The organism is Campylobacter sp. 2014D-0258 (assembly GCF_008000495.1).
Lineage (GTDB): Bacteria > Campylobacterota > Campylobacteria > Campylobacterales > Campylobacteraceae > Campylobacter_D > Campylobacter_D jejuni.
Window position 1 is genome coordinate 1 of the sequence record NZ_VOAR01000021.1, and the last position, 57671, is coordinate 57671.

Genomic DNA, 57671 nt, shown 5'->3' on the forward strand with positions numbered 1-57671 from the left:
TGAAGATAACTGTCATCAAAGAGCCAGACGCTTAAGACGCAGAGCCGATGAAATTGTGGAACAATTCACGAATCATCGGCTCTTTTTGTTTCGTATTTGAAAGAACAAACTCACCAAATAAAAAAAAACGATATTCGGGTGGGTTATTTTGTTATACCCTAAATTACCCTCTGAATTTGTTTTTAAATTTGGAGGGATTTTTTTATGTCCTTTTTTCGGGCAGTTATCTATCTGCTCATACGAAGCAAAATTTATCAATACATAGCATATCAGAGAACGGCAGGAAACCAGTTAAAAAAATTTCTGCCAGTGCAACGGTACTTCTCACCTTGAAAGTAGAAGTACAATCTCCATACAATAGAATTACTATTTCCTATAACCGTAAAGGTCACAGAGCCTTTGCGGTTTTTCTTTTGTCGATTTTTGTTGGAAAGTGCCGTAGGGCTGTTTCTGATATGCGGTGTCGTTCTCCGCCTCTCCATCTGGATTTTTTACATTTCAAAAATTCAGATGGGAGGTATTTATGGTGAAATATGCACCAAGAAAGGTATATATCAGAGAAAGTGGCGGCTATGTGGAATTATCCTACACGGAGTTCTGCCGTTGCAGGGAATCCGACCAGACCTTGAAGCACAGGGGGAAGTAACGGAACGGACGGACAGCCCTGTAATGTTCTTCCACCGTAAATTTCTCCAAATAAAACAGCATCATAAAAAGTTATTTTATTTTGCGAATTTACCATTAAATCTAAATTTAAATTTTTAATTATTACGGAATTTTTACTTACATTGTATTTTTTAAGATTATTTACATCAGCTAAAGCACCTAAAATTTCAAAGGTCGAACGAGCTGTATACTCACCATCTGGCCCATGAAGGACGATATTGGCTGAATCGATAAGAACTTTATTGTTTTGTAAATTAGAATTTATGCCAAAAGCTCCCATTAAACGAGTAATTCTTTCATCATAAATATCCTTACCTTCTTCATCTGAAAAATACTGGGAATTATGAAGGTCAATTTTTGTATTTGACTCTAAGATTAATTTATTGTCTTTAGCTTCACCATCAAAAGCTACAGATCCTGAAATATAAGGAGCTCCATTTAAGGGCAAGGTGTAGATATTTTCTACACCCATTATTGATATAGGAGTTTTCTTTTAAAATGGTTTGATTGTTAAATCCCCCTCCCTGTCAGTAAACGCCGCAGCAATTAAATACTTAAAACGATCGCCTTTTTGAGAATTATTAGGTACTCCACAATCCCCTATGCTTGGTTTGCAAAAATACACAGAAGATAATTCTCCATTTTCTAATATAAGTTTATTATTTGTTGCATTTGTATTTTGAGCATAAGCTGTTACAATAAAAGGCATAAAAGAACTAGGAACGGCTTGAGTATCTGAAGATACGGTTCCTAAAGTGCTAAAAGCTGTTATGATCTCTTCTTTTGAAGTATCCGGAGTTAAAATTTCAAGCTTGCATAAATTTTTATTTCCAGATTTAGGGTTATTATAAATCATAGTTAAATTTAATATAGGATATTTTGACTTAGAAGCATAGAAATTTTTTCCATTAATTTTTTTTAAAAATTTCTGCTTGAAAATCATAAACTTGATTATCCTTAAAAGAATGTTCAGAAATATAAAAAATTTTTCCATCCTTGCTTGTAGCCTGAACCGCCGCAAAACAAACCGAAGAAGATAAAACCACACTACAAACGCCCAAGCCAAATTTTGCATTTGTCTTATTTGTAAAAATTTTAAAAATATTAAAATATTTTTTCATCTCATTTCTCACTAAAATAAAATCCTTTTGATTTATCGCAAATTGATTATTTGCAACACTATCCCGTATGTCCTGAGTTGATTATAAAATAAAATATTAATTTGATATTTTATTTTTCAATATTTAAATTTAATGAAAATTTAACAAATTTTATATTAATATATTCTTAAATAAAATTTTATTTTAAATATTAAAAAAATACTTTTATAATTATTTAAATATTATCTAAAAGCACAACATTAATATAACTTTTCTAAAAATTGATCCAGACTTAATTAAATATAAATTTAAAATAAGTATAATTTTAAAACATTTTATATCAAAGGAAAAAAATGAAAAAAATATTAAGCATTGCTCTAGTTGCTTTAGTTGGTTTATTTTTAGGTGCTTGTAGTGATTCTAAAAATAAAGAATCAAATGCAAGTGTAGAATTAAAGGTTGGAACTGCTCCAAATTATAAACCTTTTAATTATAAAGAAAACTCAAAACTTACAGGTTTTGATACTGATTTGGTTGAAGAGATTGCCAAAAAAAATGGTATTAAAATTGTTTGGGTTGAAACCAATTTCGATGGATTGATTCCTGCTTTAAAAGCTGGCAAAATCGATATGATTGCCTCAGCTATGAGCGCAACTGATGAAAGAAGACAAAGTGTTGATTTTACGAAACCTTACTATATGAGTAAAAATCTTTATCTTAAGCTAAAAAACAACGACTCTCTTCAAACAAAGAATGATTTAGAAGGTAAAAAAATAGGAGTTCAACTAGGAACTTTACAAGAAAATACTGCAAAAGCTATCAAAAATGCACAAGTACAAAGCAATAAAGATTTAAACATAGCTGTTTTAGCACTAAAAAACAACAAAATCGATGCTATTGTAGCTGATCAAGATACTGCTAAAGGTTTTTTAGCTGAAAATCCAGAATTGGTAAGTTTCTACCAAGAAACAGATGGAGGAGAAGGCTTTAGTTTTGCTTTTGATAAAAATAAACAAAAAGATATTATTGAAATATTTAACAAAGGCATAGATGAAGCAAAAACTGATGGATTTTATGATACTTTAATTAAAAAATATGAATTAGAATAAGCGTGAATTTTCACGCTTATAGCTTAAAAAGTTAAAATTTCATATTTTCTCTCTTTTGCAATTTTTAAAATTTTTTCATCACCATTACATACAAAGGCTTTGCTAACAGACTCTAGTAAAGGTAAATCATTGATAGAATCACTAAAAAAATAAGAATCTTTCATCCATTTTTCATAATCTTTACCCAAATACTCTTTAAGTCTTAAAACCTTACCTTCTTTAAAGCTATAAACCCCGTAAGCTTTTCCACTAAATTTATCGCCCACACGCTCGCATTTTATGGCTATGCTTTCTCTCACTCCCAAAAAAGAGGCGATTTTTCTAACTAAAAATTCAGCCGTAGCTGAAATTATAATACACCTTTGATCTTGATATTTGATTATAAGTTCTTTAGCTTTTTCATAAGGTTTTATATAAATTTTTATAAATTCATCTACTAAAGATGAAATTCTATCTTCATTTTTACCCTTAACACTTTGAAGAAAAAAGTCATAAATTCATCCATATCAAGCTTTTTTTCTTGATATTGTTTTTGATAAAAAACGATTTTTTCTAAATATTCTTGAGGTAAAAAACCTTTTTCAACACAAAATTTAAGCCAAAGTTTAGCACTATCGCCTTGTATTAAAGTATCATCTAAATCAAATAAAACAAGCTTCATTTTAACTCTTTTGCTAAAGAAAGATTGAATTTTAAAGCGATTTTATCACCTGCTTCATAAGTACTATGAGTGCTAAAATTTAAAGTATCTACCTTAAATTCAATTTCTTGCACTCTAACCCTATAGCGTATGATATTGCCTAGTAATGATTTTTCTTTGATCTTAGCCTCTAAGCCTTCGTTAGAAATTTCTATGGTTTCAGGACGCAAGGCTATATCTTTTTTAAAATCGTGTTTTAAACCCAAGTTATCAAGCTCTTTAGGGCTTAAAATATTGTAATTTCCTATAAAGCTAGCCACAAAATGAGATTCTGGTAAAAGATAAAGATTGTTTGCGTTGGAATTTTGTATGATTTTACCCTCATTTATTAAAATAATCCTATCGGATAACTCTAAAGCTTCTTCTTGATCGTGCGTTACAAAAATAGTTGTGAGTTCAAGTTCTTTTTGAATTTCTTTAATTTGCACCCTTAAATGCTTACGAATTTTAGCATCAAGTGCCGATAAAGGCTCATCAAGTAAAAGTAAATCAGGTTTAGTCACCAAAGATCTTGCTAAAGCCACTCTTTGCATTTGTCCGCCTGAAAGCTTATGTGGATAAGTTTTAGCGTATTCTTCAAGCTCGACGAGTTTTAACATTTTTTTCACTCTTTTTTCTATGTCCTTTTTATCCATTTTTTTGATCTTTAAACCAAAAGCTATATTTTCAAAAACGTTAAGATTTGGAAAAAGAGCGTAATTTTGAAAAACCATACCTATATTTCTTTTTTGAGGGCTTAATTTGGTAAGATCTTTATCATTTAAAGAAATTTTTCCTCCATTAATTTGGCTAAGCCCTGCTATACACCTTAAAAGAGTGGATTTTCCACAGCCACTTGGGCCCAAAAGGGTTATAAACTCACCCTTTTTAGCACTAAAATTAATATCTTCGAAAATAATTTTATCCCCATAAGCTTTTTTAAAATTTTTAATCTTTAAATAAGCCATTTTTCACTCCTTAATCAAACTAGCTATAAAAGTTGTTATAAAAATTAATACAAAATAAACTATTACCAAAGCACTGGAATAATGCCCACTTTGATTTTTGATATTATAAAGATAAACTTGCAAAGTCTCATAAGCACTTCCTACAAGAATATTTGCGTATAAAAATTCGCCTATTAAAAAAGAAAAACTTAAAAAAACTGCCACCAAAATTCCATTTCTTAAATTAGGCAAGACAAGCTTAAAAATCGCTCCCATTAAAGAACCTCCAAGCATAGCATTAGATGCGATGAGTTCATTTAAATTGACATTAGACATAGCATTATCTAAAGCCCTATATATAAAAGGCAAAGCTATAGTAAAATAAGTAAAAATGAGTATCCAAGCTGTGCCTCCTATATTGTCAGCATAAAGTTGCAAAAGCCCCACACAGCTAACTATAGGAGGTACAGCAAAAGGCATGATAATAAGTATATTTACAAAGGCTTTTAATTTTAAAAAATAATAATTTAGCACAAAAACCAAAGAAAAAACAAGAATCACAGAAAGTAAAATACTGCCCACACAAACAAGCAAAGAATGCCAAAGAGCAAGTAAAAATCTTTCGTCATGAAAAAGTTCTTGATACCATTTAAGCGTAAGATCATCAGGCAAAACACTTACACCCCAAGAAGTGGAAATAGAATATAAAAAAGTAGCCATTAAAGGCAAAGCTAAAAACAAAAAAACCAAAAACAAAACTACATAATGATAAATTTTAGCTTTTAAACTCAAATTTTCATTCATTTAAAGCACCTTAAAATTATATTTTTTAGAAAGGAAATTGGCTATAAAGGTAACAACAAGCATGATAATAGTTATAATGATACTTAAAGCACTAGCCATATAAGGATCAAGATTGATATCGCCTGCGATTAAAGCAGCGATTCTTACAGGAGCGACATTAAAATTTCCCGAACTTAAAGCATAAATAGTCGCATAAGCTCCAAAAGCATTGGCAAATAAAATCACAAAAACACCAAACAAAGTAGGAGCGAGCAAAGGCAAAGCTATTTTTAACCAATATAAAAAATTGCCTCCACCTAACATTTTACAAGCATTTAAATGTGAATTTTCAAGACTTTTAAAAGCTGGAAGCAAAAGCAAGATCGCCAAAGGAATTTGAAAATACACATAAACAATATTTACCCCGAAATTAGCATAAACACTAACAAAAGGCTCTATGCCTAAATTTTTCAAAAACACATTAACTACACCATTGCTTCCAAGAACTATAATGAAAGCAAAAGCTAAAGGAACTCCTGAAAAATTACTTATCATAGTATTTAAAGAAAAAAGAAATTTACATATTTTTGATGGAGCTAAAACAAATAAAGAATAGCTCGCCAAAAGCCCTATTAAAAGTCCAAAAATACTAGAAATAAAACTGATTTGTAAAGAATTTATAATGCTTTGTAGATAGAATTTGGACTCAAAAATATGTATAAAATTGGCTAAAGAATAAATTTCATCCTCTTCTACATAAAAAGCATTAAAAACAATCCAAATCAAAGGCGCTATCATAAAAAAAGTAAAAACTATAAAAAAAGGTAAAATACTTAAAAAGGCTAGAAATTTTTCTTTCATTTTTTGGCCTTTAAAATTTCATCATTATATCTCTTATCGTGTTTAAGTCCTAAAATTTCACAGATACTGCCACAAATTTCATCCTGTTTTATCTTGGCATTTTCATACGAAAAAGCACTACCAAAAGTGAAAAAAGGCACTAAAATTTCATCTTCACTTAAGCCTCCATGACTTTTACCCTCTGTCATACCATGATCGCTTGTGATGATTACATTAATACCTTGTTCTAACCAAGTAGGCAAATACTCAGAAATCAAAATATCAACTTTTTTGGTTTTATTAGCATACTCAATAGAGTGTGAGCCAAATTTATGTCCTGCATCATCTATATTCATAGAATGTATAAGAGTAAAATCTAGATTATATTTGTTTCTTAAATGCTCCCCATCTGCAAATAAATGAGAATCTAAATAATCATCTTCATAATAAAAATGTCCATAAGGCAAAGTTAAATTTTCATCTTCTATGTGGCGATGTAAAGAAGGAATAAATTCTTTTTTATTATAAAGCTCAAAAACCCAATGATAAGCTGCGCCTCCAGCTTTTAAGCCTTGTTCTTTGCAAAGGTCAAAAATGCTTGTTTGTTTTGAAAAACTCAATTTATTATTAATTATCCCACTTAAAACAGGCTTTACGCCTGTTAATAAGCACTCGTATAAAGGACGAGACATACTAGGAAGTTCGCATTCTAAAGAATAAAATTTGCCTAAATTCTCTTTGCAAAGCGCATTTAAATATCCCATATTTATACTAGCACTTTTACAATTTAAGCCATCAAGCACAACTAAAATAGCTTTGGACATCATTTACTCTTTAAAAAATCTTTTACTTCAAGTAAAATAAATTCATTATCATCAGTTTTATTAGGTTCTCTACTTGAAGAATAAGGAAAGTTATTGTCATTTTCTACGACTATATGAGAGTCATCTACTATATCCACACCTTCTATGGTTTCAAAAGGAAAAACAAATTTATCATTTACCAAAGGCTTTTTAGAAATTTTATTTCTATCCTTAATATTTAAAAGATCTATATAAGAAATTTTTTGAGCTTCATGAGTTTTATCATCTAATTTAACCTTATAAATTCTTTTAAATTGAGCTACATTATTAAAACAATGCTTAGTATCTTCACCTTCTTTGCAAGCCTTATCTTTAGTGCCTTCTTTTTGATCTCTTTCTATGATGATGCCGTATTTATCATCTATCATATTAAAATCACCTATGGAATGGCTTTTATCTTCTAAGAAATATTTATAAGTTTTTCCAGTGAATTTTTTATTTTTTACATTAAATTCTATGATTCTTAGATATTCTTTACCTTTTTCATTCTCATAAGCGTTGTTATTATAAATGCTTCCTTCTAAAAGCAAATAAAGTTTAGAACCATCTTTAGAGCTTGCCATAGCTTCAAAGCCTTTAGAACGCTTGATATTAAATTTCTCATTTTCTCCATCAGGCTTATCGCTAAATTTTAAACTTGGATTATCAGGAGAAATAAGTTTTTTACCCTCCACATACACATCAAAAACTTCTTTTAAATTCCCATTCTTATCAAAATGAAGCAAATAAGGACCAAATTCATCACCTATATAAAATTCATCATTGATAACCTGTATACTCTCAGTATCAAAATCAACCCCACTTAAATACCTTTCTTTGGTTGTTTCGGTGGTTATAGGATAGGGGTATTTTTTATCACTATCTTTAAAAAAAACTGTTTTTAAAAGTTCGTATTTTGAGTTTTTAAAATCAAATTTAAACTCGTGAGCATAAAGCATGGCATCATAAGAATTATACTTTTTACCCAAGCCATTATCGCTAATTACCCAAAAAACATCTTTTTTTGGAATATATTTTATCCCACTATGTCCTTGTATAGGTTGATTTTTAAAAGGTAAATAAAAATCTGTTTCCCTGTTTCCCTTAGATTTAAAAGTTCCAATTTTTTCTTCTCTAGCGATATTTGCAAATTTCCCATAAGTTTTAAAAAAATCAGGAGCATCCTTAGGAGGTTTTACTGTACTTTTAGAATCTATGATAATATGCCCTGCTAAATTGGCCTCATACTCTTGAACTCCAAATAAAACACTGCAAAGCATAGCACTTGTTAAAATAACCTTTTTCATCCAATCTCCTTTATTTCATATCCACTATAACTTTTTCTTGCCAAAGTTGTGGCAATTCTTTAGCGCTTTTTTCCCAAGCTTTTTGATCTTTGATTGCTCTTGCATTTTTGTATTGCTCACTTGGTAAAAGTTTAGCTTTTATATCATCTGGCAAGGTAATATGATCAATTCTTATTGGCCTTGCATAACCTTTTGCTAGATTGATTTGTCCTTTATCAGAAAGTATAAACTCACGGGCTAATTTAGCCGCATTTGGATGTTTTGCGTATTTATTGATAATAGTTGTATAACCCGAAATAACACTACCATCAGCAGGGATTAAAACTTCATAACGATCTTTGCCCACTTTATCTCTATAGCCTAAACCATTAAAATCCCAAACTAAACCCACTTCAACTTCACCTTTTTCAAGATTGGCTATACTTACATCATTATTTACAAGTCTTCCTTGTTTGGCTAAAGTATTAAAAAAAGCTAAAGCAGGACTTAAATCTTTTTCATCCCCACCTAAGGCATAATTAGCTGCCAAAACTGCACTCACAGCTTGAGCTGCTACACTTACATCGCCCACGGTAATTTTATAATTTCCCTTAAGCAAATCTTGCCAAGTTTTAGGTATATCTTTTACTACATCTTTATTGACTATAAAAGCTATGGTTCCTGTATAAGCTAAAAGCCAATTTCCATCTTTATCTTTAGCCCAAGTTGGAATTTGATCCCAGTAACTTGTCTTAAAAGGCTGAGCTACTCCTTGTTTAACCGCTATCTCTCCAAAAGACGCCCCTACATCCCCTATATCACCGCTTGCATTTTTCTTTTCGGTTTTAAATTTAGCAATTTCTTGAGCTGAACTCATATCTGTATCACTATGTTCTATGTCATAAAGATTTTTAAGATCTGCCCAAGTATCCTTCCAGTTTGCCCAAGTATCAGGCATAGCTAAAGAATTTACCCTACCTTCTGCTTGCGCAGCTTTAATCAAATTCTCATCAATAGCTTGTGAATTTGAAAACAATAAAGCAACAAGACCTAAACTTAAGAAAAATTTCTTACTCATTTTTTTCCTTTCAAAAAATATTTTGGAAATTTAATGAGTTTTAGAAACATTTTAGAAACAAGTTAATTTTTAAGCAAACAAGGTTATAATTTTAAAGTCATAAACAAGGAGCGATCATGCTTTATATTTATATCAAAACTCAAAATGCTTTAGTTCAAAGAATCAATTTTAATCTCGATAGTCAAGAACTACCGCAAAATATTTTATGGATTGATTTACTTCATCCAAGTGCAGCAGAAATTGCTTTTATATCAAGTGAATTTAATCTTGAGTTTCCTACAAAAGAAGAAAGGGAAGAAATAGAGCTTAGCGCAAAATATTGGGAAGATAATGCGACAATAACCATCAATGCTCATTTTTTAGTAAGAGATCTTAAAAGTGATGAAGAGGATAGGAATTTAATCAAGCTTCGCACAGAAATTGTTACTTTTGCTACCGCTAAAAATATCTTATTTACTATAAGATATAACGAATTTAGCACTTTTGAAGAAATTCAAGCAAGGATTTTAGCTAGTCCGAAGAATTTTGAAGATGGTTTTGATATTATTGATAAAATGTTTGAAGTACGCGTTGAAAAAGATGCGGATTTACTAGAATGGATAGATAAAGAAGCAAGACGCTTAAGAACAAGTGTTTTAGAAAAAAAAGATGAATATAGTTATGATGAAATGCTAAAGGATATTTCAAGTTTGCAAGAGCTTAATATGCGCGTAAGAGATTCTTTATTTGATAAGCGTCGTGCTATGACTTCTTTGCTAAAAAGCGATAAAATCGATAAAGATATAAAACAAAATCTCACTATAGTTTTAAAAGACTTAAATTCTTTGGTTGAATTTAGTGTTTCGCAACTTAATATCTTAGATAATATCCAAACCATTTTAGCCAGCCAAATCAACATAGAACAAAACAAAATCATTAAAATTTTTACCGTTGCAACTGTTGCCATGATGCCACCTACTTTAATAGGAACTGTTTATGGTATGAATTTTAAATTCATGCCCGAACTTGAACTTCACTATGCTTATCCCATAGTGCTTGGCGTGATGGTAATTTCTATCATTTTACCTTTGGTTGTTTTCAAGAAAAAAGGATGGTTATAAAAATTTATTAAGGAGAAACAATGGATACAATAAACATAGGAATTTTGACCCTAAGCGATAGAGCAAGTAGTGGTATATATGAAGATAAAGCTACTACTGAAATTGAAAGAGTGTTAAATTCATATATAAAAAATGATATTATTTATCATAAAGAATTAATCCCCGATGATTATGATTTGATCATTAAAAAATTACTTTATCTAGCAGATGAAAAAAAATGCGATTTGATTGTTACAAGCGGAGGTACAGGTCCAGCACTTCGTGATGTAACCCCAGAAGCCACGGAAGCCGTGTGTGATAAAATGATGCCAGGTTTTGGAGAACTTATGCGCTTAGAAAGTTTAAAATATGTCCCAACAGCTATACTTTCAAGACAGAGTGCAGGAATTCGCAATAAATCTTTTATCATTAATTTACCAGGAAATCCTAAGGCTATAAAAGAATGCCTAGAGCCTGTTTTTCCGGCTATACCTTACTGTATCGATTTGATAGAAGGTGCTTATATAGAAGCAAATGATGAAGTTATTAAGGTTTTTCGCCCTAAGAAAAAATGTCAAAATTAAAATTTATTAGCTCTGATAAGTCTGCTTAATTGTCTAGCAAGCAGACTTGCCGAAGCTTCATCTTTGCTTATCTTTTGCACTTTATTTTTAAACTTACAAAGTCTGTCATCTAAAATCACATCATTGATTGGAATTTTAGGCTTTTCTTTTTGTTTTTGTGAAATCTTTTTCTTAAAAAACATTCTTTAATCCTTTTTTTATAAATATACACCAACTTAGTTGAAAAGAATATTATTTTAGATTTTAAACTATTAACTTTATTTCATTATTTTAAGCTAGAATTCGCAAAAAACCAATCAAGGAAAAATAATGACTTTAATTGCAATTTTATGTCTTTACACAGCACTTTTATCTTGGATTTCCTATGCTCAAATTCGTTTCTTAGAAAGAGAAAAAGACAAACAAGCTCAAATTTTAAGCGAAAAAGACTATCAAAATGCAGCAGATATTGCCATCGAAAATGAAAAATTTAAACTATTTTCCAATTTTTATAATTTAATCATCAATATTGCATGGATAGGTTTTGGATTTTTATATCTTAAAGAATTGCTTATCTTAAACAACACTCGTTTTGAAAATACTTTATTTTTATTATCTTTTTTAATAATCACAAGTATTTTAAATCTACCTTTAAGTATTTATGAAAGTTTTATCAAAGATAAAGCCCATGGTTTTTCAAATATGACTGTAAAACTTTTTATCAAAGACACTATGAAAAGTCTTATTTTAACTTTAATATTTGGATTTTTAATCCTTTATGCTTTGCTTTTTTGCTATGATTTTTTTGGAACTTTTTGGTGGATTGCGGCCTTTATTTTTGCCTTTTGTATTATAGTGATTATAAATCTCATCTACCCTACCTTAATAGCACCTATTTTTAATAAAATGAAAAAACTAGACGATGAAAATTTATTGAAAAAAATCAGCTCTTTAATGAAACAATGCGGGTTTAGTGCAAATGGGGTTTATGTTATTGATGCAAGCAAAAGAGATAAGCGTTTAAATGCTTATTTTGGTGGACTTTTTAAAAGCAAAAGAGTGGTGCTTTTTGATACATTATTAAAAGCCTTAAATGAAAGAGAACTTTTAGCTGTTTTAGGACACGAGCTTGGACATTTTGTTCATAAGGATATTATCAAAGCTTTATTTAACGGCGCTATAACTATGTTTTTACTTTTTTTTGTTTTTGCAAATTTACCTGAATTTGTTTACTTAGAAAGTCATCTAGAAGGAGTAAATGGCGGTGTGTTTGCTCTTTTATTTATCTTGGCAAATATTTTTAACTTTTTAATCTCTCCTATGCTTAATGCCTTAAGTAGAAAAAATGAATTTGCGGCTGATCAACACGGAGCTAAAGTTACAAGCAAAGAAGATATGAAAAATGCATTGATAGCCCTAGCAAGAGAAAATAAAGCTTTTATCAAAACAAGTAAAATATATGCATTTTTTTATCTCAGCCATCCAAGTATTAGTGATAGAATCAAGGCTCTTTCTTGACTATAAAAAATGCTCTTATGGAAGCTAAATCTAGCTTAAAAGGTTATGAAAATGAAGCAGTATTTATACTCTGTGAATATCTAAAAAAAGATAAAGCTTGGTTATTTTTAAACCAAGATATACAAATAGATCATGAACCTTATTTTAAGCTTATAAGGCGTTTTAAATCTGGAGAACCTTTTGAATATATATTTGAAAAAGTGGATTTTTGGGGCTTAGAATTTAAGATAAAAAAAGGCATTCTAATCCCTCGCTACGATAGTGAAATTTTACTTTTTCAAATTTTAAATTTATGCAAAAAAAATACTTTTAATGGGATTTTAGAAATAGGATTTGGAAGTGGAATTTTAAGCATTATTTTAGCCAAAGAACTTGGGTTAAAAATCACAGCCTGCGATATCAATCCCAAAGCCTTAGAATTAGCTTTAGAGAATGCCAAATTACACAAAGTCGATCACTTGATTGACTTTAAACTTTGTAATTTTAAGCAAATTAAAGAAAATTATGATTTTATTTTTTCAAATCCACCCTATATTAAAAATTCATATCCTATAGATATTTGGGTGCAAAAAGAACCCAAAGAGGCTTTATTTGGAGGAGAAAAAGGATATGAAATTCTAGAAGAAATCATACATTTTTCCCTTGATAAAAAAGTTAAATTTTTAGCTTGCGAATTTGGCTATGATCAAAAAGAAATTTTGGAAAAAATTTTATATCAAAATAATTTCATTGTTGATTTTTTCAAAGATGAACAAGGTTATAATCGTGCTTTTATAGCTAAATTTACAAATATGCGTTATGATAAAAAATAAAAGGAGAAACTCTTGAAAGCTGTTAATTTATTTTTACTTGCCTCCATCATAGGGGTTGAACTCATACTAGGAATAGTTGTTGCACCAACAATTTTTTTTCCTCAAAATCTTATAGGAGAAGGAGTGTTGAGCCATTTTCAAAGTGGCTTAATGATGACGCAAATTTTTATTAAGATGGGATATTTGCTGATTTTTGTTTCAGTGGTTAATTTTTTACATGAAATTTATTCTCTTGTAAAAGATGAAATGAAATTTCAAATAAAATTTTCAAAATTTATGCTGAGTTTGCTTATTTTGATTTTAAGCTTAATATTTGTTTTTTATTTTACTAATACCATAATTGAACTCCAAAACTTAGGCGAAAACGCTACAAAAACTCAAGAATTTATCAGTATCCATAATGCAAGTGAAGTGGTGATTAAAATCATCTTGATAATGCAAGTTTTTTTATATTTCTTAAGCTTTAAAATAGCAAAAAAATGATAAAATATTAAATAAATCCAAAAGAGAAGGAGTAGGCCATGATGATCTCTGATGCAACTATGATGCAACAAAATTATTATTTAAATAATGCACAAAAAGCTAGCGATAAAGCTTTAGAAAATATTGCAGCTGTTCGCGCAATAAGTGGAGTTGATAGTGCTAATTTAGCTATTGCTGATTCTTTAAGATCTCAATCAAGCACTATAGATCAAGGTGTCGCAAATGCTTATGATGCTATAGGGGTTTTACAAATTGCAGATGCTAGCCTTACCAATATCTCTCAAAGCGCAGATAGACTTAATGAACTTTCAGTAAAAATGAACAATGCTGCACTTAATGATTCTCAAAAAGGAATGCTAAGAACAGAAGCAACACGCATACAAGAATCCATCAATGATTCTTTTAATAATGCAACTTATAATGGAAAAAATGTCTTTCAAACTATGAATTTTGTAGTAGGTAGCGGAACTGAAACTACAAATTTAAATCCATTAGCAACAGATGGATTAAGCATAGATAATCAAGATAGTATTACAAATTTTATGGATCAACTTGGAAGTTTAAGAAGTGAAATAGGCTCAGGTATCAATGCCATCACATCAAATATTAATGCAAGTGTTCAAAATAGCATCAACTCAAAAGCAGCTGAAAATAATTTACTCAATAATGACATGGCAAAAAATGTCAATGATTTTAATGCCAATTATCTAAAAGAAAATGCTGCTGCTTTTGTTGCTGCGCAATCCAATATACAGCTTCAAAGCAAAATTGCTAATTTGTTACAATAATATAAGCCCTAAATAGGGCTTATTTCTTTATCAAAATGACTTTAGAGCAAATTTTAGAAAAAACCAAAAACGTTCGTCTTGTAGCCGCAAGCAAGTATGTCGATGCAAGTATAATTGAAAAGCTTTTTGATCAAGGTATAGTAGAATTTGGAGAAAATCAAGTCCAAGCTCTAGCACAAAAAAAAGAAAATCTTGATGAAAAAAAACTAGACATAAAGTGGCATTTTATAGGAACGCTACAAAGCAACAAAATCAATCTCTTAATCAAACAAAAACCTATATTATGGCACTCTTGCAATGGTATTAAAATAGCTAAAGCTACGGACAAAAGACTTGATTATAAATTAAATACTTTATTAGAAATCAATAGTGCAAATGAAAATAGCAAAAGCGGTCTAGATCCAAATCAAGCTGTAGAAGAATATTTACAAATACAAGAAGAATGCTCTAATCTAAATCTTTGTGGCGTAATGAGCATAGGATCACACAGCCAAGATAAAGAAAGTATTATCAAAAGCTTTGAAACTACATTTAAAATTTATGAAATTCTTCAAAAACATGGGGCTAAAATTTGCTCTATGGGGATGAGTAATGATTTTGAAATTGCTATAAAATGCGGATCCAACTTAGTAAGACTTGGAAGCATTTTATTTAAAAATCTTAAGTAAGAACAATCTTACTTAAGCATATTTATTAGAAATTTCCTCTACTATACTATCAGAGATAATAAAATCTGTATGATAAAGCAAGCAAGATCCCGCACTAATAACTTTTAAAACAAGTTTTTTATTATTTTTTTCATTAGGATTATGTGCATTTCTAGCAATTTCATGAATTTCATAGATTAATTCTCTATTTAATCTTGTCAAATCTAGCTCTATGATATTTTTTTCAAATTCCTTAGGTTCTGCGGTAAAATGATTTTCTTCTTTATTTTTAAAATCTTTTTTTGCTCCAAATTTTTTTATAGCTTTAATCTCGCCATCTTCAAGACTTTGCAAATCTTTAATTGCTTTTAAAAAAAAGCTAGGTTTCTCCCCTCCTTCAGCTTTAAATCCCAATACAAAACCATAGGCATTATTTTTTAAATTTTCATCTTTGATGATATTTTCTATTTCTTCTACATTGCTTTCAAATACAGTAGCATCAAACGAAGAATAATAATCTAAAATTTCAAGTCTACCATAACGTTTGTTATTTTTACTCATCATAGATTTAAAATCTTCAATTTTACCTATATTTAAAATTTCTCCATTATTTTTTAAACTTTCAAAATCTAAACTTTTAACATAATCTATGGCATTAATTTGTTCATAAAATCGATCTAAAGGATGGCCTGAAACATAAATTCCTAAAATTTCTTTTTCATATCCTAATTTTTCCATCACTTCAAATTCTTCATTTTTGGGAGTAAAATTTACTTGAACACCTGAAGTTAATTCCTCTTCACCAAAAAGAGAACTTGCAGCATTTTTTCTTACTTCAGCCATTTTACGCGATGCTTCGCTAAGATTTTCCATATTATCAAACAAAGCTTTTCTAGTAAAACCAAACTCATCAAAAGCCCCTGCCTTAATAAGACTTTCTAATGTTCTACGGTTTATTTTAGTAGGATCTATCTTACCTAAGAAATCATTAATATCCTTAAATTCTCCATCTTGTCTTGCTTCAAGTAAATTTTCAACTGCAGGAATACCCACACTTTTTATAGCCCCAAGTCCATATATAATAGCATCCTTGCCATCTTGTTCTAAAGCACTAAATTCACGGATCGCTTTGTTAATCGATGGAGGTAAAAGTTTAATATTCATTTTTTTCATCTCATCAATATAAACAGCAATTTTATCCACATTGTTTTCTTCGCTTGTTAAAAGCGCTGCCATAAATTCACTAGGATAATAAGTTTTTAAATAAGCTGTTTGAAAAGTAATCAACGCATAAGCCGCAGAGTGAGATTTATTAAAACCATATCCTGCAAATTTTACGATAAGCTCCCATAAATCCTCAGCTTTTGCTCTATCATATCCTTGTTTTTCTGCTCCATCCGCAAAATCAGTTTTAAGCTTTTTCATCTTCTCAGGATCTTTTTTACCCATAGCACGACGCACTACATCAGCACCTCCTAAAGAAAAGCCACCTATAATTTGAACAATTTGCATAACCTGTTCTTGATAAACAATAACCCCATAAGTAGGCTCTAAAACCTTTTCTAAACTGTCAAAAGGATATTCTATACTTTTTAAACCATGCTTTCTGTCGATAAAATCATCAAGCATTCCTGATTCCATAGGACCTGGACGATAAAGCGCAAGAACCGCAATGATATCTTCGAAACGCTCTGGTTTTAAGCGTGCATTTAAGCTTTGCATACCACCTGATTCGATTTGAAAAATTCCCAAAGTATTTCCACTTTGTATGGTTTTATAAACTTTGCTATCATTTACATCTATAGTTTCCCAAATAATGTCTTTATTGTAACGCTTTTTAATAAGCTTGATCGCATTATTGATTACTGTTAAGGTTTTAAGACCTAAAAAGTCAAATTTTATCAAATCCACATCTTCTAAATGATCTTTAGAATACTGCGTTACCAAATGTCTTTCATCATTTTTACTTTGTCTAAAAAGCGGAGTTTTCTTCCATAAACTTTCATTAGAAATTACAACACCTGCTGCGTGCATACCCGCATTGCGATTTAATCCTTCTAAAGCTCTTGCATACTCCCAAACTTCAGGACCTTTAGGATGACGATCGATAAATTCTTTGATTTTAGGTTCTTTTTCATAAGCAGCATCAAGAGTGATTTTAAGCTCTTCAGGCACAAGTTTAGCAAGCTCATCAGCATCTTGAATACTCATATCACAAACTCTAGCCACATCACGAATCACCCCTTTAGCCAAAAGTTTACCAAAGGTAATCACCTGTGCAACCTTATCCGCTCCATATTTATCAATCACATAGTCAATCACTTCAGCACGTCTGTCTTGACAAAAATCCACATCAATATCAGGCATGCTCACACGCTCAGGATTTAAAAAACGCTCAAAAAGTAGACTATAAGGAATAGGATCTAAATCCGTAATCCTTAAACAATAAGAAACCAAACTTCCTGCAGCTGATCCTCTTCCAGGGCCTACTGGAATACCTTTATCTTTAGCTACTTTAATAAAATCATGAACAATAAGCATATAACCTGAAAATTTCATATTTTTAATGATGTTAATTTCTACTTCAAGTCTTTGTTTGTATTCTTCATGCTTGCTTTCATCGATAAATTTTAATCTCTCTTCAAGTCCCTTTTTACAAAGTTCTTCAAAAACTATATCATCATTATCAAAGCTAAATTCTTTTGTTTCTTCAGGTAAGATAATATTATGATCTTTAGCATATTCTCTTGTAAATTTAAAATTCGGTGGAGTGGGATTGCCAAGATTAAGCTCTAAATTACATTTTTGCGCGATTTCTTGTGTATTTTCTATAGCTTCTGGAATATCTGCAAAAAGCTCACTCATTTGCTCAGGGCTTTTAACATAAAATTCATGCACACTATGACGCATTCTATCAGGATCGTTAAGTTTTTTTCCCATGGCTATACACATAAAAACCTCATGGGCAGCCGCTCTTTCTTTAAAAGTATAATGCGTATCATTTGTAGCAATGATTTTTATATTTAATTCTTTAGAAAGTCTGATAATATCATCATCTATCATTCTTTGATCGCCTATACCATGACGCATGATTTCAAAATAAAAATCATCTTTAAAAACTTTTTTATACCATAATGCCGCTTCTTTTGCTGCTTCATAGCCTTTTGCACCAAAACGCACATTTCTTTCACTATAGGTATTTAAGTGCCAATTTACTTCACCTTGTAAGCAAGCAGAAGAGCAAATAAGACCTTCGCTATAATCTTCCAAAAGCTTTTTATTGATACGCGGATAATAATACAAGCCTTTAATATAACTTTGAGAACTTAAATACATTAAATTTTGATATCCAATCTCATTTTTTGCATACAAACAAAGGTGAAAACGCTGACGAGAACTTTTATCATCTAACTCATCATGATTATGCAAATACGCTTCTATACCAATGATAGGTTTTAAACCTTGTGCTTTCATTGTTTGATAAAAATCAATTGCCCCAAACATATTTCCATGATCTGTCATAGCCACACTTGTAGCACCCTGCTCTTTTAAAGTAAAAGCTAATTCTTTAAGCTTATTGGCTCCATCAAGCAAAGAATATTCTGTATGTAAATGCAAGTGTGTAAATTGACTCATTTTCTTCCTTTAGTTTTTTAAGACTTATTTTAATTTTGATAAAAATTATAAATTTTTCTCGCTGAATTTGAAAGAAATTGGCCCTAAATTTCAACTTAAATTTTACAAAAAGGCAAAAATTCAGCCAAAATAAACTATAATAAAATCTAAGATTTTAATCTTAATAAAAAGAACTTTTCAAAGGATGAAATGATGAAAGTAAAAATTGCTTATTGCAATCTTTGAAATTATCGCCCACAAGCTGCAAGGGTTGCAGAAGAACTACAAAGCGATTTCAAAGATGTTGAAGTAGAATTTGAAATTGGCGGCAGAGGTGATTTTATCGTTGAAGTAGACGGAAAAGTTATCTTCTCTAAAACACAACTTATTAATTGCGAAAGCGAAAGATTTCCATATCAAAATGAAATTAATCAATTAATAAAAAATAGAGTGTAATCAAACACTCTATCATAACATTTTCTCATATTCCTTACCAATATATATGTTTTGCTCATACTCGATAATAGGACGCTTAATACAACTTGGATTTTCTAATACAATTTTTTCAAGTTCTTTTTCATTTAAATTTTTAACTTTTTCTTTGTTTAAACCAAGTTTTTTAGAAGTTAATCCAGCAGTATTGATAAGTTCTTCAAAAGATTTTTGTTTTAACCATGTGTATAAAATATCTTGATTAATCTTTTTAATATCCATAAAATCAAACACAATGCCTTTTTGTGTTAAAGCATCCATAGCTTTTTTTACAGAATTGCAATTTTTAATACCATAAAGTTTCATTTTCTAGCCTTTTTTACCAAATCTGCGATTAAAAAAGCAAGTTCTAATGCTTGATCCGCATTAAGCCTTGGATCGCATTGAGTCTCATAACGATCTTCCAAGCTTTGAGCAGTAACATTGCTTGCACCACCTGTACATTCTGTTACATCTTTCCCAGTCATTTCAAGATGCACCCCACCTGGATAAACTCTTTCGCTTATTGCAATCTCAAAAAAAGATCTCACTTCTTGCATGATTTTATCAAACTCACGTGTTTTAAAATTACCTGCTTTTACTGTATTTCCATGCATAGGATCTATGCTATATACTAAATTTAAACCTTCACTTTTAAGTTTAGAGAAAATTTTTGGCAAATTATTGATAATTTTATCTGCACCCATGCGGATAATAATATTTAATCTTCCTTCTTCATTATTTGGATTTAAAACATTTGCTAAAGCTATGATATCATCTGCACTTGCACTAGGTCCTATTTTAACCCCTAAAGGATTTTTTACTCCTCTTAAAAAATGTACATGAGCTTCATCAAGCGCCCTTGTTCTTTCACCTATCCAAAGCATATGAGCTGAACAATCGTAAATTTCCCCACTTAAACTATCCACCCTAGTTAAAGCTTCTTCATAAGGCAAAAGTAAAGCTTCATGTGAAGTATAAACACTAACTTCTCTTAGACTCGGCGTATTACTTGTATTAATTCCACAAGCTTCCATAAAAGCTAAAGCTTGTGAAATTTTTTCACTGATATCAGTATATTGCTTATGGAGTTCACTCTTTTTTAAAAAGCCCAAATTCCAACGATGTACTTCATGCAAATCTGCTAAACCACCCTTAGCAAATCCACGCAACAAATTTAGCGTTGTTGCACTTTGATAATAAGCTTCAAGCATTCTATGTGGATCAGGAATGCGTGCTTGTTCGCTAAATTCAAAACCATTAATAATATCACCACGATAACTAGGAAGACTTATACCATTTAACTCTTCAAAATCACTACTTCTTGGCTTGGCAAACTGCCCTGCAATACGACCAATTTTTACAACAGGACATCCACCGGCAAATGTAAGCACTATAGCCATTTGAAGTAAAATTTTAAACATATCACGGATATTTACAGCGCCAAAATTTTCAAAGCTTTCAGCACAATCTCCACCTTGAAGTAAAAAAGCTTCTTTTTTACAAACTCTTGCTAAAGACTTTTGAAGATTTCTCACTTCTCCAGCAAAAACCAAAGGAGGAAGCTTCTCAAGTCTTGCTAAAACTCTATTCATTTCCTCTTGATCTGGATAGATAGGTTGCTGTTTTATAGGATAGTTTTTCCAAGAATTCTTAGTCCACATGGTTTTTTCTTTCGTTTTATTTATCAGCTTCCTCTATAAGTTGAATAACCAAAAGGAGAAAGGGTTATTGGAACATGATAATGTTTTTGATCTTTAGAAAGCTCAAAACTTACCTCTACAAAAGGATAAAAAGTATTTATTTTGTGTGATGTGTAATAGTCTTTTGTGAAAAATTTAAGCTTATAAATTCCAAAAGCCCTATTTTCAGCTTTTTCATATGGTAATAAATCTCCTATTCTACCATTTTCTTCGGTAAATTCTTCACTTACTTTTTTCCACTGTTGATTTGCTTCCAACTTATAAAGCTCAACTTTTACTTTAGGAGCAGGTTGTCCAGAAGTAATATCCAAGACATGAGTACTTAATTGATATTCAGTAGCACTCAAAAACATTGGCACGCTTGCTAGTATTAATAAAGTTTTTTTAATAGAAAACATTTTCTCTCCTTGTATAATATTTACAAAGAATATTATACAAGAGTATTATTAATAATTAAAATCAAATAATAAAAATTATAAATTAATTATAATTATTTAATTGTTAGACTTATAATAAAAAATAATTATAAATTATTTTTTAAGCTCTTTAATACGCGCTGCTTTACCGCGTCTATCTCTTAAGTAGAATAATCTTGCACGGCGTACACGACCACGACGCAAAACAGTAATACTTTCTAAACTTTCACTATAAATAGGGAAAATTCTCTCAACGCCAACATTATTAGCACCCATTTTACGCACGATAAAAGTTTCACTTACGCCATTACCTCTTCTAGCAATACAAATACCCTCAAAATTTTGGATTCTTGTTTTATCCCCTTCTTTGATGCGAATTGCAAGCTTTAAAGTATCACCAGCACGAAAATCTGGAACATTTTTACCTTCAATTTGTTTTGCTTCAAATTGTTCTATATATTTATTTTTCATAAAAAATCCCTTATTTTTTGCGTTCATGCTCTAAAAATAAATCTGGACGAAAAAATTTCGTTTTGCAAGACGCCAAAGTAGTTTTTAAACTTGCAATTCTAGCGTGATTACCCTTTAAAAACTCTGAAGGAGTATAAAATTTTTTATTTTTTTTCTCAAAAATAAAAGGTTTTGAAAAAGCAGGCGCTTCGAGTAAATTATTTTCAAAGCTTTCTTCTTCCAAACTTTCCATATTTCCTAAAACCCCGTTAACATTTCTTAAAATCGCATCACACATTACAAGCGCAGGTAATTCTCCTCCTGTTAAAATAAAATCCCCTATGCTAAAAACTTCATTCGCAAAAATTTCAAGCACTCTTTCATCTATACCTTCATAACGCCCACATACAAAAACTATATGTTCTTTTTTACTTAAGCGTTTGGCGTCTTTTTGATTAAAGGTTTTACCACTTGGATTTAAAAAAATAAAATAGGGATTTTCTTTTTTTTCTTGAATACTTCTTAACACCTCATACATAGGTTCAGCTTGCATCAAAAGTCCAGCTCCGCCACCTATTTTATAATCATCGACTTTATGATAGGAATTTTTAGAAAAATCTCTTGGATTATAAAAATTAAGTTTGAAAAGTTTTTTTTCTTTTGCTCTTGCAAGTATAGAATCTTGAAAGTAAAATTCCATAAGATTAGGGAACAAAGAAACGAAACTAAATTTCATGAATTTTCTAAAATTAAAAAAGCATCTTGCGTGCAAAAAATCTGTCGTTTTTCTATATCTATATTTTTAACAAATTTATCTAAATATGGAATAAAAAATATTTTAGGATATTTTTTTTCAACCCATTTTTCATCACTTTGAATTTCAAATAAATAAGAAGCTCCGGTTTCCAAGATATCAATCACTTTACCTAATCTTTTATCTTCTTCAAAAACTTCACACTCTAAAATATCAAAATAAAAAAACTCATCTTTTTTTAATTTACAAGTTTGTCTGCTTTTCTCGATACTCTGAAAAAGAATAAGATTAATTAATTCTTTGGCCTTTTCTATATCTTCATAATTTTCAAATAAAACAGTAGAATTGCTTGCATTATAATGCTTAATCTTTAACATTTCTTTGGTGTTTTTTATAAAAAAAGTAGCATCTTTTTTAAATTGAGAAGAAAAGTCGCTCAGGTTATGCAATTTTACATAACCCTTAAGACCTACAGTTTTACCAAGTTTTGCAACTTGAACAAAATCTTTTTCACTCAAGTGCTTTTACCGTTACTCTATAAGAACTTGCATCCTTGCTCTTATAAGCAGAGATTACGGTTTTTATAGCATTGATCATTTTTCCATTTTTACCTATAAGCTTACCTGTATCAACCTTATGTGCAAAAAGAACAATCTCAAAAAAATTTTCACTTAATTCAATTTTTTGAGTATCAATCTGTTCAGGATAATCTGCAATTAATTTTGCGTATTCTCTAAGAAAATTCTCTACCATGATTATTTGCTAGTGATAGAAGCAACTTTATCGCTAAGTTTTGCACCAACACTTTTCCAATAAGCTAAACGCTCTGCATCAACTTTAATTACCTCAGGTTCTACCATAGGATTATAATACCCAATACTTTCTATCCAACCACCATCACGACGTTTTCTACTGTCTGTAACTACAATACGATAAAATGGTCTTTTAGTTCTACCCATTCTTGTAAGTCTAATAACTGTCATTTATACTCCTTAAAAATTAAAAATTTTATTTATAGATACTATAAAAAGTATTTATAAATAAAATTTAAAATTGCCTTCTAGCTTGACTCATCATCTGTGTTAAACTTTCCATTCCTTTTTTACCTGAAAATCTTTTTGCAAGCTTTGCTGCATTGCTAAATTGTTTTAAAAAACGATTGACTTCTACCTGAGAAAGACCTGCTCCCTCTGCTATACGACGCTTTCTAGCATTATTTAATAAATCAGGATTTTCTCTTTCTTTTGGAGTCATTGAAGAAATCATTGCTTTAATGCGTATGATTTCTTTAGAATTATCCAAATCTATATCTTTTACCGCATTTGCCATTCCGCCAAGTCCTGGTATCATGCCGATTAAAGACTTCATGCTTCCTAATTTTTTAATACTTTCCATTTGATTAAGAAAATCATTAAAATTAAATTCACCTTTTTTAATTTTTTGATTGAGTTTTTTAGCCTCTTTTTCATCAATAATCGCAGCAGTTTTTTCAGCTAAAGTTGCCAAATCACCCTCACCCATAATACGACTTACTATACGATCTGGTATAAAAACTTCTAAATCTGCTACTTTTTCACCCACACCAATAAATCTTAAAGGAATACCGATTTGTTTTGCTATACCTAAGGCTACTCCACCTTTAGTATCTGCATCAAATTTTGATAAAATTACCCCGCTGATACCTAAAACTTCATTAAAACTAGCCGCAGTCTTAACCCCATCTTGACCACTCATTGCATCAGCAACATAGAAAATCTCATCAGGATTTAAAACATCCTTAACTGCTTTTAATTCATTCATCAAAGCCTCATCTATAGCCAAACGTCCAGCAGTATCCACAAGCAAAACATCTACCATAGAACTTTCAGCCTTTTTTAAAGCCTCTTTAGCAACCCTAATAGGATCTTTTTCATTTTCTATGAAGAAAAGTTCAATTTCATTAGCTTCACAAAGTTGTCTTAGCTGCTCCACTGCCGCTAAACGCTGTAAATCACAAGCCGCAACTAAAACTTTTTTATTGCGTAATTTTAAATAATTTGCAAGTTTAATAGTGCTTGTAGTCTTACCGCCCCCTTGCAAACCTGCCATTAGAACTACTGTTGGGGGTTTAGAAGCAAAAACAAAACCTTGATTTTTGCCATTGACACTTAAAATATTTTCTAAATTTACTTTAATGGCATTTAAAAATTGTTTTTGACCTATTCCGTTTTGCTTTACATCTTCTTCTATCAAAGTCAAAAGCTCTTTAGTTACCTTATGGTGAACATCTGCTTTTAAAAGAGCTTTTTTTAAGGTTTCTAAAGCGTTCTTAAGTGCTTTTTCATCATCAACAAAACGTAATTTATTAATCGCTGATTTAAAAGATTCGCTAACTAACTCAAACACTTTATCACCTTTCTATAAAATTTTTAAATTAAACCTTGCATTATACAAAATTTTTTCTTAAATGGCTTTAAAAATCTAAATTTTTTATCTCAAAGCCAACTTTTGCAAAACTATTATCTAGCTCAGCCTTAAAATAATAATCAAAAATTTTAATTTCATAGCTATGTAAATACATTCTATCGCTTGAAATTTTAGCATATTTTTCATCACCTACAACGCCATGTTTTATAAATTTAGCATGCACTCTGATTTGATGAGTTCTACCTGTTTGAATGACTATTTTTGCTAAGGTTTTTTTTGACTGCATCATAATAGGAGTAATGATGCTTAAGGCACTTAAACCATCCTTTGAAACTTTACTTAATGCCCCGCCTTTTGCTTTTATGGTAAAAATAGGCTCATTCACTTCAACCTCTTCGGCCAAAACCCCATCTAAAACCGCAATATAACTTTTATAAACTCTGTGTTTTTTAAATTCTTCTATACAAAGCTTTCTAAAATCTTCATCTTTGCAAAGCAAAATCACACCGCTTGTTTCTTTGTCTAAACGATTTAAAAGCTTGGCATTAAATTTTCTCTCTAAGTCTTCACTCACATAAGCATAAGGTTTATTAATAGCAATAATCTTATCATCTTCAAAAATAATTTGAGGATTTTTAGCTTTTATCACATTAAATCTTACCTTATCACTCATCAAAGCTCTAGCAACCACAACTTTTTTTCCATGTGAAAAAACACAACCCTTATCAATCAAATCTTTAGCTTCACGATTTGAAATTTTTTCTTGCAAAGCTAAGAGTTTATAAGCTTTTTCTTGCATCAATTCCCTTTTGTATGGTCTGTATGATAAGATCTAAATTTTCTTTTTTGGAAATTTTAGCTTTTAAATTTAAATAATGAATTTTATCATTTAAATCTTTTAAATTTTCGCAAAAATATACATTTTCCACTTCTTCAAATAAAGCCTTTTGATTATGAATAAATTTCCCACTGATTAATACATTGTCAAAATATGCCACTTCTATAGGATTGTGTCCTCCTATGCCTTCTATGAAAGAACCTCCAAGCACAACAACATCAGAAATTGCATAAAAATTTACAAGCTCTCCTAAAGCATCTAAAAGCAAAATTTTTTTAGCAAATTTCTTATTTTCATCTTTTAAAGAACTAAATTTTTCAAATTCCAAACCTTTGTTTAAAAGCAAATTTTCAACTTCTTTAAAACGCTCAGGGTGTCGTGGGGCGATAATGAGTTTTTCATTTTCTTCTAGTTTAAAATGATCAATCAAAAGCTCTTCTTCATCTTTATGAGTACTAGCAAAAATGATAAGTTTTTCCTTAGGTTTGGTGTAAATTTTATTATTTTTAATTTCTAAATTTGCCTTAATATTTTTAAAAATTTTAACATTTTTAGCTCCCAAACTTTCAAGTCTTACTTTATCTAATTCACTTTGAGCAAAAACTTCATCAATATAAGAAAAAATTTTTTTATAAAAAAAAGAAAATCTTTGATAAGAATGATAAGATTTATCAGATATTCTCGCATTAAGCAAAATAATCTTAGCCTTATAAATACGTGCCATAAAAACAAGCATAAGCCAATATTCTGCTTCAAAAATTACCAAAACCTTACAAGGCTTAAACCAGAAAGGCAAAAAATTTTCAAAAGCAAGATAATTTACCTTTTTACAAAATTCTTTTGCACATTCAAAACCTGTTTGAGTAATAGTAGTTATTCTTGAATCAAATTTCAAAACCAAAGTTTTAATACTTCTTACCTCCCCATAAGAACAAGCATGAAAATGTACATCAGTTTTTTCTTGATATAAATTTTTATAAAGAAAAAATCGGGATTTTAAACTAGTTTTGTATTTGGATTTTAAAAAAGAAAGCAAAAGAATAAAGACGGCACAAAATAAAAATGCCGCCCAAGTTAAAAAATAATAAAAAAAGATCAATTTTGTTCTTCTTGCTCTTTATAAAGAATTCTTCCACAATGAGGGCAAGTTACAATCTCTTCACCTTTTACAACAGACAGATAAGTCTTATCGTAAATTTTCATAAAACATCCATAGCATGCTTGTTTTTTAACAGGAACTACAGCAGTATTTTTCGCCCATTTGCGAATTTTCTCATAAAAACTTAAAACTTTTTGATTCATCTCGCCCACAAGTTTGGTTTTTTTATCATAAACACTCATTCTATCTTTTTCAAGAACTTCCATTTCAGATTTAATACTTACTCTAATCTCATTAATATTTTGCTCTTGTTTGATTTTTTCTTCTTCAAGTTCTTTTTTATAAGTTTCTTTATTCTCTAAAATTTTATCCAGTCTTACAATTTCATCATTTGCAGCGTCTAATTGCTCTTTTGCAATATCTTCTTCAATTTTTAAAGCATTAGCTTCTTTTTCTGTTTTTACTGCACCACTTTTTTTAGAAAGCTCTTTAATTTTTGCCGAAAACTCAGAAATATGAGCATTATTTTGCACTTTTTGATTTTCTATATCTTTAATTTCTTCATCGATTTTTTCTAAATCTGTGTTGATTTTTCCTATTTTTAACTCAGCATCTTTTAAAGTCTTATTAATACTGTCTATTTTTGGTTCATAACTATCAATTTCTTGATCTATTTTTGATAAAAGCACTAATTGTTCGAGATATTTATTCATTTATTTTCCTTAAAAATATTGAAATGGATTTTTTGAAACTGTTATTATAACTTGTAACGGCAAATTTTTCAAGTCTTTTGCTAAACATTGAGAAAAATATCTCTCACTTTCAAAATGACCCAAATCAATAAGACTAATTTGATTACTAAGTGCCTCTAAAGCTTGATGATATTTAAAATCTCCGCTTAAAAAACAATCCGCATCTACTTTAGAAATTAAATCCCCACCACTTCCAGTACATATAGCAATACGCTTAATGTCTTTTTTACCACAATCACTTACACGTAAAATTTGTAAATTTAACTTTTTTTTCACCCAGTCACACAAAGCTTCAAAAGACATAGAATTTTCCACATAAATTAAAAATTCGTCTTTAAAAGAAATTTTAAAACCTAAAATTTCTTCCGTAAAATAAGTGTTTAAATGACTTAAATCGTAATTTGTATGCATACTGATTAAAGAAATATTTTTACAAATCATTTCTTTAATAAAAGCTCTAGGATAAGTCTTGTCATATAAATCTTTTAAACCTTTAAATATCAAAGGATGGTGTGTGATAATTAAAGAATTTTCACTCGCTTCTTTAATGATATTTTCATCAATATCTAAGCTTAAATAAACAGTTGAAATTTCACTATCCCTATCTCCAAGCAAAATTCCACTATTATCCCATGATTCTTGGATATCAAAGGGACTTAATTGATCTAAAAAATTATAAATTTCACTCAGTTTCATTTAAATTTTTCTTATAAATTTCAGCACAATTTTTCGAAAGCTCACGAATTTTTAACATATAATCTTGTCTTTGTGCTACAGAAATTGCTCCTCTTGCATCTAAAAGATTAAAAGTATGTGCAGCAAGCATACAATAATCATAAGCAGGTAAAGCTAATCCTTGTTCTAAAATATTTTTACATTCTTTGTAAGAGTTTTCAAACTGCTCATTTAAGATTTTAATATCACTTACTTCAAAATTGTATTTACTAAATTCATATTCACTTTGCTTATGCACATCTGCGTATTTAATTTTTTCTCCATTAAATTCACTCCAAACTATATCATAAACATTATCAACATTTTGAAGATACATGGCTATTCTTTCAAGACCATAGGTAATTTCAGCACTTACTAAATCTACTGCTATACCACCAACTTGCTGAAAATAAGTAAATTGAGTGACTTCCATACCATCAAGCCATACTTCCCAGCCTAAACCCCAAGCACCCAAACTTGGACTCTCCCAATTATCTTCAACAAAACGAATATCATGACTTTTTAAATCAAAACCCAAATTTTCAAGACTTTTAAGATATAATTCTTGAATATTATCAGGACTAGGTTTAATCAAAACTTGAAATTGATAATAAGCACCTAAGCGATTAGGATTTTCACCATAACGTCCATCAGTAGGCCTTCTACTTGGAGCCACATAAGCAGCTGCCCAAGGTTTTTTTCCTAAACTTCTTAAAAAAGTTGCTGGATGAAAGGTTCCTGCACCTGCTGGCATATCATAAGGTTGCATAATCGCACAACCTTGCTCTTGCCAATAATTTTGCAAATTAAGTATCATTTGTGAAAAAGTCATTGTATCTCTCTTTATTGTTCCATATTTTCAATAGGTTTTTCTAAATTTTTATTCATTTCCAAATCAGGCTCTGTCTTAGCTCCAAAAATTTCTGCGGTTTTACTCCACATTAATTTATATTTACGCTTGAGAAATTCTATCTCTTCACGCGCATGTTTTAGCTCATTGTTTAAGGTTTCTATAGTTTTTCTATCTTCATCATAAAGTTCTTGCATAGAATAAAGGGCGTCTTTTAAAAATTTATTCTCATTTTTTAATGCTTCAAGTGTTTCATCTTTAGCATCTAAAACTTTTTCATGCAAATTTAAAATAGTTCCTATTGTTTTTTCAACAAAACTTTCTCCTGCTAAAGTCATTGAATTTACCATTGCAGTTTGAGATTTTGCAGAACCAGGTACTACACTAAAAGTACCTTGATGAGCTTCGATGTAAATTTTACCCTCTTCTTCTTTAAAATTTAAAGCCCCATTGGCCATCATACCCTTAACCACATCTTCATTTAAATGCACAAGTTTACAAAATTCTTCAAGTTCAAGATAGGTTTGCATTTTTATCCCTTATAATAAAACTTCTACTTCTTTTGAATCAGATACAAGTTTTTTTTCTTTTTCAAGACGATCTTCTTTAAGCTTTTGTGCTAAATCAACATCATAAATAGCTAAAATTTGCATAGCCAAATAAGCAGCATTGATTGCTCCAGCCTTACCAATAGCTAAAGTTCCTACAGGAATTCCACTAGGCATTTGCACCGTAGAAAACAAAGAATCCATACTTGCAAGATTGCTTCCTGACATAGGCACTCCCAAAACAGGTTTTGTTGTATAAGCTGCAACAGCTCCAGCTAAATGCGCTGCCATTCCAGCTGCTGCTATAAAAACTTTCACACCTTTTTTTTCAGCATTTGCAATATACTCTTTTGTTCTTTTTGGACTACGATGAGCTGATGAGATAATAAGTTCATACTTTACCCCAAAACTTTCTAAAGTTTTAGCAGCCTCTTTCATAGTCTCATAATCACTCTTGCTTCCCATTAAAATAGAAACAAAATTCATCTATATTTCCTTTCTTAAAAAACTTAATGCACTGATTTTATTTGGTAATTGGATTTCATGTTCATTGCCGCTATGAATTTCGCTAAATTCTTTATTGTTTTTAGCAATGAGTTTTTTAAACTCTATAAAATATTTATCCTCTTTTTGATAAATTTTACCTAGTTCATTATCGCAAGTTTGAATCACATCGCCTAAAGGGGCTAAAATTTCATAAGGCGTGTTTAAAACGATTTTCCCTTTACATTTAAAAAAGCTTCCATCTTCGCTTATAGCATGCACTTGATGAGAACCTTCTTCTATGCTTGTATTATGATTTTGCGTGTCGGTTTTTTCTAAAGGACGAGAAACAAGATAACCATCTGTAAAACCACGATTTTTAAGTGTAGTAATCTCTTTTTCATACTTACTTGACTCAAATTTACTCTCTAAAGCATCTTGTATGGCCATTTTATAAGTCCTTGTTGTAAGCGCAACATAATATTCGCTTTTAGTACGCCCTTCTATTTTAAAAGCACTGATACAATTTTCTTGCATGATTTTTTCTATATAAGAACAAAGATTTAAATCCTTAGAATTAAACACATGAGTACCATTTTCATCTTCTTCTAAGCGAAATAAAGTGCCATTTTCTGGATTTTTAGCATAAAGCTCATAATTAAATCTACAGTCATTTGCACAAGATCCACGATTGCTCATTCTTCCACTTTGCACAGAGCTTATTAAACAACGCCCTGAATAAGCAAAACACATAGAACCATGCACAAAAGCTTCTAATTCTATATCACAATTTTGCTTTAAATTTTTAGCATCCTTAAGCCCTAGTTCTCTCGCAATTACAACCCTTTTAGCACCCATATCCTTATAGACTTGAGCATCTAAATAATTTAAAATATTTGCCTGAGTAGAAACATGCAGGGAAATTTCAGGTGCAAGTTCTTTAACAAGACGCATAGCTCCAACAGAAGCTACAATAAAAGCATCGGGTTTCATCTCGCGTAATTTTAATATATGTCTTTTTAAGCCTTCAATTTGAGAGCTTAAATGAAAACCATTTAAAGTAACATAAATTTTCTTACCACGCTCATGAGTATATTTGATAGCTTCTTCAAAACTTTCATAATTAAATTCTCTTGCAGTGCGTGATCTTAAAGAAAAATTATTCACACCCGCATAAACCGCATCTGCGCCATAAGCTAAAGCAATTTTTAATTTTGTGAAATTTCCTGCAGGAGCTACTATTTCAGGAATGATCATTTTTGCCCTAAACTTGCAATTAAAGCTTCTATATCATCATTACTTACAACATCAGCAGTACTATCACCTTCAATATGCACTGCAGAACTTACACGTTTTTTATCATCAATTTTACCTTCAAATAAAGAACTCATATAACGGCTTAAAGCACGCATTACATTAATAACACGCTCGATTTTTTGACGATGTATATCTTGATACTGCATTGCATCCATTGCCATCATCACTTCATCTTGTCCGCTTTGAAGATTTCCGACAATCTCCTTAGAACTTTTTTTAGCTTGATTGTTTAATTCTAAAGCTTCACTGAAACTTTCCACATTAGGAAATTTTTCATTAAGTTTAGAAAAAATATCAATATTTTTTTCTATTGCTTTATTTATTTCTTTGAGTAAACTTTCAGAATCCGCAAAAAAATTATTAATACTTTCAAGCTTATCCATCATTTCCGTTGCTTTAAGCTCGCTATCTTTTGTAACATCATCTAACTGATGTACAACTTTATGCTCCTGATTTGGTGGGGGTGGTGGCCATACTACACTAGGATTAGGTTTGTAATCAGCTATTTTGACATCTTCTAACATCAAAGCATCTTCTTCGGTATTCGATTCTTCGGTTTTTACCTCTGCTTCTGTCTCTGAATCAAGATCAACATCACCATTCATCAAAGCATCAAGCTCTTCTTGAGTCATTTTTTTCCTTTTTTTAAATCTAGATTTTCAATAATTGCTCAAAATTATAATCAATTTTATCTAAAACAAAAATATAAATTTTTATTTTTTAATCTTTTTAAATTAAATTTTTAAATTTATTAAAAAAAATATATTAATTAAATCTTAATTAAAAATTTTATGATATAATTTTATAAATTTAATTACATAAAGGAGTAAAAATATGGGAAAATTTGTTAATAATATAGATGATTTTTTCAAATTTTGCAAACAAAATGAAGTGCTTTTTGTTGATTTTCGTTTTACAGATATGATAGGAACTTGGCATCATATTACCTATAATCTCCATGCAATCAATGAAGAAACATTTCAAACTGGCATTCCATTTGATGGAAGCTCAATCCATGGATGGCAACCTATAGAAAAATCAGATATGATTTTAAAACCTGATGCTCAAAGTGCTTTTTTAGATCCTTTTACGGCTGATCCTACTATCATAGTATTTTGTGATGTGTATGATATTTACAAAGGACAAATGTATGAAAAATGTCCAAGAAGTATAGCAAAAAAAGCAATGGAACACCTTAAAAATAGTGGCATAGCTGATACTGCTTACTTTGGACCAGAAAATGAATTCTTTGTTTTTGATAGTGTAAAAATAGTTGATACTACTCATTGTTCTAAGTATGAAGTTGATACCGAAGAAGGAGAGTGGAATGATGATAGAGAATTTACCGATAGCTACAATACTGGACACAGGCCAAGAAACAAAGGTGGATATTTTCCAGTTCAGCCAATTGATTCTTTAGTAGATATTCGTTCTGAAATGGTTCAAACTCTTGAAAAAGTAGGTCTTAAAACTTTTGTTCATCATCATGAAGTTGCACAAGGACAAGCTGAAATAGGGGTAAATTTTGGCACGCTTGTAGAAGCAGCTGACAATGTTCAAATTTATAAATATGTTGTAAAAATGGTAGCTCATTTAAATGGCAAAACTGCCACTTTTATGCCAAAACCTTTATACGGAGATAATGGCAATGGTATGCATGTTCATATGAGCTTATGGAAAGATGGGGTAAATTTATTTTACGATAAAGATGGATACAGTGGACTTAGTCAAACTGCTATAAATTATATAGGTGGAATTTTAAAAAATGCTAGAAGTGTCGCAGCTTTTACAAATCCAAGTTCCAACTCTTACAAAAGAATAGTTCCTGGCTTTGAAGCTCCTTGTATTTTAACTTATTCTTGTCAAAACAGATCAGCAAGTTGTCGCGTTCCTTATGGCATAGGTAAAAATTCAGCTCGTATAGAAATTCGCTTCCCTGATAGCACTGCTAATCCTTATTTAGCTTTTGTTAGTCTTTTAATGGCAGGTCTTGATGGAATCAAAAATAAAACCATTCCTGTAGGTCCTATGGATGAAAATTTATTTGATCTTACTCTGGATGAAATACGTGAAAAAGGGATAGAGCAATTACCACATACTCTAAGAGGAAGTTTAGAAGCTTTAATCCGACATAATTCTTATTTAAAACCTGTAATGAGCGATATTTTTATCGATGACTATCAGCATTTAAAATTTGAAACACAAGTTTGGCCAGTAGAAGCTCGTCCAACTGCTTATGAATTTAAAACTTGCTACTCTTGCTAAAAATTTAATGGCGTTTAACACGCCATTAAACTAAAAAAGAATTAAAAATTATTTATTTTATATCAACTATCGCTTAAGCTGATTTACAATTCCTAGCATATCATCACTTGTTGTAATTGCCTTAGAACCCGCTTCATAAGCCCTTTGTCCTGTGATAAGATCTGTCATTTCTTCAACAAGCTGAACATTACTAAGTTCTATAAATCCATGTCTTATTGTTCCAAGTCCATCTTGTCCTGCTATACCCGCAACAGGTGCACCACTTGCTCCTGTTTCAAGATAAAGATTATCACCCATAGAATGAAGACCCGCTGGATTTATAAACTGAACTAGCTCCACTTGGCCAATTTGAGTTTCTTGTTGCTCCCCTGGTAGCATTACAGAAACGGTTCCATCTGTAGCAACATTAATTGCTGTTGCGCCTTCAGGTATTGTCATTTCAGGTAAAAGTCTATAACCATCTGAATTTACAATATTACCTTCATTATCTTTTGTAAATTGCCCATTTCTAGTATATCCTATAGTGCCATCAGGAAGTTGTATTTGAAAAAAACCATTACCTGCAATAGCCATATCAAGACCATCAGTACTTGTTGATTTTAAATTTCCTTCAGTAAAAACTTTAGTTACCGCTGTTGGACGCACACCCACACCCACTTCTATACCCGAAGGAGAAAGAGTAGTAGCTGAAGTTGAAGTTCCTGCATACTTCATAACTTGATACATAAGATCAGCAAATTCTGCGCGACTTTTCTTAAAACCTGCCGTATTAACATTGGCGATGTTATTTGAAGTAACATCAATTTGTGTTTGCTGCGCTACCATTCCCGTAGCAGCAGTATGAAGTGATCTCATCATTTTTAATCCTTTTTTATTTTATTTTAAATTATTTAACAGCTGCAAGCTTATTGATAGCTTCTTGATTTAAGTCATCCATATGAGCTGTCATAACTTTTTGATACATTTCTACCATTCTGTTTGCTTCAATCAGTCCTACCATTTCAGTAACTGGATTAACATTTGATCCCTGAGAAAAACCTTGGCGAATAGCATTGGAGTTTTCCAAATCTCTAATGCGGGTTAGATCATCTATTTTATAGACATTATCCCCATCTTTTTGCAAAGCTCTTATATCATCTACTTGTGCTACAAATAATCTTGCATTTTGAGCTCCATCAACCTCAATGCTTCCGTTTTTATCAACGCTAATTTGAACAGCACCATTAGGAATGCGTATGCCAGCATTCTGAGGATTATTAAAATAATCACTACTTAATACCTTGTATCCTTGCTTATTTACCAAATAACCCTCATCATCAAGTTGAAAATTTCCATCTTTGGTTAATCTTACTTCTCCATCTTTGGTTTGAACCAAATAAAAAGCATCTTCTCTAGTCATTGCCAAATCCAAAGGATTATTTGTGGCCTTTAAAGAACCTAGGCTAAAATCCGTATATTCTTGAGAAACTTGTGGGATTCCATCTATTGTAGTATTTACAAAACGAGATGCATCTCTTGTGTGATTTTCTATAGGCAACTCATCCTGAGTTTCTTTAAAAATCCTTTTAAAATCTGCAATAACCACATCATCTCTTTTGTATCCGCTTGTATTAATATTGGCAAGATTATTAGTAATCACATCAAGTTTATTAAACTGAGTTACCATTCCGCCAGTTGCTTGATAATATCCATTTTGCATATTTTCACCTATAAAATTAAGATTTTATAGCTATAAAAGCAAAGAGTGTTCCAACTTTTAAAAACAAAGAAAAATAAATATTTGAAAGATTATTAGGAGAGAATTTTAAACTATAAAAAGCAAGATTTGACTCAATCTTGCTTTAAAAATCAATTTTAATCCATTTGACGACGCAAGAAAGTTGGTGTTTCAATTTGCGCCATTATCTCTTCATCGTAACCACCGCTTACCTTTTTAAGACTTAAATAAGGATTTTTCTTAGAAGCTTGAGCTTCTTCGGTAGATTTTTTAGCTACTGTATCTTTATCTTCAAACCCTGTCGCAATAATAGTTACTTCAACTCTATCTTCCATGCTATCATCTGTGGTAGAACCAAAAATAATCTTAGCATTTTCATCAACAATTTCTTGTATACTATTTGCTGCTGCTGAAATTTCAAACAAAGAGCAATTAGAACTTGTTTTAAAATGTAAAATAACTCCCTTAGCACCTTTAATATCCATTCCATCAAGCAAAGGAGATTCTATAGCGTTTGAAAGAGCCTCTTCTATAGCATTTTCACCACTAGCACTACCAACACCCATAAGCGCGAGTCCGCGATGACTCATGATGGTTCTTACATCCGCAAAGTCAACATTAATATCTCCATTATCAAGCAAGATAGACACCATACCTTTTACAGCACGAGCTAAAATATCATCAACCAATCTAAAAGCATCTTTAATGCCTGCTTTTTTATCAATAATGCTCAATAATTTTTCATTTTGAATTACAAGAATAGAATCACTTTCTTTTTTAAGCTCAAGGAGACCGCTTTCAGCAAGTTTTTTTCTTTGTTTTCCTTCGAATGCAAAAGGCATAGTTACAACAGAAACAGTTAAAGCTCCAATCTCTTTAGCTGCTTGTGCAATAACTGGAGTGGCACCCGTTCCAGTACCTCCACCAAAACCTGAAGCAATAAATACAATATCACTTTGACTAAGACTTGCTTTTATTTCTTCAAAACTTTCTCTAGCACTTTCCGCACCTACTTCAGGAAGCATACCAGCGCCTAAACCTTTAGTTTTTTTCTCGCCAAGTTGAATTTTAGTTTTTGCTAATGAAATTGAAATAGCTTGTGCATCAGTATTTGCTGCAATTAAATCAAGATCATTTAATCCCATTTTAACCATATGGTTGATCATATTACCGCCACCGCCACCGCAGCCTATAACCTTAATTTTTGCACCTTTATTATGTTGCATTTCTTCTACTAAAAATTCACTCATAAAAATTTCTCCTTGTTAAAATTGATTCATAATTTTATGCCAGATATTTGAAAAAACGCTAGGTTTTTTTTCTTTTGGCTCTTTAAAATCTAATTGTTCTTGTATTGCAATTGTATCATTTTCTTGCAAATTTTCATCAAAAAAATCAGATTTTATTTCACTTTCTGCATCTTTTTGCAAAACAATATCTTGTTTAATTTGACGATTAAAATTTTCAATTTCCCCTTTATATCTTAATTTTTCATTAGAATCAAGTTCATAAGGCGTAAAATATCCCGCTCCATATAAACAAAGTCCTATAGCACAAGTATTTTCAGGATCACTAAAAATTTCACTAAAACCAGTAATCAAATCTTTTCTTGCAGTAGCTAGTCTAACTGAGCGATTATCAAATGTTGCAGGAGCTAGCTCATCAATACCTGCTAACTTAGTCATTCCACCTGTTAAAACAACTCCACCGCCTATAGCATTGGCATAACGATTATCACTTAAGATTTTTGCCAAAATCATCAAAGTTTCTTCCGCTCTTGCATAAATTACGTTTGAAATAATATCCAAAGAAACTTCATTAACCTTTCTTTCATCACCCATTGAAGGAATTTGTATAAGGGTATTAGGCTGTTGTGAAAGAGCTGCATAATTAAGCTTGATTTTTTCTGCTTCTTTTAAAGGTGTATGCAATGCCATTGATAAATCTTGGGTGATATTAATCGAGCCAATTTGCAAACAATCATTATATCTAATTGAATTTCCAGTATGAACAACCATATCACAAATCGCTCCACCCATATCAATCAAAACAGCACCTAATTCCTTTTCGCTATCATCTAAACAAGCTATAGCTGAAGCATATCCTGAAAGAACTATATTATCCACTCTTAAATCAGCTAATTCAACTGCTTTCTTAAGATTTTTAATATGAGATTCTTGTGAAATCACTATATGGGTTGAAACTTCCAAACGATTGCCACTCATTCCCAAAGGATCATCAACATGTTCAAGATCATTAACCTTAAAATTATAAGGCAAAACATGGATAATTTCATAACCACTTGGTAGATTGGCAGTATGCTTAGCTGTACTTACAGCACGATGAATTTCTTTAATGCCTATTTCATGATTTGGAATATTAACAACACCTATGCTATCAACGCTTTTAGTATAAGCACCTGATATAGACACCACAACCTTATCATAATGAACTCCACTCATCATCTCAGCACTTCTAACAGCTTCTTCAATAGATTTAGAAGCAAGCTCTATATTGGTAATGGCACCTTTTTTAACCCCGTTGGTTTTCGACTTGGAAAAACCAATAATTTTTAATCCATCTTCATCTTTTTGAGCAATAATGGCACAAGTCTGGGTTGAGCCTAAGTCAATTCCTAATATATTCAAAATCAATTCCCTTTATAATAAATTTTTATCGGATATATCTTTTTAAGTTCATCAACAAGTTCTTGCTTAAGCTCATTTGCTTTTAAATTTTGCAAATTTTGCTCAAGCATAGTTTTGTATTGTTCAAATTTATCGGAGTTCATATCTAATTTTTGTTTATTTATTTTATATAATATTGCTTTATTGTCATTAATGATCACATAAGAACTATTTTGATCAGTATTAAATACATTCATTAAAAAATAAGCAAATTCAGAGTCATTTAATATCTTATCACTAAGCTTTACACTCTCGCGAGAACTATCTCGACTTACAAAGCCTATATCATCGCCTTTAAAATTTACCAAACTATTTTTAGCTTTTTCTTCTAAATTTTTTCTAGCTTGTTCGCTTAAATACATAGGTAAAACTTCTTCTCTAGCTTCTTCAAAAGTTTTATTTCTTATAGGATCTACTTTATTTAGTTTAACTATGATATATCCGTTATTATAAGGTGCTGGTCGTAAAACATCTCCATTTTTAGCTTTATTCAAAAGATCAATTGGATAATAAACATCAGATTCACTAATATTTTGATCTTTTTGAAAATTATCTTTCCCGTTTTTTAAATCTAAAAATTTAGCATTAGCCACATTCTTTAGTTGCATTAAGGCGTAATCTTTAGCAACTTCATTTTTAGCAGACTGAAAATCCATCACTTTACCTGCAAAATCTTTATATTTTAGTTTATTTTCATCTTGATTATAAAATTTTTCTAATTCTTTGTCGTCAATTTTCTCATTGCTAACTGACAAAAAATAAGTTGAAATTTCATATATTTTTTTAGTTTTATAATCTTCTTTATGCTCATTCCAAAGCTTTTTTAAATCCTCTTCATTAATCTTAATATTTTTTTTGTCATAATCAATTTTTGCAATACTTAAAGCATCTTGCATGAAATAACTAGAAGCTAACATTTTTAATTCCTCGTCTTTGCTAGGAATATTAAAAATTTGATTAAGTTTATCAGTAATTACTTCATTTGCAAGTTGTGTTTCATAATCTTTTGGAGTTAAATTATTGGCATTTAAAAGTTCATAATAAATTGTTTTGTTAAAATCCCCTGTAGGATCTTGAAATTCTCTAGTATTTGCAAGTTTTTGTAAAATTTCATTCTCGTTTACGCCAATACCCAAATCTTTGGCAAAATTTAACAAAAGCTTATCTTCAACAAGGGAGCTTAAAGCTATATTTTTAATGCCTAGTTGCTCAGCATTTTCTGGAGTTAAAGCACCGTTGCTAATTTGATTATAATAACTTAAAATTTGTCTATATCTAGTATCAAATTCGCTAAAACCTATCTTTTCATTTCCTACGGTTGCAACACTCGAACTTCTATTGAGATTAAAATCATAAGCACCCCAACCTAAAAAGCCGGCGCCAACAAAAGCTATAGTACTAACCCATATAGTAACAACAAGATATTTTTTGTGATGTTGCATCCAAGTAAGCATATCATTCCTTGATTAAATTTAAACTAGATATTGTATCGTAGAAGTGTTTAAGTGGAGTTTAATTATAAAATTTTTACCAAAAAATATTTGTTCTTTAAATTTTATATTTTTACAATGAAATTTAGTTATAATTATAGTTTATAAAAATTTATTAGGATTGATTTTGGAAATTCCTCATATCCCAGTTTTGCTTAATGAAGTTCAAGAGATTTTTAAAAATCTTAAAACAGGTTATTTTTTAGACTGCACTTTAGGATTTGGCGGACATAGTGAAGCTTTGCTTAAAAATCATCCTGATCTTAAATTCATTGCTTGCGATCAAGATCAACAAGCTTTAGAATTTTCTAAAAAACGTCTTAAAGATTTTCACAATAGGATAACTTTTATACAAAGTAATTTTAGTGAAGTTTTAGAAAAAATTTCACATAAAGAAGAATTAAGAGGTATTTTAGCAGACATTGGAGTTTCTTCATTTCAACTTGATAATAACGAAAGAGGTTTTAGTGTAAATTCTGACTTTTTGGATATGAGAATGAATCAAAACTCCAAAATATCGGCTTATGAGATTATTAATACTTATACAAAAGAGCAATTAACTTCCATTTTTAAAGATTATGGAGAATTGCACGATGCACATTTTATTGCTGAAAAAATTTGCCTAGAAAGAAGTAAAAATCCAATCAAAAGCGCCAAGGAACTTTATCAAATCATAGGAAAAGACAAACAAAATCATAGAAAAATTTCCAAAGCCACTTTAGCATTTCAAGCCATTAGAATAGAAGTAAATCAAGAACTTAAAGTGCTTAAAGATTTTCTTGAGCATTTAGAAAATTTAAAACCAAAAAATTGCATTTTAGCAATCATTAGTTTTCATTCTTTGGAAGATAGAATAGTAAAAAATTTTTTCAAAAAATGGTCAAAAAACTGCATTTGTGATGAAAAAATAATGCGTTGCGAATGTGGAAATAACCATAGCCTAGGGCAAATAATAACCAAAAAAGCTATAAGTGCAAGCAAGGAAGAACTTTTAAAAAATTCTCGCTCTAGTTGTGCTAAAATGCGGGCTTTTTATTTTAATAATTTGGACAATAAATAATGCTAGAAGATGATTTTATAAAAGAACGCCAAAACATACGCCAAAAAATGCTGAAATTTTCTCGCGCTATAAATCAAGGCAAACCGCTTGATGATGATTTAAGAGATGAAATTTCTAGCGATGATATTTTAAGACGTCGTTTTAAAAAAAAGACTCCTAATAAATTCTTAGAAGAATTCGATGAAGAATATGAGCCAAAACATACTAAAAAATCAAATATATATTTAAAAGAAGATCTGATCAATGTTAAATTAGAAGAAAAGCAATCTCTTGCTAAAAAAATTTTTTCCAAAATGAAAGAAAGGGAAAAAGAAGAAAATAAAAAAACTAAAAAAATTTTTTCATTTGGAAGAAAAAAAATAAACGAGATAAAAAATATTCAAACCAAACCAAAAATTCAAACAAAAAATGATCAAAATCCTATCCAAGATAAAAAGGAAAAAAAAGAATCCATAAAATCTATAGAAAAAATTCAAAAAACTGAACCTAAAATACAAAATTCCCAAACTATAGAAAAACGACCTGATATTAAAAAACAACTCGATATTAAACAAAGTTTGGAAAATTTACAAAAAAAAATAACACCACAAGAAAATAAACAAGAACTTCCAAAACCATCTAATCAAAATCAAGAAAAACAACAAAATGATGAAGATACTCAAAAGGCAAAAAATGTTTTACTAGAAGGCTTCTCTAATGCCACCAAAGAAGATAGAAACCTAAATTTCAATCATCTTCTTTTTGCGGCTTTGCTTGTTAGTTTTGCGTTATTTTTATTTGCTCCACAAATTTATATTAGAAATCAAATTTATTATCTTAGTAGAGAAATTGCTACATTAAGAACAGAAGAAAGTGTTTTAAACGAAGAAAATAAAGACTTAAAAAGAAGACTTGAAAATATGCGATTCCAAAATCAAATTTTAGATTATTTAGAATAAATAATCTTATCTAAAACATACTGCTCTAAATTTGCTTTTGGAATTTCTTCTTTTAAAGCTTCCTTATAAATTTCACCTGCCATTATAGAGTATTTTTCATAAGCAAAATAAGGGAAATGCAAAGCCCAAGCTTTTTGTATTATTTTTTTTGAGATTATTTTGCGAGTATAAACTTTAAAAATATCATATCCTATAAATACACAAGCAGTAACCATAACAGCGCTTACTATGCTTATATGAAAGTCAAGTTTTGTCAAAAAATAATGAGTAATTAAAAGCAATGGCAACAAAACCACAGCACAAAAAACACCAAAATAAATATAAGAATTTAGAATTTTGAAATTAAAATTTAGCTTAGAAGGATCTACAAGCATACCGTCATTAAAAAGTGCATTTGCCTCTAATAAATCCTTCGCTAAAACAGGTTGTTCTGATACTTTAAATAAAAAACGAAGGCTAAATTCTTTAAATTTTTTCATAATCCACGCTTTATTTTTTAATTAAAATTTTATCTAAACAAAATTAATTTTTACTAAATATAAACCTCTTTCAATTGCTTATTAATTCTTCTGTAATTCTAGCGATTTCTAATTCTTCATCTGTAGGAATAACAAGCACTTTAACTTTAGAATTTGCATGATTTATCATTCTTTCGCCCGAAATCCTTTGTTTGTTAAGTTCAAAATCTAACTCGATACCAAGATGAGCTAATCTCTCGCATACTTTTTGTCGAACCAAACTATCATTTTCTCCTATACCACCTGTAAAAATAATAGCATCGGTTTTTGGTAACACAGCAAAGTAGGATCCTATATATTTAACAAGACGATAACAAAACATATCAAGAGCCAAGCGTGCTTTATCATTACCTTGTTCTATCTCTCTTTCTATATCTCTAAAATCATTATAACCGCAAATTCCATATACTCCACTTTTTTTATTCATCAGTGTATCTATTTCTTCTATAGTTAAACCCTTAAGATGACTAATAAAAGGTAAAATAGCAGGATCTATATCTCCACAACGCGTTCCCATAATAAGTCCTTCAAGCGGAGTAAAGCCCATAGAAGTATCCATACTCTTACCTTTTTCTATAGCACATACACTTGCACCATTTCCAAGATGAGCAGAGATGACATTTAATTCATTTTGATCTTTTTGAAGAAATTTTGCCGCTCTAGAACTAACATAAGCATGAGAAGTCCCATGAAAACCATATCTTCTAATATTATGCTTATCATAAAAATCATAAGGCAAAGCATACATATAAGCAAAATCAGGCATAGTGCGATGAAAAGCTGTATCGAAAATAGCGACATTTGCAACACTAGGTGCAGCTTTAATCATTGTTTTTATACCCGCTAAATGGGCAGGATTATGTAAAGGAGCAAAAATACTAACCCTATCTATCTCTTTAAGAACATAGTCATCTACTAAACAATGCTCACTTAAATTTCTTCCCCCGTGAACTATACGATGACCACAGCCATCAAGCGCATTTAAATCTGCTAAAATTCCTGATTCTTTAAAAAGCTCATTGACTATACTAAGTCCTTCTTCGTGATTATTTATTGTTAATTCCCTTTCAAAACTTTCATTATTTAAAACATTTTTTAATATAACTTTTGAATTTTGCTCTCCGATTTTCTCTACTAAGCCGCTCGCTTTAACAACTTTATTATCAAAAAATTTAAATTTAATCGATGAAGAACCCGAATTTAAAACTAAAATTTTCATTTATTATTCCTTTCTATTGAGCTTGTATAGCACTTAAAATAACAGTATCTACAATATCATCTACCAAACATCCACGACTTAAATCATTAACAGGTTTTTTAAGACCTTGTAAAATAGGACCGATTGCTAAAGCATTAGCAGTTCTTTGAACTGCTTTGTAACAAATATTTGCTGCATTAAGATCAGGAAAAATATATACATTTGCATGACCTGCTATCTTAGAATTTGGCATTTTCTTTGCTGCAGTCTTTGAATCATAAGCGCAATCAAACTGCATAGGACCATCTATATTTAACTCAGGGTATTTTTCTTTAGCAATCTTTAATGCTTCTTTTACAAGATCTACGCTTTCTCCCTTACCACTATCACCACTAGAATAAGAAAGCAAAGCTATTCTTGGTTCAAGTCCAAAAGATTTAGCAGTCATAGCACTTACATAAGCACTAGTTGCAAGCTGTTCAGCAGTTGGACTTGGATTTACAGCACAATCAGCAAAAGCTAAAACTTGATCTTCAAGCCCCATAAAGAAAATTCCCGAAACAGAACTAATACCTTCTTTAGTTTTAATAATCTGCAATGCAGGGCGAATCGTTTCAGCCGTAGTAGTTGATGCTCCACTAACCATAGCATCAGCTTTTCCAGTATGTATAAGCAAAGTTCCAAAATAAGTTTTATCTTGAACTAGCATCTTAGCCTCTTCTAAACTCATTCCTTTAGATTTTCTTGCCTCATAAAGAATGGAAGTAAATTCTTGATTATATTCTGAATTGAGCGGATTCATAATTTGTATAGTACTTAAATCAAGACTTAATCTAGCGGCATCTTGTTTGATTTTTTCCTCATCACCCAATAAAATAAGATCAACAACTTTACTTTTTAATAAAATTTCAGCAGCTTTTAAAATTCTCTCATCATTACTTTCTGGCAAAACAACAGTTTTTTTATTTTTTACGCTTTGTTTAATCAATTCATATTTAAAACGATGCGGAGTTATAAAATCATACTCTTCAAGCTTTTGCACTTCTTCAAAATTAAAATTTTCATTAATCAAAACATAATTACGACCATCTAGGGCATGATCGAAATATTTTTGAGCTATAAGTTTATCTTCATCGTTAATAATAGCAGCGATAGGGGTATTAAGATTTTTAGCCAATTTTATACTAAGATCAAATCCATCAAGTATTCCAAATTCGCAAAAGCTATTTACAAGCACAAAATCGTATTTGCGTTTTAACTCTTCGTATTCTTCTAAAATAACATTAAAAAAATTATGAGGATCTTTGCTAAATTCCTCCATTGCCTCTCTAAAGGTAAAACCATAAGCGCTTTTTACAGTTTGATTGATATTAAATTCTTCCAACCAACCTTGCAAAACAGGGACGCGATGTATGTATATTACAGGGCAATAAATTGCGATATTTTTGTAAATTTTGCTATAATTTTTAAGCAAATTTGTACTAATAATAGTATTTAACTCATCACTTCTAGATCTCATCAAATAAAGATTTGCCATCATTTTCTCCTTGAATTTATAAATGTGGAACACTCTTTGCTTTTTCTAATTTTAACAAAGAAAAATAAAAATTCATATTTTAAAGGACGAAAATGAAAAAAGTTTTATTTTATGTGTTACCGTTTGCATTTTTTGGTTGTTCTGCAACGGTTGATCCGCAAATTTCAATGAAACCACCTGCTTATGTAGAAGAACTTGCACCAAAACAAAGTAATAATGTAGAAAGTGCACCAGGATCGCTTTTTGGCAAAGGAGATAATCCTTTATTTTCAGATAAAAAAGCTATGAATGTAAATGATTTAGTTACAGTTGTTATACAAGAAAGTACCACTCAAAGCACACAAGCTAATAAAGCAACAAGTAGAACTAATACCTCAAATTTAGGCGGAGGTGCTTTAACAGGAAGTTCAGGAGTGGTAGCTAATGCTCTTAATAAAGTCAACGCTTATTCTAATATAGGCTTTCAAACCAATAGTTCAAACAACTACACAGGAACAGGCTCACAAAGCAGAAATGAAAGTTTCAATACTACAATTTCAACGCGTGTAATTAAAATTTTATCAAATGGTAATTATTTTATCGAAGGCTCAAGAGAGCTTTTAATCAACGGAGAGAAACAAATCATACAATTAAGCGGTGTTATTCGTCCTTATGACATCGGTCAAGACAATACTATAGATAGTAAATATATAGCAGATGCTAAAATTCTTTATAAAACAGAAGGTGAAGTGGATAGAAGCACAAGAAAACCTTGGGGTAGCAAAGTTATAGAAGCGATATGGCCATTCTAAAAGCAAGGTTAAACCTTGCTTCTTGGCTTTTATTCTTTTACAGTCCTACTTTTAACCTCATCTTCAACTTCAGCTAAAAATCTATCTACAAGTTCACTTTCTTTTAATTTAGCTACAACTTCACCATGTCTTATGACAAGTCCTTGATTTTTCCCAAAGGCTATAGCCACATCAGCCCCCTTAGCTTCACCTAAAGCATTTACCACACAACCCATAACACTGATATTTAAAGGTTCTTTTATATGCTTGGTTTTTTCCTCTACGATTTTAATCGCGCTTAACAAATCACTTTGAATCCTACCGCAAGTTGGACATGAGATGATATTTACTCCGCTTTTTTGCACTCCACTATCTTGCAAAATCGCTCTTGCTACACGAATTTCCTCTTCAAGCTCACCCGTCATAGAAACACGCATAGTATCGCCTATACCTTTAAGAAGTAAATTTCCTAAAGCTATAGAACTTTTTACAGTGCTATGAAATTTAGTTCCTGCTTCAGTTACCCCTAAGTGAAAAGGATAATCACAAAGCGGTCTTAATCTCTCATAAGCTTCTATAGTTTTTTGAGCATCTGAAGTCTTCATGGAAATTTTAATATCAAAAAAGTCTAAATCCTCTAAAAGCTTGATATTATACATCGCACTTTCTAGCATAGCATCGACACCATAGCCAAATTTATCGCTAAATTGTTTTTCTATGGAGCCGTGATTTACACCGATGCGTATAGGGATACCCCGTTCTTTACATGCTTTTACCACTTCTTTGATATTTTCTTTAGAGCCTATATTGCCAGGATTTATACGCACTCCATCGATAAATTCAGCACAATATACAGCCAAATTATGATTAAAATGAATATCTACGATTAAAGGCAAAGGACTTTTAGCTTTAATCTCTTTTAAAGCTCTTGCATCAGCCATATCCAAGCACGCCAAACGCACTATATTTGCTCCTGCAAAATAAAGACGATTGATTTGCTCTAAAGAACCTTCTATATCTCTTGTCTTAGTAAAAAGCATAGATTGAACTGAAATGGGTGCATCACCGCCTATTAAAACATTTCCTACTTTGATTTGTCTGGTTTTAAATCTTTTATACTCCATAACTTCACTCTTTGAAAAATTTTAATATTAAATTTTAACTTTTTATTGCTTTAATTAAAGTTTATTTTTGATAATATAGGAAAAATTTTCACATTTATACTAAACAAAAAAGGAGGTTATCTATGGATTTTTTTAAAAATGGTGGAGTTATTTGGATTACAGGACTAGCAGGAAGTGGCAAAAGTTATATTGCAGAAGCATTATACAAAAAATTAAAAGAAAAATACAATAATATTATTTATCTTGATGGCGATGAACTGAGAGATCTTTTAGAGCATTATGGATATGATAAACAAAGTCGTATCGATATGTCAATAAAGCGTTCTAAATTTGCACATTTTCTCAGTTCTCAAAATATGCTAGTTATCGTAAGCGCTATTTCCATGTGGAATGAAATTTACGAATACAATAAAAAAACTTTAAAAAATTACTTTGAAATTTACATAAAATGCGATTTTGAAGAATTAAAAAAACGTGATAAAAAAAACTTATATAGCAAAAACTTAAAAGGTGAAATTTCAAATGTTGTGGGAATGGATATTGATTTTGATGAACCAAAATCTAATTTAATAATTGATAATACTTATATGACAGAACTTGACAATAAAATTTCCTACATCTTAACAGCTCTAAAAGAAAAAAAATAAAGAAAAAAGCATGCAAAATCTTTTACTCTATATAAAAAATAACCTAACTCCAACCCTAGCTCAAATTCTTTTACAAGCTTTAAAAAATTCGAATAATGAAAAATTTTTTACCTTTGTTTTGGAAAATATTGAAACAATTTGCACTTGGCTCAATTCTAGCGAATTTAAGAATAGATATTTATCAACAAAACATCCTTATCCACCTTTAATCAATCCTAATTTTATAGAAATAGATGCTAGTCGACATTGTGCAGAATTAGCTTGGGATTTAAATTTACCCCTACCTAAACACTATAAATTTATCTATATTTCTCCACATGGCGTTGGAGCAGCAGCATTTTTAAGATACCTTAATCAATGTTGCGATGTAACTTGTTTTGCCTCCTGGGTTTTACCACCTGATAGCAAAGAGAGATATTGTATTAATTACATGTGTCTAAATGATAATACAATTGCTCAATATGCTATTAATATATCAGAAATTAATCTACCTTATTTTGATAAATATCTATCTTTATTGGATTTTAACTCTAAAATTATTTGCGGAGTTCGAGATCCAATGGGACTTTTAAAGCATAGCTGGGGAAGAGATTGGAGTAAAGTTTTAAGAAACTATCCCCCTGAATTTAATCTAACTTATGATTGGCGTTATTACATCAACTATCTTACTCATCAAAATCATAAAATTAAAATCGATATAAATGAACTACAACAAGGAGTTTTTATCATCTCTTATTTATTAAAATATTTTAACAAAGACAATGTATACTATCTTGATATGGAAGAAATCCGCCAATCAAAGGCCTTCGATACCATGAATTTACTTGCTATAAATTTTAATTTTACCCCCCCCCATAAAGATAAATTAGATTTATTTAAAATTAAAGAATTTAGAGGTTATATTCGCTATCTTTTTCCTATTACACTTTATGCAAATTCTAAAGATATTAATAACACCTTTTATCTTAATACTCCTAAAAATAATAAAAATTTCAATATTGATAGAACTTCTAGCATTCCCATAATTTTAGACAGAAAACATATCAATCATGAAAAAATAGACATAATACAAGAAATTATAAAAAACGACCTATGTAATGATATGGGTGTATATATTGATAAAAATGATTTTAAGCAATTAGAACAAAACAATCTTTTATTTTCAACAATTAAACATTATTTGTATGATTTTTTATATCAAATTAAAATAACCATAGATGAAACAGAATCAAAAATGATGAAAGAAAAAGATGTAATAGATTATTTTATAAAAAATAAATCACTTGTTTACACTTTTTTTAATATTTTTGAAAATGATCTAAATCATTTAAAGCAAAAATTTCCCAATATAATTAACTCTTGGACATACTATAAAGAATTTGAAAAATGCGTCAAGAGTTAGATGACAATATTCAGGGAAAAGATGTAAGGGGTATTTTAAAAAGAGTATGTAACTATCCCTAAATAATTTTAGCAAAAAATACCAAATAATAGGATTTTAAAGCTTACAAAAATGACTTTTTATCTTTCCTAGTTTAAAGTGTAAAAAATCCCAAATATCCCAAAAATCCCAAAATGTCTGTTTTATCCCAAAAAAACTGATTAAATGCTGTTTAAAAGGCGGATAAATACGAGCTTTGATTTTAAATTTTATATCCCAAAAGTGTTTTTTACTCTCTAGGATAGTTACATTTTTGCTTAAAATATTCTTATATTTTTTAACCTTGTAACTATCTCTATAAAACACTATATAATCATACTTTAACCACTTTTTATATAAAAATAGTATGTAACTATCTATAGCTTTAAGGTTTGGAGGATAGTTACATAGAAAACTTAAACATTTAGTTGGTTTTTATAATCTTATAATAGACTAAGATTACTTCAATTTATTTAAAAATTATTTTTATTTTTGATTTTATTTTTTAACTTTGATGATAACTTTTGCCAATTATAATGTTTTTTAAAAGATAAATATAAAGAGTGATTAACTTTTATAGAAATATATAGCTATATTTAGTTTTAGGTTTGTAAATATAGCTACATTATTTTTTAAATTAAATTATGATATATAGGTATTGCATCTATTTTTTAATTTTATAAGTTTTTTAAGCCCCAAGGGATTATTTTTTTTGAAATCATCGCTATTTAAGTAACAATCATACCTTTCCAAGATATCTTTTAACATATGTGCAAAATGCTCCATTATAATACCTTCATCTATCCTATTATTTTCAATAAAAGTTTGAAGTGTTTCAAAATAATTCATCATCATTATAATTGATCTTTTTAATTCTGGTTTTTCTTTAATTTCTTTTAATATTTCTTCATTTCTTTTTTTTTCTTTTATATTTTGTTGCTCTCTTGTATAATCTCTTGCCTCTATAAAATGTTTTTCATCCCATTTAGATAATAACTGCATTGTTAAATTAAATTTATCCGCTCTTGTTTTTTCAAAAATAGAATAAGCATTTAGCACCAATGAGATTGACACCGCATAGGCAGAAATGGCAGATGCAATAATTTTAACTTCTAAATTAAAATATAAACATAAACATACGATTGCAAAAAACCCGATCATCCACAGAATAAAATATTTATTTTTTAATATTTTCATTAAAATCCCTTTAATATATAATTAAATTTCATTAGAATTATATATTAATTTTTTTTAATTTAGTCAATTTTAAAATTACCTTGCAAAGTTAAAGCTTTATTCTTTGACTTTAATTTCTAATACAAAATTAAGTATATTTTTATTTATAAATTTATAATTTTAACTTAAAAAATTAACCTTTTAAAACAAAAGTTTTTAATTGCCTTTTGTAATTTTTTGTTAAATTTCTTTGAAATTAAAATCAAAGGATTTAACATGCAAATGCAAGAAGTGATTGAAAAGTTAAAAGATATATTAGCCAGTGAAGGTAAGTGTAATTTAAAAACAAAAGATATAGCCAAAGAACTAGGAATTCATCCTGATACTTTTAATTCCATGAAATTTAGAAACTCCATTCCATATCCACAAATCCTAAACTTTTTAAATCAAAGAAATATAAGCATTAATTATTTCTTCTATGGAAGTTCCCCAAAAGATCAATTAGAATGTGAAAACAAGTATAAAATTTTAAAGCTTTATAAAACAAATGCAAGTTTAGGCGGAGGTGGTATAAATGATTTGATTGATAGCTCTGATTTAATCATCGACGAAAAGGTTTTAAACTTTTTTGGAAGTAAAGAGTGTGAGTTTATCACTTGATATGGAGAAAGTATGGAGCCCCTTATAAAAGATGGAAGTATTTGTGTAATAGATAGAAATAAAACTTTTAAGAATAAAAGCATTTGTGTGATTAATACTAGAGATGGACTCTTTATAAAACAAGTTTTAAAGCAAAATGATGGAGTAATGCTTCATTCTTTAAATCCTTTGTATAAAGACATTTTTTATAAAAATGGAGATTTTTTGCTAATTGGTGTGGTAATTGGAGAACTTTCAAGACTATGACAGCACACAATAAGCTAAGCCAAGCTAATCTTGTCTCATCAATACAAAAGGATATAAAGATGGATAGAGTATCAGCAGACATAAGACAAGGTGTTAACAAAAGATTTATAAACGCAATTTGCAATCATAACAATGAACTTGTTTTAGAATATCTTAAAAATGGTATGAGTGTTACTAAAGAATGCATGGGTAAAGAGCTTATGTTTTATGCAGTAACTCATAATAATTTTGGAGCGATTTTACTTTTATTAAAATACGGTGCTATTTTAGATAAAGAGTACCTAGAAGAAAGCAATAAAAATTTTAGCAAAGAAGCTTTAGAATTTTTAGCCTCTTTGCTCTAAAAAGGATATGTATAATCTTGTTTTATCAGACCTACATTTTTAAGTCTGTGAAAAACAGCTTGCTTTGAAACTTCGAATTTTGAAGCAATAAGTAATATTGCTTCTGCTGCCTTTAAGTCAGGTGTTGTTTTTCTGCATTCTGCTATAAAATCTTCTATTTGTCGAAGAGGCATAAGTAGTCTTGCCGCAAATTGATTGGCTCTAGTTTCTATTCCACCATATGTATTGCTTCTATAAAGGGTTTCATAACTATCAATAATAGGATTTTCTATGCTAGGTAAAATATCATTAGCTAAATGCCCTAATTCATGTGCCAATGTAAAACGCTGTCTATTTTCATTTTTAAGCGGATTTATCCAAATAATAGGTTCACCTTTTTCATCTACGCTAATTTGACCTTCAGTGTCAATTTTATCAAGGTCAAGATCTTTAACTACATTTATACCTAATTTTTGAGCAATTTCAAACGGATTAAATGGTGGTTCTTTCATTTCCAATAAATCTAAAATTTCATAAGGGGTTTTATCTTTTATTTCTTTATAAGTCATTCCAAACCTCCTATTTGTGATTTTTCTTGATCAATATCTGTCAATATAGATATTTTATCATTTATATGTAAATCGACCATTCTTTCAAATTCTTCCATAAATTCACTATTTTTTAGAATTTTATTTATAAAATCATTGCGTAATTTCTCATCTTCTATAATTTTATTTAAAAATACATCAGTTGTTTCTTTTATTAATCTTTGTTTATCACGGTTATAATATATAGTAAGCCCTATGGCAATAACAGCTGTTAAGAAAGTAGCAATAGCAACAATTAAACTTCCATAAGTTAGATAAGAACTTGCAATAGTAATAATATCAGAATTGGTGTAATTGTTTTCTATAATAAATCCTTAAATTATTTTTAATTTTAAAGATACTTTGCCATATTTTTACAAAATTAAATATTAAAGAGAGTATTTTTACTCTCTTAGCTTGCTAAAAATTCATAATCAAAAGCTCTTTACTTTCTTTTCTTTTTAAAACATTATTATTTAAAGAATACCTTACTTTTAATTCCTTAATATTAAAATCTTTATAAAGCTCTCTTATAAGTTCACAATCATTATAAGAAAGCATAAATTTACCCTTGATATTTTTTAACAACTTGCAGCGAGATGCTAATTTTTATTCAATACCAAAACTTAATGTTTCGGCTTCTACCAGTGGTGACAATGAGTTAATTGGGCTCGAAGGATATGAAACAGGTGAAATGCTTGAGCTTAGTAAAGCCTTTTTTAAAACAACGCCTAAAAATATGAAAGCTATTAAAGTTGATGGTTATTCTATGGTTCCAATGCTTTTACCTGATAGCTGGGTTGTTTTTGAAGAAACGCATAAGTATCAAGGAGATGGATTGTATATTTTAAATTTTGATAACCAATTAATGGTTAAACTTTTGCAATTAGATCCAATAAGTAAAGTTTTAGATATTATTAGTGTAAATAAGGATTATAAAAGCTATAGTTTGGACTTAAAAGACTCGCAAGTTGAGCTGATTATACAAGGCAAAGTTTTGCGTTTTATTATATAATTTAAAGGAATTAAAGTGAATATTGTGTTGCTAATATTAATAAGTATCTTTATTTTCTTTTATGTAATTATTTATATAGAAAAATAAAAGGAACATCAAATAAACCGCTAAAAGAAATTTGGAATGAATATAAGCAGGAAATGCAAAAAATCAACGAAGAGCATAGGTAAAAAATGCAGAAAATTGATGAAAATTTTAAAAAAGAAAAAGAGCAAAATAAGGACTTGGAACTTAATAAATTTCAAATAACCTCACGCGAAATTTTTACCATAAAAACTCCAGAGAATAAAGATGTTGAGGTTGAATTAACTTGTACAGCTGGATTAATTCAAACTAGCCAAATTAATTATGAAGAGATTGTTAGAAAAGAATTTTTATACAAATGTTTTCCAGTAACTTGGAATGATTTTTTAAAGCTTAACAAGTATGAAAAAAATTGGCATATACAGTTAAAGATTGTGATGATATTGGATTGTTAAAAGAGGTTTATGAGCAAATATTCAAATATTTAAAATGACAAAGTGAACTTCCTGAATATTTTAAAAAAGATATACGATCTAGGAAGAGATATTTGCACGAATTTTCGGACCCCGTTCAAATAAAAAGCAAATTAAGTTTAAAAGCTTATCGCTACTATATCGACTTCTTTTTAATGAAATACCAGAAGGAAGCTATTTTCCTATGCAAACAATGCATAGGGGTGATGAGTTGAATGAAGCTTTAATAATACTTACTTTTTTAAAAGATGATGAAAGTATAGATATATATTATCCACCAAATTTTTATGAAGATACATCAATTTTTAATATAGTAGAACATAGTTTTTTTAACAGTAGGGAATATTATAAAAATTACAAACTTTTAATCGTTTTGATTTAAAGCCACACTCTGATTACGACTTTAACATTCCAAAATATATAGTAAAGCATTATTTGGATATGAAAACTATTGTTAAAGAAAATGAACATCATAAACGAATTTTTTGTTAGTTTTATTTTAATAAAGTTATATTTTAAGTTTAAGGTTTGTAGAAAAATAAAATTTCCACTTTTATGGAAGTTTTATTTTTCCAAATGGAAATTTTATTTTTCCGCCGACAAAAGATTTGTAAATTAATAAAAAAAAGATATAATTGTGTTTAAAATTAGAGAAAGGAATCAATATGAAACAAGGAGATTTTACAGAGGTTGCAAAGCATTATCATAATAGACCTGCTTATAGTCCATTTTTACTTGAAAAACTTGTAGCTTGTATCAATGATAAAAATAAAAATTTAAAAGATTTAAATATTGTTGAAGTAGGAGCTGGCACTGGAAAACTTACTAAGATGTTAGGAGAAATATTTGGATGCCAAATTAGTGCTGTGGAACCAAACGATAATATGCGTGAAGAAGGGCAAAAATTTACACAAAATTTATCAAATATTTCTTGGCACAAAGGAAGTGGTGAAGAAACCTGCATGAGCAATAATCAAGCTGATTGGGTCATCATGGCTAGTTCTTTTCATTGGACAGATCCTAAAAAATCTCTCCCAGAATTTAATCGTATATTGACAGGGGGGGGGTATTTCACCGCGATTTGGAATCCTCGCCACATTGTAGAGGGTTCGGTTTTTGATGAAATCGAAAAGGAGATTAAACATATTGTTCCAGAGCTTGCTCGTGTAAGCAGTGGCACTCAAAATGTTAAAAAATGGGAAGAAATTCTTGTTTCAACAGGAGATTTCACAGACTGCTTTTTTATGGAGTGTGACTATAAAGAGTTTTGGGATAAAGAGCGTTATCTTGGAGCTTGGCATTCTGTAAATGATATACAAGCACAAGCAGGTGAAAAAAGATGGAAGGAAATTTTAGAGATGATAGAAGCTAAAATTTCTCATATGCAAAGTATAGAGATTCCTTATAAAATAAGAGCATGGACAGCTAGAAAAGCATAAAATACCTCCTTTTTTTCATCAAGCTTGTTAAAGATGAAAAAAAGGAAATAAAATGCAAAAACTAGTAGAACAAGTGTGGGATTATACCAAGCATGCTAAATTTTATAGCTATAGACCAAATTATGCTCCAAAAACTATAGATATGCTTATTAGTTTAGTTGGAAAAAAAGATATTAAAGTCGCTGATATCGGCGCAGGAACTGGAAATTTAAGCATTATGCTTTTAGAAAGAGGATGTAGGGTAGTATCTGTAGAACCAAATGATGCGATGCGTGAGATCGGGATAGAAAGAACCAAGGATCAAAAGATTGACTGGGTTAGAGCAACAGGCTTAAACTCAACACTCCAAAATAGTGAATTTGATTGGGTGACTTTTGGTAGTAGTTTTAATGTAATGGATAGAAATGAAGCCTTAGAGGAAGCGCATCGCTTATTAAAATCAGAGGGATATTTTTCTTGTATGTGGAATCACAGGGATTTAAACGATCCTGTGCAAAAAATAGCTGAAGATACTATTGTAGAATTTGTACCAAATTATACAAGGGGAACAAGAAGAGAAGATCAAAGACCAATTATAGAGAGTCGAAAGGATCTTTTTGATAATATTGTTTATGTTGAAGAGGATTTTTATTTTCATCAAAGCATTGAAAATTATATTAATGCATGGAAAAGTGTTAAAAATCCTTATTGGGATTTGGAGACTGATGAAGGAAATGAACTTTTTAATAAAATTAGTGATAAAATTTCACAAAGACTTCCTAAGGAATTTAGCATAAAATATACCACTCGTTGTTGGAGTGCTAAAAAAATATAAAACTAAGGAAAAACATGGCGGAGTTAAATTTTAAAACCAAAGCACAAAATTTAAAAAATTTACAAACAAAATTAAAAAAAGCAAAAGTTCTACCTTTGGTTTTAACTTCGCTTGAAGAGTTAATATCAAATGAAGATAAAGTTTTACAGGACATTCAAACCTTAAAGGCTAATAGACTCATTATAAGAAGTTCTTCTTTAAGTGAAGATAGTATGAAAAACTCCAATGCAGGTGCTTTTCTTTCTTTGGCAAATATTAAAGCTGATTCTAAAGATGAGTTATTAAAAGCTTTATATGAAGTTGCCAATTCTATGCCATCAAAAAGCGATGAAATTTTAGTTCAACCTATGCTTGAAAACATTACTCTTTGTGGAGTTGGTTTTAGTGTTGATAAGGATAATTTTTCCCCTTATTTTTGTCTTCAATATGATGAAAATGGTTCAAATAGTTCTATTACAGATGGAAGTAGTAAGAGTGCAAAAACTTACTGTCATTACAGAGATTATTTAGAATTTAAAGATATTAGACTTCAAAAAATTATAGAACTTATAAAAGAATTAGAAGTTTTATATGACTGTTATTTTTTAGATGTTGAATTTGCATTTGCTATTCAAGATGATAAGGAAGAACTTTTTTGCTTACAAGTGCGTCCTTTGGTTATGCATGAAAAAAATAATTTATTTCATTCTTTACCAAAAGAAGCTTTATATAGATTTTATAAACGTTTTGAGTCTTTAAAAGAATCAAGATCTAGAGTTTTGGGAGATAAAGCTATTTTTGGGGTAATGCCTGATTGGAATCCAGCTGAAATCATAGGGTTAAAACCTAGGCGTTTAGCTTTTAGTTTATATAAAGAAATCATTACGGATAATATCTGGGCGTATCAAAGAGATAATTATGGTTATAGAGATCTAAGATCCCATCCTTTAATCCATTCTTTTTTAGGCATTCCTTATGTGGATGTAAGATTATCTTTTAATTCTTTTATACCAAAAAAATTAGATGAAAATATTGCACAAAAACTTGTCAATTTTTACTTAGATAAGCTTAATAAAAATCATGAATTGCACGATAAGATTGAATTTAATATTGTTTATTCTTGTTATGACTTTAATAGTTCTAAAAAATTAGAAGAACTTTTAAATTATGGTTTTAATGAAAATGAAATCAAAAGATTAGAATTTTCATTATTAGAACTTACAAATAAGATTATTAATCCTAGATCAGGGTTTTATTTAAAAGACATACAAAAAGCTTATAAGCTAAAAGAAAGATATGATGGCATTATTAATTCTAATTTTTCTTTAATTGATAAAATTTATTGGCTTATTGAAGAATGCAAGCGTTATGGAACCTTGCCTTTTGCGGGGGTGGCTAGGGCTGCATTTGTAGCAATGCAACTTTTAAATTCTTTAGTTGAGATTGATTTTATAACTAAAGAGGAAAAAGATGATTTTTTAAATTCACTCAATACAGTGAGTAAAAATTTAAGCAAACAAACAAACCATCTTAATTTTCACAACAAGGATCAATTTTTGAAAGATTTTGGACATTTAAGAGCAGGAACTTATAATATTTTATCTCCAAGATATGATGAAGATTTTGAACTTTATTTTGATGTGGATCAAAAAGATAGTAAAGTTTATTTACAAGATAAAGCTTTTGTTTTTTCAGAAGAAAAGACAAAAGCTTTAAATGCTTTACTTAGAGAACATGGACTAGAGATTAATGCTTGTGAATTTTTTGATTTTTTAAAGCAGGCTATCGAGGGTAGAGAGCTTGTTAAATTTGAATTCACTAGATTGCTTTCTAAGGCTATAGTTTATATAGAAGAATTAGGCAAATATTATGGTATTGAAAAAGAAGATTTGGCTCATCTTGATATAAAAAGCATTTTAAATCTTTAT

At 29.9% G+C, this 57671-nt stretch carries 59 protein-coding genes and 6 pseudogenes (1 of these 65 running past the window's edge); 24 read left to right on the plus strand and 41 right to left on the minus strand.

Translation table 11 applies throughout. The features are described 5' to 3' along the window. Window positions 1-523: 523 nt before the first annotated feature. A pseudogene (locus SR62_RS09480) lies at window positions 524-625 on the plus strand (sigma-70 family RNA polymerase sigma factor); the annotation flags it as partial. 36 nt (window positions 626-661) lie between these two features. Here the strand turns inward: SR62_RS09480 and SR62_RS03220 are convergent. Beyond that, window positions 662-1138, minus strand: a pseudogene (locus SR62_RS03220) (hypothetical protein); the annotation flags it as partial. After that, window positions 1068-1787 (minus strand): annotated as a pseudogene (locus SR62_RS03225) (hypothetical protein). The pseudogenes SR62_RS03220 and SR62_RS03225, both read right to left, overlap by 71 nt. A gap of 332 nt (window positions 1788-2119) precedes the next feature. Between SR62_RS03225 and SR62_RS03230 the strand changes: the two are divergent. Next, window positions 2120-2875 (plus strand): basic amino acid ABC transporter substrate-binding protein, encoded by a 756-nt coding sequence (locus SR62_RS03230; protein ID WP_002854837.1) that lies wholly within the window; start codon window positions 2120-2122, stop codon window positions 2873-2875. Window positions 2876-2898: 23 nt separating this feature from the next. Here the strand turns inward: SR62_RS03230 and SR62_RS03235 are convergent. The 7 genes and pseudogenes from SR62_RS03235 to SR62_RS03265 all read right to left on the minus strand — a co-directional run bounded on the left by SR62_RS03235 (window position 2899) and on the right by SR62_RS03265 (window position 9330). Continuing rightward, window positions 2899-3536 (minus strand): annotated as a pseudogene (locus tag SR62_RS03235) (HAD family hydrolase). Continuing rightward, window positions 3533-4522 carry an ABC transporter ATP-binding protein gene (locus tag SR62_RS03240; protein ID WP_002893297.1) on the minus strand — a complete coding sequence of 330 codons (990 nt, stop codon included), beginning with the start codon at window positions 4520-4522 and terminating at the stop codon, window positions 3533-3535. The pseudogene SR62_RS03235 and the gene SR62_RS03240 overlap by 4 nt, the downstream one beginning before the upstream one ends. Window positions 4523-4525: 3 nt before the next feature. Next, complete coding sequence (locus SR62_RS03245) at window positions 4526-5305, minus strand: ABC transporter permease (protein ID WP_147502263.1); 780 nt, start codon at window positions 5303-5305, stop codon at window positions 4526-4528. Next, window positions 5306-6145, minus strand: coding sequence for an ABC transporter permease (locus tag SR62_RS03250; protein WP_002879676.1), 840 nt, complete (start codon window positions 6143-6145; stop codon window positions 5306-5308). Further along, the gene (locus SR62_RS03255) at window positions 6142-6951 is read right to left on the minus strand and encodes an alkaline phosphatase family protein (RefSeq protein WP_010891882.1); all 810 of its coding nucleotides are present in this window, start codon (window positions 6949-6951) and stop codon (window positions 6142-6144) included. The genes SR62_RS03250 and SR62_RS03255 overlap by 4 nt, the downstream gene beginning before the upstream one ends. Then, window positions 6948-8273 carry an esterase-like activity of phytase family protein gene (locus SR62_RS03260; protein ID WP_002793291.1) on the minus strand — a complete coding sequence of 442 codons (1326 nt, stop codon included), beginning with the start codon at window positions 8271-8273 and terminating at the stop codon, window positions 6948-6950. The genes SR62_RS03255 and SR62_RS03260 overlap by 4 nt, the downstream gene beginning before the upstream one ends. A gap of 10 nt (window positions 8274-8283) precedes the next feature. Beyond that, entirely contained in the window at window positions 8284-9330 is a 1047-nt protein-coding gene (locus SR62_RS03265) for an ABC transporter substrate-binding protein (RefSeq protein WP_002852095.1), read from the minus strand. Between the two features lie 116 nt (window positions 9331-9446). Here SR62_RS03265 and corA point away from each other — a divergent pair, with 116 nt between their 5' ends. Next, window positions 9447-10430 carry a magnesium/cobalt transporter CorA gene (gene corA / locus SR62_RS03270; RefSeq protein WP_002799370.1) on the plus strand — a complete coding sequence of 328 codons (984 nt, stop codon included), beginning with the start codon at window positions 9447-9449 and terminating at the stop codon, window positions 10428-10430. A gap of 20 nt (window positions 10431-10450) precedes the next feature. Continuing rightward, a complete protein-coding gene (mog, locus tag SR62_RS03275; RefSeq protein WP_002854948.1) occupies window positions 10451-10993 on the plus strand; it encodes a molybdopterin adenylyltransferase in 543 nt (180 codons plus the stop codon). Here mog and SR62_RS03280 read toward each other — a convergent pair. Further along, on the minus strand, window positions 10990-11175 hold the full coding sequence (locus tag SR62_RS03280; protein ID WP_002825403.1) for a hypothetical protein: 186 nt from the start codon (window positions 11173-11175) through the stop codon (window positions 10990-10992). The two genes, mog and SR62_RS03280, sit on opposite strands and share 4 nt — an antisense overlap. A 127-nt stretch (window positions 11176-11302) precedes the next feature. On the opposite strand from SR62_RS03280, the gene SR62_RS03285 reads away from it, so the two are divergent. The 5 genes from SR62_RS03285 to SR62_RS03305 are packed head-to-tail and all read left to right on the plus strand — an operon-like array spanning window position 11303 to window position 15241. Then, complete coding sequence (locus SR62_RS03285) at window positions 11303-12490, plus strand: M48 family metallopeptidase (RefSeq protein WP_002869835.1); 1188 nt, start codon at window positions 11303-11305, stop codon at window positions 12488-12490. Next, window positions 12487-13302: a HemK/PrmC family methyltransferase gene (locus tag SR62_RS03290; RefSeq protein WP_032584118.1), complete on the plus strand. Its 816-nt coding sequence runs from the start codon at window positions 12487-12489 to the stop codon at window positions 13300-13302. The genes SR62_RS03285 and SR62_RS03290 overlap by 4 nt, the downstream gene beginning before the upstream one ends. 12 nt (window positions 13303-13314) lie before the next feature. Beyond that, the gene (locus tag SR62_RS03295) at window positions 13315-13785 is read left to right on the plus strand and encodes a DUF4149 domain-containing protein (protein ID WP_032584120.1); all 471 of its coding nucleotides are present in this window, start codon (window positions 13315-13317) and stop codon (window positions 13783-13785) included. A gap of 38 nt (window positions 13786-13823) precedes the next feature. Further along, a complete protein-coding gene (gene flaC, locus SR62_RS03300; RefSeq protein ID WP_147502264.1) occupies window positions 13824-14573 on the plus strand; it encodes a flagellin C in 750 nt (249 codons plus the stop codon). Window positions 14574-14608: 35 nt separating this feature from the next. Next, window positions 14609-15241, plus strand: a complete 633-nt coding sequence (locus SR62_RS03305; RefSeq protein WP_002893304.1) for a YggS family pyridoxal phosphate-dependent enzyme — start codon at window positions 14609-14611, stop codon at window positions 15239-15241. A gap of 12 nt (window positions 15242-15253) precedes the next feature. On the opposite strand, the gene dnaE is transcribed toward SR62_RS03305, so the two are convergent. Continuing rightward, window positions 15254-18856 carry a DNA polymerase III subunit alpha gene (gene dnaE, locus SR62_RS03310; protein WP_002893305.1) on the minus strand — a complete coding sequence of 1201 codons (3603 nt, stop codon included), beginning with the start codon at window positions 18854-18856 and terminating at the stop codon, window positions 15254-15256. A gap of 192 nt (window positions 18857-19048) precedes the next feature. Between dnaE and SR62_RS03315 the strand changes: the two genes are divergently transcribed. Continuing rightward, a complete protein-coding gene (locus tag SR62_RS03315) occupies window positions 19049-19291 on the plus strand; it encodes a SelT/SelW/SelH family (seleno)protein (protein WP_257406500.1) in 243 nt (80 codons plus the stop codon). Window positions 19292-19303: 12 nt separating this feature from the next. On the opposite strand, the gene SR62_RS03320 is transcribed toward SR62_RS03315, so the two are convergent. From SR62_RS03320 to SR62_RS03405, 18 genes are all read right to left on the minus strand, one after another. After that, window positions 19304-19633, minus strand: coding sequence for an ArsC/Spx/MgsR family protein (locus tag SR62_RS03320; protein ID WP_002854966.1), 330 nt, complete (start codon window positions 19631-19633; stop codon window positions 19304-19306). Then, on the minus strand, window positions 19630-20970 hold the full coding sequence (locus SR62_RS03325; protein ID WP_002893307.1) for a class II 3-deoxy-7-phosphoheptulonate synthase: 1341 nt from the start codon (window positions 20968-20970) through the stop codon (window positions 19630-19632). Before SR62_RS03325 ends, SR62_RS03320 begins: the two co-directional genes overlap by 4 nt. A 23-nt stretch (window positions 20971-20993) precedes the next feature. After that, the gene (uraH, locus tag SR62_RS03330) at window positions 20994-21407 is read right to left on the minus strand and encodes a hydroxyisourate hydrolase (RefSeq protein ID WP_002852246.1); all 414 of its coding nucleotides are present in this window, start codon (window positions 21405-21407) and stop codon (window positions 20994-20996) included. Window positions 21408-21539: 132 nt separating this feature from the next. After that, the gene (rplS, locus tag SR62_RS03335; RefSeq protein ID WP_002854824.1) at window positions 21540-21896 is read right to left on the minus strand and encodes a 50S ribosomal protein L19; all 357 of its coding nucleotides are present in this window, start codon (window positions 21894-21896) and stop codon (window positions 21540-21542) included. 10 nt (window positions 21897-21906) lie between these two features. After that, window positions 21907-22611 (minus strand): tRNA (guanosine(37)-N1)-methyltransferase TrmD, encoded by a 705-nt coding sequence (trmD, locus tag SR62_RS03340; RefSeq protein ID WP_002868040.1) that lies wholly within the window; start codon window positions 22609-22611, stop codon window positions 21907-21909. Continuing rightward, entirely contained in the window at window positions 22608-23147 is a 540-nt protein-coding gene (rimM, locus tag SR62_RS03345) for a ribosome maturation factor RimM (RefSeq protein WP_002855099.1), read from the minus strand. The genes trmD and rimM overlap by 4 nt, the downstream gene beginning before the upstream one ends. Next, a complete protein-coding gene (locus tag SR62_RS03350; RefSeq protein ID WP_002852144.1) occupies window positions 23140-23382 on the minus strand; it encodes a KH domain-containing protein in 243 nt (80 codons plus the stop codon). Before SR62_RS03350 ends, rimM begins: the two co-directional genes overlap by 8 nt. A gap of 2 nt (window positions 23383-23384) precedes the next feature. Continuing rightward, on the minus strand, window positions 23385-23612 hold the full coding sequence (rpsP, locus tag SR62_RS03355; protein ID WP_002852274.1) for a 30S ribosomal protein S16: 228 nt from the start codon (window positions 23610-23612) through the stop codon (window positions 23385-23387). Between the two features lie 64 nt (window positions 23613-23676). Beyond that, entirely contained in the window at window positions 23677-25014 is a 1338-nt protein-coding gene (gene ffh, locus SR62_RS03360; RefSeq protein WP_002937885.1) for a signal recognition particle protein, read from the minus strand. Window positions 25015-25081: 67 nt separating this feature from the next. Beyond that, a complete protein-coding gene (locus tag SR62_RS03365) occupies window positions 25082-25834 on the minus strand; it encodes an RluA family pseudouridine synthase (protein WP_147502265.1) in 753 nt (250 codons plus the stop codon). After that, window positions 25815-26972: a lipid IV(A) 3-deoxy-D-manno-octulosonic acid transferase gene (waaA, locus tag SR62_RS03370; RefSeq protein WP_002893088.1), complete on the minus strand. Its 1158-nt coding sequence runs from the start codon at window positions 26970-26972 to the stop codon at window positions 25815-25817. Before waaA ends, SR62_RS03365 begins: the two co-directional genes overlap by 20 nt. Further along, entirely contained in the window at window positions 26969-27685 is a 717-nt protein-coding gene (locus SR62_RS03375) for a zinc ribbon domain-containing protein (RefSeq protein WP_002888864.1), read from the minus strand. The genes waaA and SR62_RS03375 overlap by 4 nt, the downstream gene beginning before the upstream one ends. A gap of 9 nt (window positions 27686-27694) precedes the next feature. Continuing rightward, the gene (locus SR62_RS03380) at window positions 27695-28420 is read right to left on the minus strand and encodes a Nif3-like dinuclear metal center hexameric protein (protein WP_002893086.1); all 726 of its coding nucleotides are present in this window, start codon (window positions 28418-28420) and stop codon (window positions 27695-27697) included. Further along, complete coding sequence (gene glyQ, locus SR62_RS03385; RefSeq protein WP_002893085.1) at window positions 28407-29270, minus strand: glycine--tRNA ligase subunit alpha; 864 nt, start codon at window positions 29268-29270, stop codon at window positions 28407-28409. The genes SR62_RS03380 and glyQ overlap by 14 nt, the downstream gene beginning before the upstream one ends. 11 nt (window positions 29271-29281) lie before the next feature. Further along, window positions 29282-29818 (minus strand): DUF3972 domain-containing protein, encoded by a 537-nt coding sequence (locus SR62_RS03390; protein WP_002871931.1) that lies wholly within the window; start codon window positions 29816-29818, stop codon window positions 29282-29284. A 9-nt stretch (window positions 29819-29827) separates the two neighbouring features. Continuing rightward, window positions 29828-30322 carry a 5-(carboxyamino)imidazole ribonucleotide mutase gene (gene purE / locus SR62_RS03395; protein ID WP_002868048.1) on the minus strand — a complete coding sequence of 165 codons (495 nt, stop codon included), beginning with the start codon at window positions 30320-30322 and terminating at the stop codon, window positions 29828-29830. Further along, window positions 30323-31576, minus strand: coding sequence for a peptidase U32 family protein (locus tag SR62_RS03400; RefSeq protein WP_002868049.1), 1254 nt, complete (start codon window positions 31574-31576; stop codon window positions 30323-30325). Next, window positions 31573-32268: a chemotaxis protein gene (locus tag SR62_RS03405; RefSeq protein ID WP_002852254.1), complete on the minus strand. Its 696-nt coding sequence runs from the start codon at window positions 32266-32268 to the stop codon at window positions 31573-31575. The genes SR62_RS03400 and SR62_RS03405 overlap by 4 nt, the downstream gene beginning before the upstream one ends. Before the next feature lie 202 nt (window positions 32269-32470). On the opposite strand from SR62_RS03405, the gene glnA reads away from it, so the two are divergent. Beyond that, entirely contained in the window at window positions 32471-33901 is a 1431-nt protein-coding gene (gene glnA / locus SR62_RS03410) for a type I glutamate--ammonia ligase (protein WP_002854995.1), read from the plus strand. Between the two features lie 66 nt (window positions 33902-33967). Here the strand turns inward: glnA and flgG are convergent, their stop codons facing one another. The 5 genes from flgG to SR62_RS03435 all read right to left on the minus strand — a co-directional run bounded on the left by flgG (window position 33968) and on the right by SR62_RS03435 (window position 39759). After that, the gene (gene flgG / locus SR62_RS03415) at window positions 33968-34759 is read right to left on the minus strand and encodes a flagellar basal-body rod protein FlgG (RefSeq protein WP_002852142.1); all 792 of its coding nucleotides are present in this window, start codon (window positions 34757-34759) and stop codon (window positions 33968-33970) included. A 28-nt stretch (window positions 34760-34787) separates the two neighbouring features. Beyond that, window positions 34788-35600, minus strand: coding sequence for a flagellar hook-basal body protein (locus SR62_RS03420; RefSeq protein ID WP_002854829.1), 813 nt, complete (start codon window positions 35598-35600; stop codon window positions 34788-34790). Window positions 35601-35755: 155 nt separating this feature from the next. After that, on the minus strand, window positions 35756-36868 hold the full coding sequence (ftsZ, locus tag SR62_RS03425; RefSeq protein ID WP_002852071.1) for a cell division protein FtsZ: 1113 nt from the start codon (window positions 36866-36868) through the stop codon (window positions 35756-35758). Between the two features lie 15 nt (window positions 36869-36883). Then, window positions 36884-38272 (minus strand): cell division protein FtsA, encoded by a 1389-nt coding sequence (gene ftsA / locus SR62_RS03430; RefSeq protein ID WP_074484224.1) that lies wholly within the window; start codon window positions 38270-38272, stop codon window positions 36884-36886. Further along, on the minus strand, window positions 38269-39759 hold the full coding sequence (locus tag SR62_RS03435; protein ID WP_002893081.1) for a peptidylprolyl isomerase: 1491 nt from the start codon (window positions 39757-39759) through the stop codon (window positions 38269-38271). Before SR62_RS03435 ends, ftsA begins: the two co-directional genes overlap by 4 nt. A 157-nt stretch (window positions 39760-39916) precedes the next feature. Between SR62_RS03435 and rsmH the strand changes: the two genes are divergently transcribed. Next, complete coding sequence (gene rsmH / locus SR62_RS03440) at window positions 39917-40855, plus strand: 16S rRNA (cytosine(1402)-N(4))-methyltransferase RsmH (RefSeq protein ID WP_074484223.1); 939 nt, start codon at window positions 39917-39919, stop codon at window positions 40853-40855. Beyond that, window positions 40855-41793, plus strand: coding sequence for a hypothetical protein (locus SR62_RS03445; RefSeq protein ID WP_002893078.1), 939 nt, complete (start codon window positions 40855-40857; stop codon window positions 41791-41793). Before rsmH ends, SR62_RS03445 begins: the two co-directional genes overlap by 1 nt. Here the strand turns inward: SR62_RS03445 and SR62_RS03450 are convergent. The 3 genes from SR62_RS03450 to pta form a co-directional block, all read right to left on the minus strand. Next, entirely contained in the window at window positions 41781-42272 is a 492-nt protein-coding gene (locus SR62_RS03450) for a hypothetical protein (RefSeq protein WP_002893077.1), read from the minus strand. The two genes, SR62_RS03445 and SR62_RS03450, sit on opposite strands and share 13 nt — an antisense overlap. A 70-nt stretch (window positions 42273-42342) precedes the next feature. Beyond that, on the minus strand, window positions 42343-43530 hold the full coding sequence (locus SR62_RS03455) for an acetate kinase (RefSeq protein WP_002893076.1): 1188 nt from the start codon (window positions 43528-43530) through the stop codon (window positions 42343-42345). A 13-nt stretch (window positions 43531-43543) separates the two neighbouring features. After that, window positions 43544-45049 (minus strand): phosphate acetyltransferase, encoded by a 1506-nt coding sequence (pta, locus tag SR62_RS03460; protein WP_074484222.1) that lies wholly within the window; start codon window positions 45047-45049, stop codon window positions 43544-43546. 89 nt (window positions 45050-45138) lie between these two features. On the opposite strand from pta, the gene flgH reads away from it, so the two are divergent. Further along, on the plus strand, window positions 45139-45837 hold the full coding sequence (gene flgH / locus SR62_RS03465; RefSeq protein ID WP_002864738.1) for a flagellar basal body L-ring protein FlgH: 699 nt from the start codon (window positions 45139-45141) through the stop codon (window positions 45835-45837). Between the two features lie 29 nt (window positions 45838-45866). Here flgH and ispG read toward each other — a convergent pair whose 3' ends face one another. After that, complete coding sequence (gene ispG, locus SR62_RS03470; RefSeq protein ID WP_002893073.1) at window positions 45867-46940, minus strand: flavodoxin-dependent (E)-4-hydroxy-3-methylbut-2-enyl-diphosphate synthase; 1074 nt, start codon at window positions 46938-46940, stop codon at window positions 45867-45869. Window positions 46941-47062: 122 nt separating this feature from the next. On the opposite strand from ispG, the gene SR62_RS03475 reads away from it, so the two are divergent. Then, window positions 47063-47587 (plus strand): adenylyl-sulfate kinase, encoded by a 525-nt coding sequence (locus tag SR62_RS03475; protein ID WP_002893071.1) that lies wholly within the window; start codon window positions 47063-47065, stop codon window positions 47585-47587. A gap of 10 nt (window positions 47588-47597) precedes the next feature. Continuing rightward, the gene (locus SR62_RS03480; RefSeq protein WP_002893070.1) at window positions 47598-48989 is read left to right on the plus strand and encodes a DUF2972 domain-containing protein; all 1392 of its coding nucleotides are present in this window, start codon (window positions 47598-47600) and stop codon (window positions 48987-48989) included. A 660-nt stretch (window positions 48990-49649) separates the two neighbouring features. On the opposite strand, the gene SR62_RS03490 is transcribed toward SR62_RS03480, so the two are convergent. After that, window positions 49650-50204, minus strand: a complete 555-nt coding sequence (locus tag SR62_RS03490; protein ID WP_002893069.1) for a hypothetical protein — start codon at window positions 50202-50204, stop codon at window positions 49650-49652. A 255-nt stretch (window positions 50205-50459) separates the two neighbouring features. On the opposite strand from SR62_RS03490, the pseudogene SR62_RS03495 reads away from it, so the two are divergent. Then, window positions 50460-51089 (plus strand): annotated as a pseudogene (locus SR62_RS03495) (helix-turn-helix transcriptional regulator). Between the two features lie 59 nt (window positions 51090-51148). Beyond that, window positions 51149-51433, plus strand: a complete 285-nt coding sequence (locus SR62_RS03500; protein WP_074484220.1) for a hypothetical protein — start codon at window positions 51149-51151, stop codon at window positions 51431-51433. Here the strand turns inward: SR62_RS03500 and SR62_RS03505 are convergent. Further along, window positions 51430-51981 carry an ImmA/IrrE family metallo-endopeptidase gene (locus SR62_RS03505; protein ID WP_002877662.1) on the minus strand — a complete coding sequence of 184 codons (552 nt, stop codon included), beginning with the start codon at window positions 51979-51981 and terminating at the stop codon, window positions 51430-51432. The genes SR62_RS03500 and SR62_RS03505 overlap by 4 nt on opposite strands. A 438-nt stretch (window positions 51982-52419) precedes the next feature. Continuing rightward, window positions 52420-52593: pseudogene (locus tag SR62_RS03515) on the minus strand (DNA adenine methylase); the annotation flags it as partial. 100 nt (window positions 52594-52693) lie between these two features. Between SR62_RS03515 and SR62_RS03520 the strand changes: the two are divergent. The 6 genes from SR62_RS03520 to SR62_RS03545 form a co-directional block, all read left to right on the plus strand. Beyond that, a complete protein-coding gene (locus SR62_RS03520; RefSeq protein ID WP_022552263.1) occupies window positions 52694-53014 on the plus strand; it encodes a helix-turn-helix transcriptional regulator in 321 nt (106 codons plus the stop codon). Between the two features lie 173 nt (window positions 53015-53187). Next, on the plus strand, window positions 53188-53493 hold the full coding sequence (locus SR62_RS09160; protein WP_002877666.1) for a hypothetical protein: 306 nt from the start codon (window positions 53188-53190) through the stop codon (window positions 53491-53493). Window positions 53494-53695: 202 nt separating this feature from the next. Beyond that, complete coding sequence (locus SR62_RS09165; RefSeq protein ID WP_002893064.1) at window positions 53696-53893, plus strand: hypothetical protein; 198 nt, start codon at window positions 53696-53698, stop codon at window positions 53891-53893. Between the two features lie 283 nt (window positions 53894-54176). Next, on the plus strand, window positions 54177-54950 hold the full coding sequence (locus SR62_RS03535) for a class I SAM-dependent methyltransferase (protein WP_002893063.1): 774 nt from the start codon (window positions 54177-54179) through the stop codon (window positions 54948-54950). Between the two features lie 52 nt (window positions 54951-55002). Further along, window positions 55003-55764 (plus strand): class I SAM-dependent methyltransferase, encoded by a 762-nt coding sequence (locus SR62_RS03540; RefSeq protein WP_002893062.1) that lies wholly within the window; start codon window positions 55003-55005, stop codon window positions 55762-55764. 14 nt (window positions 55765-55778) lie between these two features. Then, window positions 55779-57671 carry the 5' portion of a PEP-utilizing enzyme gene (locus SR62_RS03545; RefSeq protein ID WP_002893060.1) on the plus strand. The gene runs 447 nt beyond the window's last position, so only the first 1893 of its 2340 coding nucleotides appear in the window; its start codon is at window positions 55779-55781; its stop codon lies off the right edge, out of view.

Excerpts from the sequence above, each read along its gene's own strand:
- SR62_RS03230 (WP_002854837.1), top strand. The coding sequence starts at position 2,120 with ATGAAAAAAATATTAAGCATTGCTCTAGTTGCTTTAGTTGGTTTATTT.
- SR62_RS03240 (WP_002893297.1), bottom strand. The coding sequence starts at position 4,522 with ATGGCTTATTTAAAGATTAAAAATTTTAAAAAAGCTTATGGGGATAAA.
- SR62_RS03245 (WP_147502263.1), bottom strand. The coding sequence starts at position 5,305 with ATGAATGAAAATTTGAGTTTAAAAGCTAAAATTTATCATTATGTAGTT.
- SR62_RS03250 (WP_002879676.1), bottom strand. The coding sequence starts at position 6,145 with ATGAAAGAAAAATTTCTAGCCTTTTTAAGTATTTTACCTTTTTTTATA.
- SR62_RS03255 (WP_010891882.1), bottom strand. The coding sequence starts at position 6,951 with ATGATGTCCAAAGCTATTTTAGTTGTGCTTGATGGCTTAAATTGTAAA.
- SR62_RS03260 (WP_002793291.1), bottom strand. The coding sequence starts at position 8,273 with ATGAAAAAGGTTATTTTAACAAGTGCTATGCTTTGCAGTGTTTTATTT.
- SR62_RS03265 (WP_002852095.1), bottom strand. The coding sequence starts at position 9,330 with ATGAGTAAGAAATTTTTCTTAAGTTTAGGTCTTGTTGCTTTATTGTTT.
- corA (WP_002799370.1), top strand. The coding sequence starts at position 9,447 with ATGCTTTATATTTATATCAAAACTCAAAATGCTTTAGTTCAAAGAATC.
- mog (WP_002854948.1), top strand. The coding sequence starts at position 10,451 with ATGGATACAATAAACATAGGAATTTTGACCCTAAGCGATAGAGCAAGT.
- SR62_RS03280 (WP_002825403.1), bottom strand. The coding sequence starts at position 11,175 with ATGTTTTTTAAGAAAAAGATTTCACAAAAACAAAAAGAAAAGCCTAAA.
- SR62_RS03285 (WP_002869835.1), top strand. The coding sequence starts at position 11,303 with ATGACTTTAATTGCAATTTTATGTCTTTACACAGCACTTTTATCTTGG.
- flaC (WP_147502264.1), top strand. The coding sequence starts at position 13,824 with ATGATGATCTCTGATGCAACTATGATGCAACAAAATTATTATTTAAAT.
- SR62_RS03305 (WP_002893304.1), top strand. The coding sequence starts at position 14,609 with ATGACTTTAGAGCAAATTTTAGAAAAAACCAAAAACGTTCGTCTTGTA.
- dnaE (WP_002893305.1), bottom strand. The coding sequence starts at position 18,856 with ATGAGTCAATTTACACACTTGCATTTACATACAGAATATTCTTTGCTT.
- SR62_RS03320 (WP_002854966.1), bottom strand. The coding sequence starts at position 19,633 with ATGAAACTTTATGGTATTAAAAATTGCAATTCTGTAAAAAAAGCTATG.
- SR62_RS03325 (WP_002893307.1), bottom strand. The coding sequence starts at position 20,970 with ATGTGGACTAAGAATTCTTGGAAAAACTATCCTATAAAACAGCAACCT.
- uraH (WP_002852246.1), bottom strand. The coding sequence starts at position 21,407 with ATGTTTTCTATTAAAAAAACTTTATTAATACTAGCAAGCGTGCCAATG.
- rplS (WP_002854824.1), bottom strand. The coding sequence starts at position 21,896 with ATGAAAAATAAATATATAGAACAATTTGAAGCAAAACAAATTGAAGGT.
- trmD (WP_002868040.1), bottom strand. The coding sequence starts at position 22,611 with ATGAAATTTAGTTTCGTTTCTTTGTTCCCTAATCTTATGGAATTTTAC.
- SR62_RS03350 (WP_002852144.1), bottom strand. The coding sequence starts at position 23,382 with ATGGTAGAGAATTTTCTTAGAGAATACGCAAAATTAATTGCAGATTAT.
- rpsP (WP_002852274.1), bottom strand. The coding sequence starts at position 23,612 with ATGACAGTTATTAGACTTACAAGAATGGGTAGAACTAAAAGACCATTT.
- SR62_RS03365 (WP_147502265.1), bottom strand. The coding sequence starts at position 25,834 with ATGCAAGAAAAAGCTTATAAACTCTTAGCTTTGCAAGAAAAAATTTCA.
- SR62_RS03375 (WP_002888864.1), bottom strand. The coding sequence starts at position 27,685 with ATGAATAAATATCTCGAACAATTAGTGCTTTTATCAAAAATAGATCAA.
- SR62_RS03380 (WP_002893086.1), bottom strand. The coding sequence starts at position 28,420 with ATGAAACTGAGTGAAATTTATAATTTTTTAGATCAATTAAGTCCCTTT.
- glyQ (WP_002893085.1), bottom strand. The coding sequence starts at position 29,270 with ATGACTTTTTCACAAATGATACTTAATTTGCAAAATTATTGGCAAGAG.
- SR62_RS03390 (WP_002871931.1), bottom strand. The coding sequence starts at position 29,818 with ATGCAAACCTATCTTGAACTTGAAGAATTTTGTAAACTTGTGCATTTA.
- purE (WP_002868048.1), bottom strand. The coding sequence starts at position 30,322 with ATGAATTTTGTTTCTATTTTAATGGGAAGCAAGAGTGATTATGAGACT.
- SR62_RS03400 (WP_002868049.1), bottom strand. The coding sequence starts at position 31,576 with ATGATCATTCCTGAAATAGTAGCTCCTGCAGGAAATTTCACAAAATTA.
- SR62_RS03405 (WP_002852254.1), bottom strand. The coding sequence starts at position 32,268 with ATGACTCAAGAAGAGCTTGATGCTTTGATGAATGGTGATGTTGATCTT.
- glnA (WP_002854995.1), top strand. The coding sequence starts at position 32,471 with ATGGGAAAATTTGTTAATAATATAGATGATTTTTTCAAATTTTGCAAA.
- flgG (WP_002852142.1), bottom strand. The coding sequence starts at position 34,759 with ATGATGAGATCACTTCATACTGCTGCTACGGGAATGGTAGCGCAGCAA.
- SR62_RS03420 (WP_002854829.1), bottom strand. The coding sequence starts at position 35,600 with ATGCAAAATGGATATTATCAAGCAACTGGCGGAATGGTAACTCAGTTT.
- ftsZ (WP_002852071.1), bottom strand. The coding sequence starts at position 36,868 with ATGAGTGAATTTTTAGTAGAAGAAATGCAACATAATAAAGGTGCAAAA.
- SR62_RS03435 (WP_002893081.1), bottom strand. The coding sequence starts at position 39,759 with ATGCTTACTTGGATGCAACATCACAAAAAATATCTTGTTGTTACTATA.
- SR62_RS03445 (WP_002893078.1), top strand. The coding sequence starts at position 40,855 with ATGCTAGAAGATGATTTTATAAAAGAACGCCAAAACATACGCCAAAAA.
- SR62_RS03450 (WP_002893077.1), bottom strand. The coding sequence starts at position 42,272 with ATGAAAAAATTTAAAGAATTTAGCCTTCGTTTTTTATTTAAAGTATCA.
- SR62_RS03455 (WP_002893076.1), bottom strand. The coding sequence starts at position 43,530 with ATGAAAATTTTAGTTTTAAATTCGGGTTCTTCATCGATTAAATTTAAA.
- pta (WP_074484222.1), bottom strand. The coding sequence starts at position 45,049 with ATGATGGCAAATCTTTATTTGATGAGATCTAGAAGTGATGAGTTAAAT.
- flgH (WP_002864738.1), top strand. The coding sequence starts at position 45,139 with ATGAAAAAAGTTTTATTTTATGTGTTACCGTTTGCATTTTTTGGTTGT.
- ispG (WP_002893073.1), bottom strand. The coding sequence starts at position 46,940 with ATGGAGTATAAAAGATTTAAAACCAGACAAATCAAAGTAGGAAATGTT.
- SR62_RS03475 (WP_002893071.1), top strand. The coding sequence starts at position 47,063 with ATGGATTTTTTTAAAAATGGTGGAGTTATTTGGATTACAGGACTAGCA.
- SR62_RS03480 (WP_002893070.1), top strand. The coding sequence starts at position 47,598 with ATGCAAAATCTTTTACTCTATATAAAAAATAACCTAACTCCAACCCTA.
- SR62_RS03490 (WP_002893069.1), bottom strand. The coding sequence starts at position 50,204 with ATGAAAATATTAAAAAATAAATATTTTATTCTGTGGATGATCGGGTTT.
- SR62_RS03500 (WP_074484220.1), top strand. The coding sequence starts at position 51,149 with ATGGATAGAGTATCAGCAGACATAAGACAAGGTGTTAACAAAAGATTT.
- SR62_RS03505 (WP_002877662.1), bottom strand. The coding sequence starts at position 51,981 with ATGACTTATAAAGAAATAAAAGATAAAACCCCTTATGAAATTTTAGAT.
- SR62_RS03520 (WP_022552263.1), top strand. The coding sequence starts at position 52,694 with ATGCTTGAGCTTAGTAAAGCCTTTTTTAAAACAACGCCTAAAAATATG.
- SR62_RS09160 (WP_002877666.1), top strand. The coding sequence starts at position 53,188 with ATGCAGAAAATTGATGAAAATTTTAAAAAAGAAAAAGAGCAAAATAAG.
- SR62_RS09165 (WP_002893064.1), top strand. The coding sequence starts at position 53,696 with ATGCAAACAATGCATAGGGGTGATGAGTTGAATGAAGCTTTAATAATA.
- SR62_RS03535 (WP_002893063.1), top strand. The coding sequence starts at position 54,177 with ATGAAACAAGGAGATTTTACAGAGGTTGCAAAGCATTATCATAATAGA.
- SR62_RS03540 (WP_002893062.1), top strand. The coding sequence starts at position 55,003 with ATGCAAAAACTAGTAGAACAAGTGTGGGATTATACCAAGCATGCTAAA.